Source organism: Luteibacter sp. 3190, assembly GCF_031456385.1.
Taxonomy (GTDB): domain Bacteria; phylum Pseudomonadota; class Gammaproteobacteria; order Xanthomonadales; family Rhodanobacteraceae; genus Luteibacter.
Genome location: NZ_JAVDUO010000002.1, coordinates 337009 through 394679, shown reverse-complemented (window position 1 = coordinate 394679; position 57671 = coordinate 337009). Strand labels below are relative to the sequence as shown.

The following is a 57671-nucleotide window of genomic DNA, read 5'->3' as shown; positions in this document are numbered from 1 at the left end:
GCGGACGTCGCATGCGCTGCTGGCCGCCGGCGCCGATCGCGTCGCGATCAGCGGCGCTCGCGAGGGCGGCATCGCCGATCGCTGGCCGGCCGCGGGCCCCGTCGGCGGCATCGCCAGCGCGGCGCTCGCGCTGCCGGACGGCGAATGGCTCGTCGTGCCCGTCGACATGCCGCGTCTGGACGACGCGGTTCTGGCCCCGCTCCTCGCCGAGCGCACGCGAGCGACGACATCCTGGCAAGGCCATCCATTGCCGATGCGGATCACGATGGACGCGGCCGCCCGCGCGGCGCTCGACGATCTGATGCGTCGTCCCGGAAGGGAATGCTCGATCGCCGCGTTGCAGGCGCGCCTCGGTGCGACCACACTGCCGCTGGATCGTCTGGATCCGCGGCGACTCATGAACTGCAACACCCCCGACGACTGGCGCGAGGCGAACGCATGAGGGTACAGCTCGAAGAAGACACGGTCCGCGTCCGCATCGACGAGGACGAACTGGCCGAACTGCTCGACGACATCGCGTTGCTCGGATCGACGGCCTTCGGCACCGCGTTCACGATGCGCTACGCCATCGATGCCACCGACGGGCCGGCCTGCACGCTCTCGGGGAACGCGCACGAGTGGCGGATGGGCGTGCCGCGCGGCGCGTTGCGCGACCTGCAGTCGCGCCTGCCCAGCAAGGACGGCCTCGTCTTCGACATTCCCGGTTACGACACCGTGGCGACCACCGTGCGCTTCGACGTCGACGTGAAGGACAGCCTGCGCCGGCGCCGGGGCTGACGTCAGTCCATCACGCGCTCGGCTCGCGTGTAGATGTTGAACCGCCCCGGTCGCGCGAACCCCAGCAACGTCACGCCGCAGTCGGCGGCGAGGTGGACGGCCAGCGCGGTCGGCGCGGAGATCGCGACGACCATCGTGATGCCCGCGACCGCGGCCTTCGTCACCATCTCGTAGCTCGCGCGGCTCGTGATCACGAGGAAGCCGTCGCGTGGATCGGTACCGTCGACGAGCATCGCGCCGATGAGCTTGTCGAGCGCGTTGTGCCGGCCGACGTCCTCGCGCACCTTCACGATGCTGCCGTCGGGCAGCGACCAGGCGGCGGCGTGCACCGAGCCGGTGAACGCGTTGATCGGCTGCCGGGCGCGCAACGCCTCCAGCGCGCGTTCGATCGCGTCGACCGGGACGGTCGGCCCCGCGGCGACCGGCGCCGGATGGCGCACGACGTCTTCCAGTTCGCGGCTACCGCAGATGCCGCAGCCGCTGCGGCCCGGCAGCTCGCGCGCGGCCGGTTCGTGCATGACGGCGGGTGCGTCCTGTCGCGCGGCGAGCGCGGTCGACGTGCGGATGTCGACGACGATGCCCTCGAGCACCTCGCGTACCTCGATGTCGACGATGTCGAGGACCGATCCGACCTTGCCCTCGGTGAAGGCGAAGCCCCGCGCGAAGTCGTCGAGGTCGGTGGGCGTCGTCATCATGACGGCGAACGGCTGGCCGTCGAAATGCATGGCGACCGGGACTTCTTCCGCGAGGCGGTCGTCGTCCTCGACACGCTTGCCGCGCTCGAAGCGGATGACCGGCCGCGTCGCGCAGCCGACGGGCGGCGTCCGGTGCGGCGCCGGCGCACCGGCGACCGCACGCTGGATATCGATCCCGGAGACCTGCTTCTCGCTCATGAATGCTTCCGCTCTGGTGCCGGAAGCGATTCTACGGCCAACGGCGGGCCGCTGCCTTGTCAGTTCAGCGGGTCGAAGAAAACGATGTTGATGGCGATGTCCTCGGTCGGGTAACCCTTGGTCTGGTAACAGACTTTCCTGCCGAGTGAGTACGCGGTGTAGAGCAACGGTTGCATGCCGGAGTGCGGGACGCGATACCAGTTCCTGTCATCGGAGAAGGCCGCGTAGGCATCGTCGGCACCGCTGGTCCAGATGGAATCGACGGTGACGCCACAGCGGAATCCGGGCGATCGGGCCGATCGCTCGATGGGCGTGTTGTACGGGTTGTCCTCCGCGGGAGTCGCGTTGTGCTGCTGTGCGATGGCTCCTGTCGGAAGCCGGGCGATGGCGCATGCGATGGGGATCGTCAGTGGTCGCGACTTGTTCTCAGGATTCACGGGTCTTCCCTCCATTCATCATCGACGGGTTTTTTGTCGAACAGTCGGATCAGCACGGCAAGGCGATCGGCCATTCTTCTTCGGCATGCGAGTACGTTCCCGATGACGTCGCGGGACGCCTGGCGTCTGCCGCGGTCGGGGGACAGCAGGAAACTGAAGCAGGAGCTGCTGCAGGCGTCCGGTGAATCGGGTGTGGCCGGCTGGTCTTCGCGGTACCGCCAGATGAAAGGTTCGGTCGCGACAATGGATGGTCCGGCGACGTAGTGCAGGTTCACATGGCTCGTCACCCGGTCGGGTGCCGCTCCACGTCCCTGACTGATGTACTCGACGGCGTCGACGATCGTGTCGCGGGGAATGGCGCCTCGGGCAGCCCATTCCGCCTGGTCGACGAACGTGCGTGCCGCCTGGTGATATGGCGAGTTTCCCGTCGACGCGAACGCGTGCATGAGGCTCGTCGTGGTGCTGTGGAACTGATCCGTCTGCCTGATCCGGTACACGAAGAACCGGTGGCCGCGTCGCGCGAATTCACTTCCCCAGTCCAGGGCGAACTGCAGACTGGATGTGGTCGCCACGAAGCCAGACGTGCGCTCGCCCCGATAGCAGGTCTCTCCCGTGACATGACGGAACAGGTTCGCGTTGTCGCCCGCAGGGACGAACCCCGTTGAAAAGATCACGTCGGGCGCGCGATGGTCCATGCGGTAGAGGAAGTTCTCCGCATGGCCCGCGATCGGCAACGCGAACAGAGCAAGGAGGACCAGCCAGGCTTTCATGTGGCGTCCGGAAACTGTGGGAAGCGCGGTATTCTGGGTATCCGCCCTCACGCCCGCAGGCGGTGCGAGCCTCATCGTGCCGCCCGTAAGATCCCGGTGCGCTGTACGTGCGGGCTCGCCCCGCGTCAGGGGCGTGCCGTGCTCCCGCTAGTTGAGGGGATCGAGAAAGACGACGTTGATGCCGATGTCGGCATGCGGGTAACCCTTGGTCTGGTAACAGACCTTCCGGCCCAGCGAATAGGCGGTGTAGAGGAGCGGCTGCATGCCCGCGCGGGGAACGCGGTACCAGATCCTGTCGTCGGAGAAGGCGGCGTAGATGTCGTCGGACGCGGTGCTCCAGACCGACTCCACCGTGACGCCGCAGCGGAAGCCGCTCGACCGGGCGCTGCGGTCGATCGGCGTGTTGTAGGGATTGTCGGCGGCCGGCACGGCGTTGTGCTGTTGTGCACCGGCCGTCAGAGGCGACAGCGCGAGAACGCAGGCGAGCCAGGCCGAGCGCGCGGCGGAGTGGGTCTTCGTCGGAATCACATTTCGTCCTTTATCTTCTCTTCGATGATGGGTGTCTCGTCGAACAGGTTCACGAGCGCGGATGTCCGGTTCGCCACCTTCTTCCTGCAGGCGAGCACGTTGTGGATGATTTCGACCGGGGCGTGCCGCTTCGTGCGGCCGCTGAAAAGCGAAAAGCTGAAGCACGAGCTGCCGCACATCGCGCCTGGCGAGTCGGGCGCCGCCGGCGCGTCTTCGCGGTAGTCCCAGCGGTATGGCGTGTTGACGACCGTGGCCGGCGCGGCGACGTAGCGAAGATTCGACGTCGTGCCGATACGTTCGGGCGCCTCCATCGACCCGCGGGCTATGTAGTGCGTCGCATCGATGATTGTGCTCGGCGGAATGGTTCCACGTGAGGCCCACTCGCTCTGCTCGACGAATGTGGCGGCCGTGCTTCGGTAGGCCTCTGTGCCCGTGACCGCATACGCATGCATCAGGCTGGTCGTCGTGTTGTAGAAGTGCGCGGTCTGGCGGATCCGGTAGATGTAGAAACTGCGTCCGCTACGGACGAGTTCGCTACCCCAGTCGAGCGCGAACTGCGGATCGGACGTGGTGGCGACGAACGCGCCGCTGTGCTCGCTGAAGTAGCAGGTCTGGCCGGTGACGTGCCGGTACAGGTTGGTGTTCGCGCCGGGTGGCACGAAGCCGGTGGCGAAGATCACGTCGGGTGGCCGCATGTCCATGCGGTAGAGGAAACGTTCGGCGTGGCACGCGAACGACACCGCGACGAGGCCAAGGAGAACGATGAAGCGAAGCATGCGGGCATCCGTGCGCCTGGAAAGCGCTCATTTTGCGGGCGAGCCCACGGCGACGCAGGCGGTGTAGCCCTCGCCACGACGCACGAAAGTTCCCTAAGCGCTGTAGGCCGCTAGATGACCCGTTGTGGGACTGCCCCTGGCCACATCATCGCCGCTTGTTGGAGCGGACCTGGCCGCGACAGCTTTTCGCGAACACCTGGGAGCTGGCGCGTGAGATCCATATCTATGGCGAAAAGCTGTCGCGGCCAGGTCCGCTCCCACAGAGCCGTCGCGGCCAGGTCCGCTCCCACAGAGCCGTCGCGGCCAGGTCCGCTCCCACAGAGCTATCGCGGCCAGGTCCGCTCCCACAGAGCCGTCGCGGCCAGGTCCGCTCCCAGAGAGCTGTCGCGACCAGGTCGGCTCCCACGGAGCTATCGCGGCCAGGTCCGCTCCAACTGCCGTACCGGTGAGCGGCTCACGCCGCCAGCGACACCCCGGCGGCGAGCGCGTCGAAATACTCGCGCGTCAGCCGCAGCTGCGTGGCGGCATCCTCGGCCTGGTTGACCACGTGGCGGAACGCGGCGTTTTCCGGACGATCCTTCGCGTACCAGCCGAGATGCTTGCGCGCGATGCGCACGCCCATCCGCTCGCCGTAAAACGCGTAGAGGTGCTCCAGGTGCCCGGCGAGGATGTCGCGCACCTCGGCGGGCGAGGGCTCCGGCAGGAAGCCGCCGGTCTCGAGGTGGTGCGCGATCTCGCGGAAGATCCACGGACGACCCTGCGCACCCCGTCCGATCATCACGGCGTCCGCGCCGGTCTGGCGCAGCACCTCGCGCGCCTTCACCGGATCGACGATGTCGCCGTTGGCGAGCACCGGGATGGAAATGCTGGCCTTCACTGCTGCGATCGTCGCGTATTCGGCCTCGCCCTCATACTTGTCCGCGCGCGTGCGGCCATGCATGGCGAGCGCGGCGATGCCGGCGTCTTCCGCGATGCGCGCGATGGTCAGCGCGTTGCGGTGCTCGCGATCCCAGCCGGTGCGGATTTTCAGCGTCACCGGGACGTCGACGGCCTTGACCACCGCCTGCAGGATGCGCGCGACGAGCGGTTCGTCCTGGAGCAGGGCGGAGCCCGACCAGACGTTGCAGACCTTCTTCGCCGGACACCCCATGTTGATGTCGACAATCTGCGCGCCGTTGTCGGCGTTGTACTTCGCCGCTTCCGCGAGCATGCCCGGGTCGTAACCCGCGATCTGCACGCTGACCGGCTCCGGCTCGCCATCGTGATCCATGCGGCGCAGCGACTTGGTGGTGTTCCACAGTCGCGGATCGGCCGTCGTCATTTCGGACACCGCCAGGCCGGCCCCCATGCGCTTGCACAGGAGCCGGAACGGCTTGTCGGTGACGCCGGCCATGGGCGCGAGCACCACGGCGGGCGAAATGGAGTAGGGGCCGATACGCATGCCGTTGATTTTACGACATTCGCCGCAGGCGTGCGTCGGCGACGGACCGATGGACTCTCCCAAACGCCAACCCGCCATTCGGTCTATTGTCCCTTCACATGCCACGCCCTAACGTCGGAAGCGACGAAAGGGGAGGTGGAACCATGCGCAGCACGATCCGGAGTGTCGCGATCCTTGCGGGTATCGCGCTGTCGCTGGCCTGCGGCGTGGCCGGCGGGGCGGGGCGGCCGTCGTTCGACGAGGTGGCCGCGACCCGGCCGCACAACGATATCTGGAGCACCGACCCCTGCGGGTCGCACCGGCACATGGTCGGGGTCTGCCGGTTGCTGCGCCCTGTTCGCGGTTGAGCGTCGATCTGGGCTAGGCTTGCCTCATTCCCGGGGGAAGTCCATGCCACGTCTGCTGATCGCCACGGCGACCCTGTTTTCGCTCGCCATGGGGCCGGCCCACGCCGGTCGTGTCGCCGTCGAGGTGGTCGATGTCGAGGGCAGGCCGGTGCGCGACGCCGTGGTCAGCCTCGAGCCCCTGGCGGGCACCGCGGCGAAGCCCATCGTCCCGGCCACGCGTTACGTGGACCAGAAGAACGAAACCTTCCTCCCGTACGTGACCGCGCTCCACGCGGGCGACAGCATCGTCTTCCGCAACAGCGACGGCACGCGGCACCAGGTCTACTCCTTCTCCGACCTGGCGAAGTTCGAATTCGTGCTCAAGCCGGGCGAGAGCTCGCCGCCGCTGGTCCTGCCGCGCCCCGGCAACATCGCGGTGGGCTGCAACATCCACGACATGATGATCGCCTACCTCTACGTGACGAAGGACGCCGACATGGCGACCACGGACGCCAAGGGGCAGGCCGTGCTCGACGGCGTCGGCGCGGGTCGCTATCGCGCCCACGCATGGCACCCCCAGATGCGCCCCGGCATCGCGCTGCCGGTGCAGGGCCTGCAGGTCGACGACTCCACGCCAGGGAAGGTGACGTTCACGCTGGCCCTCCTGCCCGATCCACGGGGCATGTCGGACCGCGAACACATCGGTTACTGACCCGACGCATGCGCGCTCCCGGGTTCCGCTCGCGGCTTGCCCTGTTCTTCGTCGCCTCGCTGGTCCTCGTCCAGGGGCTGACCGCGCTTCTGACGTACGGCATCGCCCATCGCCAGCTCGTGGCGGAAGGTGGCCGGCAGCTCAGCGTCAACGCGGGCGCCTTCGTGGCGCAGATGAACGATCTCTCCATTCGGGTCGCGAACGGCGTGCAGATCCTCTCGCTCGATTACGGGCTTCGTTCCGCGATCGGCGCGCGCGACAAGGAGACGGTGCTCTCGGTGCTGCGCAACCACGGCCGCCGCGTCGGTGCCGCGCGCATGCAGCTGCTCGGCCTCGACGGACGCGTGCAGGCCGACACACTGGCGCCGGCCAGCGACGGCGAACCGTTCGCGTTCCCGGACCTGCTCGCCAGCGCCTACGACAGGCGCAGCGCGGCCGTGATCGTGTCAGAAGGCAAGGCGTACTGGCTGGTCGTCGTGCCGATCTACGCGCCACAGCCCGTCGGGCTCGTCGTCGCGAGCATCCCGGTGGACGACGCGCTCCTTGCGCACATGCAGGAACTCTCCGCGCTGCCGCGCGACGTGGAACTGGCGACACCCGTCGGCGAAGGGCGCTACGCGGTGATCGCGCGGGGCAGCCATGATTCCGGACTGACCGAGAGCCTTTCCGCGCGGGGCGAGCCATTGCCGTCGACACCGACGCTCGCCGCCATCGGCGGTCGGGAGTACCTCGTGCTCGCCCAACTGCTGCGCCAGCCGAAGGGCGGCGGCGCGGTCTACGCCGTGCTCGGCTATTCGCTCGACGACGCGTTGCGTCCTTACCTTCCCGTCTGGAATGCCTGGCTGGCCGTGCTGCTGGTCGGACTCGCCGGCGGCTTCCTCGTCGCGTGGCTCGTGGCGCGCGGTGTCGCGCGTCCCGTCGAAGCGCTGGCCGGATCGGCGCGGCGCATCGCGGCGGGCGATTACGACGACGTGCCCGACGTGCGCCGTGGCGACGAGGTGGGCGACCTGGCCATCGCGTTCCACACGATGACCGACGCGATCCGCGAGCGCGAGCGGCGCATCCTCCACCAGGCGTCGCACGACGGCGTGACGGGCCTGCCGAACCGGGCGGCCGCCGAGTCGGCCGTCGACGACGATCTGGCCACGACGCCCGGCATGCAGGGCGCCCTGCTGATCGTGGGCGTCAATCGGCTTCCGGAGATCGTGAAGACGGTCGGCCACGCGCTGGCCGATCGCCTGATGCGCGAAGCCGCGGTGCGTCTCGGACAGGTCGCCGGCACGCACTTCGTGGCTCGCGCGACGGACACGCAGTTCGCCGTCTGGCTGCGGGACACCGGCAGGATGGAGGCCATCGACACCGCGTTCCGGATCATGGACGCGTTGGGCCTCCCGTACCTGGAAGCCGACATCCGCATGGACCTGGGGCCCGCCGTGGGCATCGCGCTGACGCCGGGACATGGCGAGCGCGCCGCGATCCTGCTCAGGCGCGCGGAGGTCGCCGAGTTCGCGGCGGTGGGATCGACGCGCGGTGTCGACGTCTACGATCCCGAAGCCGATCCGCACCGGCCGGAACGTCTCTCGCTGATGGGCGAGTTGCGCGCGGCGATCGAGGCCGATGCGCTGGAGCTCTGGTACCAGCCGAAACGCCGCATGGCCGACGGCGTCATCGACAGCGCCGAAGCGCTCGTGCGCTGGCATCGTCCGGGCCGGGGCGCCGTATCGCCCGAGCTCTTCGTCGCCGTCGCGGAAGAAACCGGCACCATCGGCCGGCTCACGCGCTGGGTGCTGGCGCGCGCGATCCGGGAGATGACGGCCCTGGCGGCGGCGGGTATCGACGTCACCGTCGCCGTGAACCTTTCCGCCCGTGACGTCGGCGACCCCGAACTCGCCGGCCGGGTGGAAGCCTTGCTTCGCGCCAACGGCCTGCCTGCGCAGGCGCTGAGCCTCGAGGTGACCGAGAGCGCGGTGATCCACGAGCCCGCCGCGGCGCTTCAGGTCCTCGGCCAGCTGGCCGATATGGGCATCGACGTCGCCATCGACGACTTCGGCAGCGGCCAGGCGTCGTTCGCCTACCTCCGCCGCCTCCCCGTCACCGAGCTGAAGATCGACCGGATGTTCGTGCAGCACCTCGCCACCGATGAAACCGACCGCGTCATCGTCCAGTCGCTGGTCGAACTGGGCCACCGCCTCGGCTACCGCGTGACGGCCGAGGGCGTGGAGGACGAGGGTAGCCTGGCGTTCCTCGCCGAAGTCGGTTGCGATCACGCGCAGGGTTACCTCGTCGGCCGGCCGATGCCGTTCGCGGACCTCGTGGCGCGATGCATGGCACCGGCCACCGGCGACTCGTGATGCCCCGTCACCTCGCACTCGTCCTTCTGGCGGCATGCGCGTCCGTCGCCTCCGCGCAGGACGTGAAACTGCACGCCTTCGCCGACGCGAGACTCGTTGATGCGCCGTCACCGACATCGTTCATCGACGGCGGTAGCGGCCACACGCGTTACGGCGACGGCGAGCGCGGTGTCCGCTTCGGCGCGGCGGGTGTCGTCGTCACGGCGCAGCTGACGCCGGCCCTGTTCGCGCTGGTCGACGTGCAGGCGCAGCGGACCGACCGCACCGACCTGCAGGTTCCCGAGGCGTTCCTGCGCTACCGGCCGGTGTCGACGAGCGCGTGGCGCGGCTCCGTGAAGGCGGGACTCTACTTTCTGCCGATATCGCTGGAAAACGACGGTATCGGCTGGACCAGCCCGTGGACGGTCACGCCATCGGCGATCAACAGCTGGGTAGGCGAGGAGATCCGTGGTTTCGGCGCGGAAGCGCGCGAGGAGTGGCGCGGCGTCGCCGGCACGTTCACGGCGGGGGGCGGGTTGTTCCGCCACAACGACGTGGCCGGGAACATCCTCGCGCTGCGTGGCTGGTCGCTCAGCGACGTGACGTATGGGCTGGGCGGCCGGCTGCGCGAACCCGCCGAGGCCGGCGAGCGCGAGGTCTACGATCCCTTCCACGCGATAGGCGGCCGTACCGGCTGGTACGCCGATGCGGCGTGGAAGGCGCCGGCGGGGTGGGAGCTGCGCCTCCTGCGTTACGACAACCGCGCGGATCCCTCGGCCTACAGGCTCTACGCCGGCGGCGAGAAGCTGTTCGCCTGGCGAACGCGTTTCTGGTCGGCGGGCGCGGTGTGGACACGCGGCCCGGTCACCCTCATCGCGCAGGCGATGGACGGCGATACGGACGTGCGGCCCGACGACGTGAGCTACCGGACGCCGTTCCGTTCGGCCTTCCTGCTGGCCGGCTGGAACCGTGGCGCCTGGCGGCCGGCGCTCCGTGTCGAGCGTTTCGGCACCGACAACCCTCGCGAGCGCGGCCACGCCGTCACCGCCGCGCTCAACTGGCGACCGCGCGACTGGCTGCGCCTGACGGCGGAATGGCTGCGCGTGCACGTCGATCGCGACGCGTCCGCCGTGATCGGCGATCCGTCGCGACAGGGCGGCGAGCAGTGGCAGCTGATGGCGCGCGTCTACTACTGACGCCTCGGAACCATGTGGGAGCGGACCTGGCCGCGACGGCTCTTCGCGAAGAGTCGCAGGGCCTGTGGCGAACGGCCCCGGAATATGTCGCCGCCAGGTCCGCTCCCACGGCGCGCTCGCACGGCGTACGATCCGCCCAGGGCAACGAGCGACGGCGGGACGACTTGGACGAGGGGATCTGGGAGCGCAAGTACCATCTTGCGCTGGAGCGGATGGAGCGCGACGAAGAGGCGTCGCGAGCCGTCGGCGACGTGCTGCGCCGGCTTTCGCTGCGGCTGGCCGTGCTGGTCCGGGGTGATGGCGGCGAGCTCGACGAGCTCCTCGACCGGTTGACGACGGAACTGCGCGGTTCGCCGTCGCCGGCGACCGTCGAACCGCTCCTGGAAAGACTCGCCGAGGCCGTGACCCGCCTGGACGCCGCGCCGCCGGGCGCCGCCCGTGCATCCGACACCACGGAGGATGCGGTCGTCGACGCCTTGCGCGCCGACGTGGCGCGTTTGCAGGAACTGCTCGGAACGGTCAGCGCGCGGCTGGGCGACATGACCCGTTACCTCGCCGGCGAGCGTGACGAAGCGGACGCCAGCGCGACGGAAGGTCACCGGCTCGACGCCCAGGTGCGCGAGGAAATGCGCCTGCTCGGCGAGAAAACGCAGGCGGCCACGGATCTGGCGAGCCTGCAGGCCGAGGTCGACGAACGGCTTTCGGTCATCGACCGCCACTTCCGCGACTTTCGCGAGCGTGAAGACGCGAGGCTCTCGGCATACCGCGAGCGCGCCGAGCGCATGCACGATCGTGTCGAGCAGCTCGAGTCGCAGGCATCCAGCCTGCAGGATTCGCTTCGCCGCGAGCACGAGCTCGCGCTGACCGACGGCCTCACCGGACTGCCGAACCGCCTCGCCTACGACCGTCGCGTCGCCGAGGTGGAGCGCCAAGTGCGCGAGGAAGGGGGCGTGGCCTGCGTGGGTGCGTTCGACATCGATCATTTCAAGGCGATCAACGACACGTACGGCCACGCGGCGGGCGACGCCGTGCTGCGCATCGTGGGGCAGACGCTCGCGCGTGAACTCGACGGCCGGGCCTTCGTCGCACGCTACGGTGGCGAGGAATTCGTGGTCCTCTTCTCCGACATGGGGCCCGACGACGCCGAGGACCTGGCGCGGCGCCTCTGCGCCACGGTGGAGAAGCTCGCGTTCCACGCGAGCTCGAAACCCGTCACCGTGACCATGTCGGGTGGGCTGACGCGCTTCACCGCGGCGGAGCGTGCCGCGGCCGTCTTCGACCGCGCCGATCGCGCGCTCTACGCCGCGAAACGTGCCGGGCGCAATTGCTGCGTGGTGCTCTGAGACGCCGATCGTCGAACGTTCCACCATCGATTCCTTCAGGAATGCGAGCCCGTTCACCGGTTCGATGCGGCAACGCGTCATAATGGTCCGCCTCCGGTCCGACAAGGGGTGACGCAAGCCCATGGAAGCCACGACTCAGAGCCGTCCCGTCACGGGAGCGGCAGCCCGGCCCGAGGCCATCGTCGAGCGCGGCGAGGTCCGGTTCACCGTCCTCACGCCGCGCCTCATCCGCCTGGAATGGAGTGCCGCCCGTGTCTTCCGCGACGACCGGACGCAGGTCGTCGTCCATCGCGCGGTGGACGTACCGCCGTTCACGCTCACCGAAGACGCCGACGGGCTCGCCATCGACACGGGGCGGCTCCGGCTCCGCTGGACGAAAGGCGGCGGCCGCTTCGACGCCGCGAACCTGTCGATCGTCGTGCGCACCGCCGACGGCGAGATCACCTGGCACCCGGGCGACACGCAGCAGGCCAACCTCGGCGGCACCTACCGCACGCTCGACCGCTACGACGGCGACACGTGGCAGGACGGCAGCAAACTCCCCCTGGAGGAAGGCCTCATCGCGCGCGATGGCTGGCACGTCGTCGACGACACGCACGCCTTCGGCCTGGACGACGACGGCTGGGTGCTCGAGCGGCCGGAGGGCGAACGGCAGGATCTGTATTTCTTCGGATATGGCCGCGACTTCATGGCGGCGCTCTCGGACTTCGCGTCGATCGCAGGGCCGCAGCCGATTCCGCCACGCTTCGTCTTCGGCTACTGGTGGTCGCGTTACTGGAACTACTCCGATGCCGAACTGCGCACGCTCGGCGCGCGTTTCGAGAAGGAGCGCATTCCGCTGGACGTGCTCGTGCTCGACATGGACTGGCATACCACGCCGGGTCTTTCGTTGCGCCCCGGCCACGAACACAAGGACGTCTTCGGCGAAGCGTCGGGCTGGACGGGTTACACGTTCAATCGCAGCCTGTTTCCGCATCCGAAGGCCTTCATGCGCTGGGCGCGCGGCCAGAACCTGCGCATCACGCTCAACCTTCATCCCGCCTCGGGCGTCATGCCGCACGAGGAACGTTACGAAGCGATGGCCGCGGCGCTGTCATGGGACACGAGCACGCAGGCGCCGATTCCGTTCGAAGGCACGTCGCCCGCGTACATGCGCGCGCTGTTCGACACCATCCTGCACCCGCTGGAAGAGGATGGCGTCGACTTCTGGTGGCTCGACTGGCAGCAGTGGCCGGAATCGAAGGCGCATCCCGGCCTCTCGAACACGTGGTGGCTCAACCATGCGTTCTTCACCGAGATGCAGCGCGATGGCGAGAAACGCGGCCTGATCTATCACCGCTGGGGCGGCCTCGGTAACCATCGCTATCCGATCGGTTTCTCCGGCGACAGCGTGATCTCGTGGACGTCGCTCGCGTACCAGCCGCACTTCACGGCGATGGCCTCCAACGTGCTGTACGGCTACTGGAGCCACGACATCGGCGGCCATACGTTCCACAAGCACATCCCGCGTCCCGAGCGCCATCTCGAGCCCGAGCTCTACGCGCGCTGGATGCAGCTGGGCGTGTTCAGTCCGGTGCTGCGCACGCACTCCGCGAAGGAAGCGAGCCTGCACAAGGAACCGTGGCACTTCGGGCCACCCTGCGGCGACGCGATCTTCGCCGCGATCCGTCTTCGCTATCAGCTGGCCCCGTACATCTACGCGGCCGCACGCCATGCGTACGACACCGGCGTGTCGCTCGTGCGTCCCATGTACTACCACTGGCCGGAGCACGAGGAAGCGTACGCGCACCCCGCGCAATACATGTTCGGCAACGACATCCTGGTCGCGCCGGTCACCACGCCGGTCGGTGCCGACGGCACCGCGCCGTTCCCCGTCTGGCTGCCACCGGGCCTGTGGTACACCCGCGACGGCGCGGAATCGTTCGAAGGGGGTGCGATCCTGGAACGCTCCTACACGCTGGAGGAGATCCCGATCTTCGTCCGCCCGGGCAGTGTCGTCCCGCTCTACCCGGAAGGCATGCGCGACCTCGCGACGGTGCCGGACTCGATCATCCTGCAGGTCTTCCCCGGCGACGAGGGCAGCACCGTGCTCTATGACGACGACGGAACGACCCAGGGTTACCAGCGCGGCGAGTTCGCGCGCACGCCGGTGCGCAGCCGCCGCGGCGATCGCGCGCATCGCGTGCACATCGACGGCATGGAAGGGCGGTATCGCGGGCGGCCGGAGACACGCGCCTATGTCGTGCAGTTCCTGGACGCGGGCATCCCCGAGACCGTCGAGGTCAACGGCGAAGCGCTGCCGTACAGCCCGACGCCGAAGCCGGGAACCTGGTTGTTCGACGCCGCGTGGCTCTGCATCCGCGTCGACCTCGGCCATGTGCCGGTCGGCGAGGCGCAGGACGTCGTCGCCCGCTTCGCCCCCGAGCACGCGCCGCCCAAGGCGCTGCTGCATCGCATGCGGCGCGCGTCCGACGCGGTGAAGTACCTCAAGCAGGTATGGGGCGACATCTCGGCGCTGCCGGACGACGTCGACCTCGCCGGGCAGGCGGCGCGCGTGATCGAGTACGCGGTGGAGGAGGGCGACGACGAGGGCCGCGCGGAGCGTTTCACCCAGGCGGTGCAGGCGTTCGAGGCACGTTTCGCGGCCCTGCCCGATAGCGTCTCGGCGACGCCGATCGACGACGCGTTCAAGCGCGGGTTCATCGACCTGTTGGGGCGCTGACCGTTGCGTCGCCTGCTGGGCTTCGCGCTCGCCCTGGCCGCCTTGGCCGCGCAGGCGCAGGGTGCCGTGCGGGTCGGCTCCAAGGCGGACAACGAGGGCGCGCTCCTCGGCCAGATCGTGCTCCAGGTGCTGAAACACGAAGGCATTCCGGTGGTGGACCGGACGCAACTCGGCCCGACGTCGATCGTGCGCCGAGCGCTGCTCAACGGCGATCTCGACGTGTATCCCGAATACACCGGCAACGCGGCGTACTTCTTCCATCGCGAAACCGATCCGGCATTCCGCGACGCCGCGAAAGCCCATGCGCTCGCGTCGTCGCTCGATCTCGCCGCCAACCGCCTCGTGTGGCTCGCGCCGGCGCCGGCCGACAACCACTGGGCGATCGGCGTCCGCGGCGACGTCGCGACACGTCGCGGTCTGCGCAGCCTCGCGGACTTCGCGCGCTGGGTGACGGGCGGGGGCGATGTCCTCCTCGCCGGTTCCGCCGAGTTCGTGGAGAGCGACGCGGCGCTGCCCGCGTTCCAGTCCGCCTACGGGTTCGCGCTGCGCGGCGACCAGCTGCTCGTGCTGGCGGGCGGCGATACGTCCGCGACCATCAAGGCGGCCGCCGAGGGTACGTCGGGTGTGAACGCGAGCATGGTCTATTCGACGGACGGCGCGATCGCGGTCACCGGACTGGTCGTGCTCGACGATCCGAAACACGTGGAGATGGTGTACCAGCCCGCGCCGGTCGTTCGCGAGGCGGTGTTGCAGGCTCACCCGGCGATGCGCGCGGCGCTGGACGCGGCGTTCCGTCCGCTGACGGTGGACGTGCTTCGGCGGCTGAACGCGCGGACGCAGATCGGTGGCGAGGACGCGGGAGCGGTCGCGGCGGATTACCTGCGGTCGGAGGGGCTGCTGAAATGATGTCGCGGGCGCTGCCGGTGTTCGTGCTGTCCGCGATGGCGCTCGTCGCGGCGGCGTGCCTGCCTTTCCTGCACGTCGCCCCGAACCGTCTGCTCTCGGGCCATGCCGTGAGCCCGCTCGCAGGGCCGCTCGCCGCGGCCTGGCTTGCCGTCATCGCCGTCACCGCGTTCCGCATTCCCATGCAGCGCGTCGCCGTCACGGCCATGGCCTGGCTCGCGATCGCGGGGCTGCCGTGGCTCGCCGGCGCGGAAGCCCAGCGTATCCTTTCGGACGCGTCGGCGACGACGCGCGTGCAGCCCGGTGCGGGGTTCTGGATGATGTGGCTCGCCGCCGCGCTGCTCCTGCTCGACGGCCTGCGCAGCCGGCGTCCGGCGGTGCAGGTCGCCGCGTGGATCGCGGCCGGTGTCACCATCGCCATGCTCGCCGCGGCCGGCGTGTTCGACGGACTCTCGCTCGTCCGCGAATGGCGGGCGCAGCGCGCACCGTTCGCGGCCGCCGTCGCGGAACATCTGCGACTGGCAGGGACCACGCTCGTGCTGGCGTTGCTGACGGGGGCGCCGTTGGGCTGGCGGGTCTGGCGAGGGCGCCGCGCCGACGGTGTCGTCGTCGGCATCCTCGCGTTCCTGCAGACCGTTCCGTCGCTCGCCCTGTTCGCGTTGCTGATCGGACCCTTCGCGTGGCTCGCGCGCACATGGCCCGCGCTCGGCACCCTGGGTTTCGGCGGCACCGGCGCCGCGCCCGCGGTCTTCGCGCTGTGGCTTTATGCCCTGCTTCCCGTCGTGCGCTACACCGCCGCCGGCCTCGATGCCGTGCCGGTCGATACGCGCGACGCCGCGCGCGGCCTCGGCATGAGTCGCACGCAGCTGCTCATGCGCGTGCAGCTTCCGCTGGGATGGCCGGTGCTGCTGGCCGGCCTGCGCATCGTCGCGGTGCAGACGATCGGTCTCGCCGCCGTCGCCGCGCTGATCGGCGCGGGCGGGCTCGGGCGTTTCGTCTTCCTCGGGATCGGACAGGGAGCCACCGACATGGTGCTGCTGGGCACGCTCGCCATCATCGTGCTGGCGCTGCTGGTGGATTTCGTCTTTCAGGGTGTCCTCGCATGGACGGAGCGTCGCGCATGATCGAGTTCGACCACGTAACCAAGCGCTTCGGCGGGCACCTCGTGATCGACGACCTGTCGCTGCGCATCGACGACGGCGAGTTCTTCGTCCTCGTCGGTCCGTCCGGCTCGGGCAAGTCCACCTTGCTGCGCACGGTGAACCGGCTCGTGCCGGTCGACGCGGGCGCGGTGCGCATCGACGGCGAGGACGTGCTTTCGCGCGATGTCGAGACGCTGCGCCGTGGTATCGGTTACGCCATCCAGTCGGTGGGGCTGTTCCCGCATCGCACCGTTGGCGAGAACATCGCGACGGTCCCTCGCCTCCTCGGCTGGTCGGAGGGCGACATCCGCGCGCGCGTGGCGGAACTCGTCGAACTCCTCCGGCTCGACGAGCCCGGCATCGCGGATCGCTATCCCGCCACGTTGTCGGGCGGGCAGCAGCAACGCGTGGGCGTGGCGAGGGCGCTGGCGGCGCGGCCGCGCATCGTGTTGATGGACGAACCGTTCGGCGCGCTCGATCCGATCACCCGCGACTCGCTGCAGGGCAGTCTGAAGGCGATCCAGCGCGATACGGGAACGACCATCCTGTTCGTCACGCACGACATGGACGAAGCGTTCCGGCTCGGCGATCGCGTGGCGTTGATGCTGGACGGAAGGATCGCGCAGGTGGGGGCGCCGCTCGATCTCCTGCATCGCCCCGCCAACGACCGCGTCCGCGACTTCGTCGGCGGCACGCGGGCCCGGCTGCGCGAACTCGCGGTGCGCACCGTGCGCGACAGCATGCGCGTCGGCGAGCCCGCGGAAGGCGAGGCGGTGGACGTGGCCGATTCGTTGCAGGACGCGCTCGCGGCCATGCTGGCGCAGCGGCGCGATCGGCTGCCGGTGAACGAGCGGGGCGAGCGTGTCGGCGCGATCGTCCTCGCCGACCTCGTGGCGAACGGACCGTGACGAAAGCCCGGCATACGCAGGGCGTGATACGCGTCGCCGCACCGCTGGCGGTGCTCGCATCGCTGTTGTTCGTGCTGCCGCGATCCGGTCCGTGGTTCCACGCCTGGCTGCCGGAGCTCTCGCATCCGCTGTACACGCGCACGTCGTTCGGTGCGCTGACGCTGGCTCATCTGGCGCTGGTGACGATCGCCACGCTGCTCGCCGTGGCGATCGGTCTGGGGCTCGGTATCCTCGCCACGCGCCCGTCCGGGCGCTCGCTCCTGCCGACCGTGCGCGCCGTCGCCGTGATCGGCCAGACGTTCCCGCCCGTCGCCGTCCTCGCGATCGCGGTGCCGCTGTTGGGCTTCGGCGCGGCGCCCACGCTGCTCGCGCTCGTGCTCTATGGCGTGCTGCCCGTCCTCGGTCAGACGATCGCCGGGCTCGAACACGTGCCGGCCGCGACGCTGCACGCCGCCGACGGCATGGGTTACGGGCGCTGGCGCCGCCTGCGCGAGGTGGAACTGCCGCTGGCGGCGGGGCCCATCATGGCCGGCGTGCGACTGTCCGCCATCGTGAGCGTGGGGACGGCGACGATCGGTTCCGCGGTGGGCGCGACCACGCTGGGCTCGCCCATCGTCGAAGGACTGGTCGGCAACAATACCGCCTACGTGGTGCAGGGCGCGCTGCTGGTCGGCGCGCTCGCACTGAGCGTGGATGCGGTGCTCGGCGCGATCGAGCGCCGCATCCGCCGGGGGTGACGCTACCAGATCCGCACGCGCTGCTTCGGATCGAGGTACAGCTTCTCGCCCGGCGTCGGTTTGAACGCGTCGTACCAGGGATCGAGGTTGCGCACGGTCTGCGCGCGGTAGGGACCGGGCGAGTGACCGTCGCCGATCACCTGCTGGCGCAGGGCCGCGTCGCGCGTCTTGCTGCGCCACGACTGCGCGAACGCGAGGAAGAAGCGCTGGTCGCCGGTCAGGCCGTCGATCACTGGCGCGGGCTTGCCGCCCAGGCTTTCCTTGTAGGCTGCGTGCGCGATCGCGAGGCCCGACACGTCGGCGATGTTCTCGCCCAGGGTCTGCTGTCCGTTGATGTGCAGGCCCGGCAGCGGCTCGTACTGGTTGTACTGCGCGACGAGCTTCTGGCCGGCTTCCTTGAAGTGCTTCTCGTCTTCCGGCGTCCACCAGTTCGCGAGGCGCCCCTGGGCGTCGAACTCGGCGCCCGTGTTGTCGAAGCTGTGGCTGATCTCGTGGCCGATGACGGCACCGATCGAACCGTAGTTCGCGGCCGGGTCGGCCTTCGGATCGAAGAACGGCGCTTCGAGGATCGCCGCCGGGAAGTTGAGGGCGTTCTGCAACGGCAGGTTCACGGCGTTGACGGTTTGCGGCGTCATCCACCATTCGTTGCGATCGACGGGCTTGCCCAGCTTCGCGACCTGGTGGCGGTATTCGGCGAGCTCGGCGCGCTGGTGGTTGCCGAGCGCGTCGTCCGGCTTGATGACGACCTTCGAATAGTCGCGCCAGGTGTCCGGGTAGCCGACGCCGACCTTGATGGTCGCGATCTTCGCCTTCGCCTTCTGCTTGGTGGCGGCCGACATCCATTCGATCGTGTCGACGCGCTGGTCGAAGGCCTTCAGGATGTTGGCGACCATGTCCTGCACTTCCTTGCGCGACGACGCCGGGAAGTACTGCTTCACGTAGATCTGCCCGACGGCGTCGCCGAGGTCGACGTTCGTGCGGCTCACGCCGCGCTTCCAGCGGTCGCGCTGCTTCGGCGTGCCCGTGAGGGTCTTGCCGTAGAACCCGAACGAGAGCTCGTCGTACGCCTTCGGCAGCAGTCCGGATGCGTTCTCGTTGATCGCATGGAAGCGCAGCCACGCCTTCCAGGTGTCGAGGGGTTCGCTGGCGACGAGCGCGGCGAACTTCGTCACGGTGGCCGGCTGCCAGACGATGAAGGTCGGCTGGTCGTCGAGCCCCGCGGCTTTGAAATAGGCGTTCCAGTCGAGACCGGGCGCCCTGGTCGCGAAGCTGGTGCGCGGCCACGGATTGTTCGCCTTGTGGATGTCCTCGCTCTCGACGATCGACAGCTGGGCCTGCGCGATCTTCGTCTCCAGCGCGAGGACGGCCTTCGCCTTGCCCGCGGCGTCGGGCGTGCCGGCCTGGGTCAGGATCGCCTGGACGTAGGCGGCGTATTTCTCGCGTGTCTCGACCATGTCCTTGTCGGTCTTCAGGTAGTAATCGCGGTTCGGCATGCCGAGGCCGCCCTGCAGCAGGTAGGGCACGTTCTTCGACGGGTCTTCGAGGCCCTGCGCCACGAACAGCCCCAGCAGGTGTTCGGTATCGAGGTTGGTCGCGTTGATCGGATCGACGTCGGCGCGCAGCTGCGCGCCCAGCGCCGTGGCCAGGCCCGTCTTGTCCTTGATGCCGTCGATGGCGGCCAGCGCCGGTTCCAACGGCTTCAGTCCGGCTTTCTCGATGCCCGCCTCGTCCATGTACGCCTTGTAGTAGTCCGCGATCAGGCGCTGCTCGCTTCCCGCCGCCGGGTTGCCCTCGCCGGCGGCCTTGATCAGTTCGGCGTTGCGCTTCTCGGCCTTCTGGAACACCTCGAGGAACACGCCCGTGCTGGCGCGGTCGGCGGGAATCTGCGCCGTCTTCTCCCAGGCCCCGTTGGCGTAACCGTTGAAGTCGTCGCCCGGCTTCACCGCCCGGTCGATGCCCTTCAGGTCGATGCCGGAGGGCGCGTCGGCCGCGAGGGCGGCCGTGGAGGCGAGGCCGCAGGCGATCGAGGCGGCGAGGAGCCGGTGGATGGTGGCCATGGACGAATCCCTAGGTGGTTGGGGAGCCCACGATAGACCTCCCCTCCGCACTTTTGTCCATGACCGATGGACTAGGCCCGGTTCCGTCCGTTCCACGAAAGCGGTCGGGGGGATGTGCCCTAATGGTCTTCCGGTGCCGCAACGGCGCCGGGAGGGCGGGCCGCGGGTCGCCCGGGTCCGCCTATCCATCATTGGCAGAAGATCTTTAGGGAGATCTATATGAACGCACGTTTCGAACTGACCGGCTCGCAGACCGACATCGCCAGCTATCCGATCTGGGCACAGGACATGGTGTCTTCCTGTGCGGATGCGCGGCGGGGTATCGTGGAGCATGAGATGTGGGACGCCATGCGCGCCGCCACGCTCGACCCGCAGACCACCCGTAACTTCATGGTCGGCGTCTGGCCCGTCATCGAGCGCTTTCCCGGGTACATGTCGCACAGCCTCCTGAAGACCCGCTACGGCCGCAGTGCCGGCGACGACCTCGCCCGGCGCTGGCTCGTCCGCAACATCCGGGTGGAGCAGAACCATGCGGAGTACTGGCTGAACTGGGCGGAGAGCGCGGGGGTGTCCCGCGAGGAGGTGCTGTCGGCCGAGCCGCCGAAGGGCACCCAGGCCCTGGCCGACTGGTGCGAGGAGGTGAGCCGCAACGATTCGCTGGCCGCGGGCATCGCCGCGACGAACTACGCGGTGGAGGGGGCGACCGGCGATTGGTCCCAGTTGATCTATGAAAGCAAGACGTACGCGGAAAGTTTGCCGATTTCCGGCCGCAAAGCCGGCCTTCGCTGGCTTCAGCTTCACGCCGCGTATGACGATACCCATCCGTGGGAAGCACTGGAGATCGTCTGCACGCTGATGGGGACCAACCCCCCGGCCGACCAGATCGAGCACATCAAGGAATGCGTCCGGCGCAGCTACGTCAGCATGAGCATCACGCTGGATCGCTGCATGGACGGGGCCGGGACGGTCCGCAAGTGGAACGAGGCGGCCGCGTAACTCGCAAGTTGGACGCCTTCTGGCGCACTATCACGTCCGTTTGATCGATCAATGAGGGTTCGATGCGGTTCGAAGCCAGTCATCATCAACTCCTGACCAGGCGCCTCCGGCCCCTGGCATGGGCGTTGGTGGCTGTCGTCGGGCTCGTGCTGGCCCTGACGTGGGTGGCGGTCCAGACCCAGGTGACTCTCGCCGGTTTCCTCAACGGCGAGAGTCTCTGGTCGAAAGCGCAGAAACAGGCGGTCATCGACCTGGACGAATATGCCGGTCATGGCCGCCCCTCCGACCTGGCGGGGTTCCGCCGGAACTACGCGGTTCTCGTGGCCGATCGCTGGGCCCGCGACGCGATCGCCAGCGGCGACTTCTCGCATGCCGAGGTCGAGGAGGCCTTCGCCAGGGGTGGGGTGATCCGCGAGGCCATTCCGGGCATGGTCTTCATCTTCCAGTATTTCTCCGGGTTGCCGTACGTCCGCGAGGCCGTCACCGAGTGGCGCTCCGTCGACGGCAGCCTCGTGGCGCTCGACGCCACCGCGAACCGCCTCGAGCGCGCCTGGGGTTCGGGCACGCCCTCCCCGGAGGCGATCGTGGCCGAGCGCGCGCGCATCGCGGCGCTGAACAACACGATCGAACCACGGGCGAAGGCGTTCTCGCTCTACATCGCCAACGGTGCCTCCTGGCTCGGGCGAGTCCTCTTCTTCACGGTGCTCGGGGTGGCGGCCCTCGCCTCGCTGCTCTGGCTGCGCCTCGCGCAGCGCATCCTGGCCGGCATCCGCGGCACGGAGGAGCGCTACAGCCTGCTGTTCGACAGCGCCGCCGACGCCATCTTCATGGTGGACCAGGAAAGCGGCCGGATCCTCGACGCCAACGATCGCGCCGCGACGTGGCTCGGATGCAACCGCGCCGACCTCATCGGCATCGAACTGTCTAGCCTGTTCGTGGAAGGATCGGCGCTGGCGGGAGAAGGGCACCTGCGGACCGCCGACGGCGGCCTGCGGCCGGTGGAAACGCACAGCAGCCTCGTCTCGTGGGGTTCGCGCGAGGTGTCGCAGGCGATCGTGCGCGACATCTCCGACCGCGTCGCCATGGAGCAGGAGCGCAAGATCGCCGCGGAAGCGCTGGCGAGCATCGCCGAGGGCGTGATCATCGCCGACGCCGATCGTCGCGTGACCACGGTCAACATGGCCCATACCAAGCTCACCGGATTCCCACCGCACGCGCTTCGGCGCACGCGTTTCGACGCGACGCGCACGCTGCCCGACGGCCGGCCGCTGCCGCAGACGCTGTGGGAGGACATCGCTCGCGGGGAGAACTGGCTGGGCGAGGTGGAGAGCCGCCGCGCCGACGGCAGCACCTATCCCGAACTGATGAGCATCAGCACCATCCGCGACCGCGAAGGGCGTCCGCAGCACTACGTCGCGGTGGTCTCGGACATCACGGCGCGCAAGGCCGATCGCCAGCGCCTGCAGCACCTCGCCACGCACGATCCGCTCACCGGCCTGGTCACGCGCTCCGAGTTCGAGCGCCGCTGCGCGGAGGCGATCACGCGCGCCGCGCACGAGCGCGGCGCGGTGGCCGTGCTGTTCGTCGACCTGGACGCCTTCAAGGTCGTCAACGACAGTTACAGCCACGCGATCGGCGACGCCCTGCTGATGCGCGTCGCGGAACGCATCCGCGCGCAACTCGCGCCGCACGACGTCGCGGGCCGCATCGGTGGCGACGAATTCACGGTGCTGCTCGCCGACCTGCGCTCGCGCGAGGAAGCGCTGCTCGTGGCCGAGGCCATGCTCGCCGCGCTCTCGCGTCCGTTCGATCTGGGCGATTACGAGCTCTTCGTCAGCGCGAGCATCGGCATCGCCGGCTACCCGCTCGACGGCAACGACGCCGTCACGCTCATCGCCAACGCCGATGCCGCGATGTACGTGGCCAAGACCGAAGAGCGCAACGCGCTGCGCTTCTACACGCCGAAGATGCACGCGGACGCGCGCCGCCGCCTCAAGCTCGCCTCCGAATTGCGCCAGGCGCTCGTTCGCAACGAGTTCCACCTCGTGTACCAGCCCAGCATCGAGATGAAGACGGGCCGCATCGTGGCGGTCGAGGCGCTGATCCGCTGGCGCCATCCGGATCGCGGCAACGTCGGCCCGGACGAGTTCATCCCCATCGCCGAGAGCCTCGGACTGATCCGCCAGATCGACCAGTGGGTGCTCGAACACGCCTGTCGCCAGCTCGTCCGCTGGGACGAGGCGCGACTCCCGCCGTTGCGCATGGCGGTCAACGTGTCCGCGGGATCGTTCGGTCACCCGGACTTCCTGCAGGGCATCAGCCAGGCGCTGCGTGCGACGGGCGTGCCGCCGAGCCGTCTTCTCGTCGAACTGACCGAAAGCGCGATCCTGCGCCTTGGCGAAGATACCGAGCGCGCGATGCAGGCCCTGCACAATCTCGGCGTCGCCGTCGCCATCGACGATTTCGGTACCGGGTATTCGTCGCTGGCTTACCTGAAGCTGCCGGCCGTGGCGTACCTGAAGATCGACCGCTCGTTCGTCACCGGCCTGCCCACGAACGGCAACGACGTCGCGATCACCGAGGCGATGGTGGCCATCGCCCGCAGCCTCGACCTGCACACCATCGCCGAAGGCATCGAGACGGAAGGCCAGCACGAGTTCCTCGTGCGCGCCGGCTGCCAGGAAGGGCAGGGGTTCCTGTATTCCCGGCCGCTGCCGCCGGACGAGATCGAGCGCCTGCTGGCGCCGAAGGCCACGGGCGGCAAGCGCCTTTCACTGGTGCCGCCCCGCCGGGCGTGAGGCCTGTTGGAGCGCACCTGGGCGCGATGGGTGCTTGCCGCGAGCACCCCATCGCGCCCAGGCGCGCTCCTACAATACGCAAGCGGCATCTTCCGTCGACACTTGCCGTCCCCATATAGCGGTGATCGTTCCCGTGCAAGGATTTCCCGTGTCCACCCACGATGCCATCGTCTTCCTGTTCGATGTCGACAACACGCTGATCGACAACGACCGTTTCAGCGCCGACCTGGCGGCGCGCCTCGAGAGCGAGCTCGGCGAGGATGGGCGCGCACGCTACGCGGCCATCGACAAGTCGATCCGCGCCGAGGTGGGTTACGCCGATTACCTCGGCGCCCTGCAGCGGCTACGTGGCAAGGAAAGCAGTCCGGCGTACATGGCGCTGTCGTTCTTCCTGCTCGACTACCCGTTCGACGAGCGCCGCTTTCCTGGCGTGCCGGAGGCGATCGCGCACCTGCGCACCCTCGGTCGGCCGGTGATCATGTCCGACGGCGACACCGTCTTCCAGCCGCGCAAGATCCGCCGCGCGGGGTTGTGGGACCTTTTCCGCGAGGACGTGCTGATCTACGTGCACAAGGAAGAGATGCTCGACGATATGCGGCGCCGCTATCCCGCGGACCACTACGTGATGGTCGACGACAAGCCGCGCATCCTGGTGGCGCTGAAGAAGCTGCTCGGCGACAAGGTGACCACGGTGTTCGTGAAGCAGGGTCACTACGCGGCGGCCGCCGGCAAGGAACTCGAAGAGACGCCGCCGGACATCGTCGTCGACACCGTGGCGGAACTGGCGACCCTGACCCGCGAGGATTTCCTGGCGTCCGCCTGAGCGGCCCCATCGCCCATGCTCGTGGCGTAGGAGCGCGCCCTGCGCGCGACATGTTTTAAGGCTGTGAGCTCAGGCCCCGCGGCCCTCGCGAAAAGATGTCGCGCGCAGGGCGCGCTCCTACGGAGCAGGATCGAGCCGAGCGATGCGCATTCACGCCTCGAACGCGTTCGGAATCCATTCCACCCGGTCGCCCTCGAACGCCAGGACGTCGAACCGACAGGGGCGGCGCGCATCGTAGGGTCGTCCCGCCATCCACACGTGCGCCGCGCTGATCACGCGGCGTCGCTTGGCCGCCGTGACCGACGCCGCGGCGCCGCCGAAGGCCTGGCCGCGGCGATAGCGCACCTCGACGAACACCACCGTGTCGCCGTCCCGCATGACGAGGTCGATCTCGCCGTGACGGCAGTTGAAGTTGGCCTGCACGACGCGCAGGCCGCGGGCTTCGAGAAATCGCCGCGCCGCCGCTTCGAAACGGTCGCCGGTGGCGCGGCGGGGTGGGATCTTCGTTGTCACGCGAACCTCGTTGCAGGCCCGCGCCGGCGAGGGATCAGCCGCCGCCGCTTTCCACGGTCGGGGCTGCGGCCGGCGCTTCGAGCTCGAGGCTACCCGCGACCGGACGTGCGACGCCGTCGGCGAAGCGCGCCCAGATGAGTACGCGACGCACGCGTCCGAACTCGTCGGCGACCAGCTGGCCCGTGGCGCCCGGCAGGTAGCTCCCGGGATGGCCGCGCATCCAGTCGATGTACGGCACCAGCCCCCACGCATCCATGCCGAACGCGAACAGGCGCGCGGTGACGCCCTTGGTCGCCGGAATGGCGTTGCCGAGTTCCGCGCGGCGGGGCAGGCCCGGCTGCGCGTCGAACAGCCACGGCGCGTCGCAGAATTCCACGCCGTCGAGGTCGCGGTCGGCGGAGGGATCGTCGCCGCCGCCGTACACGTGCGACGTGGCGAACACCGGCAGCGTGTTCTTCGCCAAGCGCAGCTGAGGCAGGAGCAGGCGCGCCTGCTGGGGCTTCATGCTGATGAACACGCCGCTCGTCGCCGGATCCTCGCCGACCGGCTCCGAAAGCTGCGAAGCGAAATCGATGCTCGCCGAATCGAGCGTCACCTGACCTGCGAGCGTGCCGCCGCGCGCCTGCCACTCGGCCTTGAAGGCGTTGCCGGCGCGGCGCGCGAAATCGTCGGTGGAGACGATGACCGTCGCCGTGCGGATGCCGCGGTCGGCCATGTGATCGGCCACCTGGGCGCCCTCGGTCTCCGGCAGCATGCCGAACTCGTTCGCACCCGCCGGGGGCAGGTTACGGTTGTCGTTCGGGTAATTGAGCGTGAGCATCGGCGCGGGCAGGGCGCCCTTGGCGAAGATGGCGGAGACGCCGTCGCGGTTGAGCGGGCCGACGACGAAGCGCGCGCCTTCCGCGACGGCCTTGTCGTACGCGGCGACCGCGTGAGCCGCGTCGTTGCCGGAGTCGTACACCACCACCTCGGGGCGCGGCGCGTCGGTATGCGCCGCCTCGATGTAATTGGTGAAGAAGCCATCACGGATCGCGGCGCCCGCGCCGGCGAGCGGACCCGACAGCGGCAGCAGCAGCGCGACCTTGGTCGGCACCTTGTAGCCTTCGCGGACGCCCTTGTCGCCGCTGACGGTGCCGACCGCCTGGTCGAGCACGGCCGGCGCCCGGTTGACGCTGCCCAGCTGGGACTGCGCCTCGACCACCCACGGCTTCAGCGGATCGTTCGCCGCGAGAGCGGCGCCGCGGTCGGCGAGCGGCTGCGCGCCCAGGCCGGTGAGCAACGCGAGGATCTGCTTGCGGTTTTCCTCCCGGTCGATGCCGCGGAGCTGGCCGTCGAGCTCGACCCGGGTCTGCGCGGCGCTCCAGGAATCGCCGGCGGCCGCCTGCGATCGTGCGCGCAGTTCAGCGAGGCGCTGGTCGATCTGCGGCGACACGCGCGTCGCCGGCTTGCCGGTGAGCGAGAGCGCCGTCTTCGCGTCGTTGTTCTTCAGGGCGATCTCGGCGCGCAGGGCGTCGAGGCGCAGGGCATCCTCGCCTTCGAGGCGGGAGCGGCGCACGTCGGCGACGACCGGCGCGGCGCGGTCGAGCGCGCCTTCCTGCCGGTAGGACTCCGCGGCGAGCAGCTTGTAGTAGTCGCGATGCGTGGCGTCCTGCGCGGCGAGCGCGAGGTACGCCTGCGCCGCCTGGTCGAACTGACCCTTGATGTAGAGCGTCTGCGCCGCTTGCGTCGCTTCGCCCGACGGCGCCGTGCCATGCTGGACGCCGCCCTGCGTCACGCAGCCGGCGAGGCCGGCGGAAAGCAGGATGCCGAGGGTGGTGGCACGGATCGATCGCATCGAAAGGATTCCTTGGCTGCGCGGTGACGCCCCTGGCGGCGCCGAAACGACAGGATCATAGCCCATCGGTTTGCGAGGCCGGCGTGGAGGCGGGAGTGGGCGCCCGGGGGCTCCTCGCGAAAAGATGTCGCGCGCAGGGCGCGCTCCTACGGTCCGTAGAGCGCCTTCCGCGGCGCGCCGGTGATCGCCGCGGCGAGCTTGGCGGCCTTGGCGGGTGGCAGTTCCTCCTTGAGGATGCCGAACACCCGCAGGCCCTCGGCGAGGCGCTCGTCCTCGCCGGCGTCGCGGCCGGCCACCATCACCACGAACTCGCCCTTCTGCTGGTTCGGATCGGCCGCCACCGCCGCCACCAGCGCCTCCAGCGTGCCGTCGAGCACGGTTTCGAACATCTTGGTCAGCTCACGCGCCACGACCGCTTCGCGCGAGGCGCCGAAGACGTCGCGCATGTCCTGCAGCGATTCGAGGATGCGATGCGAGGACTCGTAGACGATCAGCGTGCGCGATTCGCCGGCCAGCTCGGTCAGGCGCGAACGCCGCGCACCGCTTTTCGCGGGCAGGAAGCCCTCGAACACGAACCGGTCGCTCGGCAGGCCCGCCACCGACAGGGCGGCGATCACCGCGCTGGGTCCCGGCACGGGACTCACCCGAAGGCCGGCCGCCCGCGCGGCGCGCACCAGCCGGAAACCCGGATCGCTGATCAGGGGGGTACCCGCGTCCGAGACCAGCGCGACGTCGTCGCCGCCACGCAGGCGCTCGACCAGGCCGTCGACGGCGGTGCGCTCGTTGTGGTCGTGCAGCGCGACCAGCGGCGTGTCGATGTTCAGGTGCTGGAGCAGAGGACGCGTATGTCGCGTGTCCTCCGCCGCGATCACCGCCACGCGCCGCAGCGTCTCGATCGCGCGCGCGCCGATGTCGTCGCGGTGACCGATCGGCGTGGCGACGACGTGCAGGGTGCCGGGGCGGGAGGGCATGGAGAGGTCCGTTGCGTGAGGCTGGGCAGGGGATTGTAGGGGCGGAAGGTGTGGTGGGTGCGGCACGGGTGGGGGTTGGGGGATGGGAATGGGGGCGACGGAGCCGGCGGGCGCATGAGGGTGCTGGACATTCCGCGCCGGCCACGACGCCGACGGGCGGCTTCCGGTCCCCTCGGGCGTTCGCCGGGATCACGCCCCCATTCCCATCCCCCATCTCCCACCCGTGCCGTGCCGCGCCAGTTCCCTTGCGCCCGCGTCACCGCGATGGTCCTCCCCCCGCTATACTCCCCAATGGAGTCGGCCAGACAGTCGCGAAACGCCGTGTGCGTTTCGAGGAAAGTCCGGGCTCCACAGGGCAGGGTGCCAGGTAACGCCTGGGCAGCGTGAGCTGACGGCCAGTGCAACAGAGAGCAGACCGCCGATGGCCCCGCGAGGGGATCAGGTAAGGGTGAAAGGGTGCGGTAAGAGCGCACCGCGTGCGGGGCTAACGTCGCACGGCACGGTAAACCCCACCCGGAGCAAGACCAAATAAGGGAACCATGACGCGGCCCGCGTCGTTCCCGGGTAGGTTGCTAGAGCCTGGCGGCGACGCCAGGCCGAGAAGAATGACTGTCACGTCGCAAGACGCACAGAACCCGGCTTATCGGCCGACTCCAACTTCTTCGCGGTATGTGGGAAGCGCGCTGGCGCGCGAATGGGTGCTTGCCTCGAGCGCCCATTCGCGCGCCAGCGCGCTTCCCACATTTCTATAGTTGAGTCCGTCATCTTCCATGAACGTGAGTTCATCGGCCTGCGTGAATTGCCCTTCACCTGCCTCCCGAAAGCGCGAAGTCCATCGCAAAAAACCCCAACGATTCAATCACCTTGCGCCCGTTCCTCAGAAACGGCTGGAAATGGTGATGAACGTGAGCTTTCTCCTTGATTCACAAGAAAAAATTCCTTGACAGTCTCAGGGGGCGAGACTATCGTGGGCCCCAGTGTGAAATCGTGGGATTTGGTGGGGCAACCAACGAATATGTTCCAGGGCGAGACAGCCATCACGGTCGACGACAAGGGTCGTCTGACGATTCCGACTTCGTATCGGGATCAGGTGGCCGTCGCCTGCGCGAATCGTCTGGTCGTCACCTACAACCCCTTCGAGACCGGTTGCCTCTGGATCTTCCCGTACGCGGAGTGGGAGCAGGTGCGCGATCAGGTCAACGCGCTGCCCAGCGTGAAGGCCGTCCATCGCGCGTTGCAGATGAAGCTGGTGGGTGCCGCGGCGATCGTCGAACCCGACGGAGCGGCCCGCATCCTCCTTCCATCGAGTCAGCGCGCGGCGGCGGGCATAGAAAAAAAAGCGGTGCTGCTGGGCATGGGCAACAAGTTCGAGCTGTGGAGCGAACAGGCTCACCTCGCGAAGATCCGCCAGACGATCGGCGAGGACGAGATCAGCGACGACATGGCGGAACTACGGTTGTGACGAACTAATTCGAGGTTTTCGGTGGAACGGGAGTGGGATGTGGCGACGGCGGGGCGCGATGTGCACATCCCTGTGATGCTCGACGAAGTGGTGGAGGGCCTCGCCTTGCGCGAGAACGGGCGTTATCTGGACGGGACATTCGGCCGGGGCGGGCACGCCCGGGCGATCCTTGCCCGTCTCTCCGACGCCGGCCGTCTCTACCTGATGGACCGCGACCCGACCGCGATCGCGGTCGCCGAAACCGGCCTCGCCACCGATCCCCGCGTGGCGCTGCGCCACGACAACTTCGCCACCATGGGCGATTGGTCCGCGCTCGAAGGCGGCCTCGACGGCATCCTGCTCGACCTGGGCGTGTCGTCGCCGCAGCTCGACGACGCCAGCCGCGGCTTCAGCTTCATGGCCGACGCGCCGCTGGACATGCGCATGGACACGACGCGCGGCATCAGCGCCGCCGACTTCCTGCGTGACGCCGACGAGACCGAGATCGCCGACGTGCTGTGGACCTTCGGCGAAGAGCGCTTCAGCCGACGCATCGCGAAGGCCATCGTCGAGCGTCGCGCGACGGCGCCCATCCTGCGCACCGGCGAACTCGCCGAGCTGGTGGCGCGCTGCGTGGGCCGCCGCGAGCCGGGCAAGAACCCCGCGACGCGCACCTTCCAGGCGTTGCGCATCCGCGTCAACGCCGAACTGGAATCCGTCGAGCGTGGCCTCGACGCCGCCCTCGAGCTTCTCAAGGTCGGCGGCCGGCTCGCCGTGATCAGCTTTCATTCGCTGGAAGACCGCACGGTCAAGCAGTTCATCCGTTCGCACGAAGGTCGCGTGCAGGGCAGCCGCCGCGCGCCGCCGACGGAAGCGAAACTTGCGCGCCTCAAGCCCGTGGGCAAGGCCATCTTCCCCTCCGACGCCGAAGTCGCCGCGAACCCGCGTTCGCGCTCCGCCGTGCTGCGCATCGCGGAGAAACTCGCATGAAGATCTTCGGCGCGATCTGCCTCTCGATCCTGCTGCTGGCGGTCATCGCCAGCGCGATCGGCGTGGTGTGGACGCGCCACGAGAGCCGCCAGCTGTTCATCGAGCTCTCGAAGCTGCAGGCGCAGAAAGACGACCTGGGCGTGGAATACGGTCGCCTCGAACTGGAGCAGGCCACCTACGCCGAACCCAGCCGCATCGACGCCGACGCCCGCGGCAAGCTCGGCATGTTCACGCCGAAGCCGCAGGACATCCAGCTGGTGCGCCGATGAGGGCCCGTCACGGCAAGCCGGTCGTGCCCACCCGCCGTCGCGGCCAGGGCCCGAGCCCGCGCAAGCGCATGACGGTGATCGTCGCCGTGCTCTGCGTGGCCGCCTCGGGCCTCGTCGTGCGCGCGTTCGACCTGCAGGTGGTCCGCAAGCAGTTCTATCAGGACCAGGGCGACGCGCGCTTCCTGCGCGAGATGCCCATCGCCGTGTCGCGCGGCACGATCTTCGACCGCAACGGCGAACCGCTGGCCGTCTCGACGCCGGTGGCGTCCATCTGGGCCAATCCGCCGGAAGTGCTCGAGAACGAGGACCGCATTCCGGAGCTCGCGAAGGCGCTGCACGTCGACGCCGACGACCTCAAGCAGAAGATCGCGCAGCGCGCCGACAAGGAGTTCATGTACATCGCGCGCCAGCTGCGCCCCGAGGACGCGCAGGCGATCGTCGACCTGAAGATTCCGGGCATCGCCGCGCAGCGCGAGTACCGCCGTTACTACCCGTCGGGCGCGGTGAACAGCCACATCCTCGGCTTCACCAACATCGACGACCACGGCCAGGAAGGCCTGGAACTCGCGTTCGACGAATGGCTGGCCGGCAAGCCGGGCGCGAAGCGCGTGATCCGCGACCGCATGGGGCACGTGGTGCAGGACGTCGAGCTGCTGCGCGAACCGCAGCCGGGCCGCGACCTCACGCTGTCGATCGACCGCCGCATCCAGTACCTCGCGTACAGCGCGCTCAAGGACGCCCTGGAAAAGAACAAGGCCGATTCCGGGTCGATCGTCGTGATGGACGTCCACACCGGCGAAGTGCTCGGCATGGCGAACCTGCCGTCGTTCAACCCGAACGCCGTGCGCGGCAGCACGCCGTCCGAGCGCCGCAACCGCGCGGTGACCGACGTCGTGGAGCCGGGCTCGACGATGAAGGCCTTCACCATGGCCGCGGCGCTGACGAGCGGCAAATACACGCCGACCTCGCCGCTGATCGAAACGTCGCCGGGCACGTGGATGATGGGCGGCCATCCGGTGCGCGACACGCATAACTGGGGCACGCTGACGCCCACCGGCGTGATCACGAAGTCGTCGAACGTCGGCGCCGCGAAGATCGCGATGACGCTCGACACCGATTTCCTCTACGGCATCTACAAGGCGTTCGGGCTCGGCAACAGCACCGGCAGCGGCTTCCCCGGCGAAGCGGCGGGTTACCTGCCCGTCGGTCGCACCTGGAAGCCGATCGAGAAGTCGCGCCTCGCGTACGGCTACAACCTCAACGTCACGCCGCTGCAGCTGGCCACCGGCTACGCCGCGCTCGCCAACGGCGGCGGCCTGCGCTCCCCGACCTTCATCAAGGGCGCGGACAACGATCCGGTGCAGGTCGTCACGCCGGCCGTCGCGCACGAGATCGTGCGCATGCTCGAGACCGTCGTGTCGCCGGGCGGCACGGGCTACGGCTTCGCTTCCGTCGCCAACTACAGCGTCGCGGGCAAGACCGGTACGTCGCACAAGAACTCGGTCGGCGGCTATTACTCGAACAACTACATCTCGCTGTTCGTCGGCATGATTCCGGCCAGCGCGCCGCGCCTCGTCACCGTCGTGGTGATCAACGATCCGAAGGGCGGCCGCTACTACGGCGGCTCGGTCGCCGGCCCGGCGTTCGCGCAGGTGATGGAAGGCGCGGTGCGCCTGCTCGACATCGCGCCGGACAACGTCGGCCGCTGGTACGCGGGCGGTCCCAGCCAGGGCGGACTCATCGGCACGACGAACGCGCCGCCTCCGGCCGCCGACGACAGCGCCGCCGAAGAGGTGGTGCCATGACGATGCGTCTGGCCGACCTGCTCGACGGATTCGCCGACGCCGCGGGCGCCGGCGATCTCGCTGTTTCGGGCCTCGCGATCGATTCGCGGGAGATCCAGCCGGGTAACGCGTTCGTCGCGTTGCGCGGCACGAAGGACCACGGCATCGCCTTCGCCGCGAAGGCCGTGGCGAACGGTGCGACGGCGATCCTCGCCGAGCCGCCGTTCGACGCCGTCGACGCGGGCATCCCGGTCTTCGCGGTGGACGGTCTGCGCGAGAAGACCGGCGCCATCGCGGCACGTTTCTTCGACGATCCCTCGGCCGCGCTCGAGGTGATCGGCGTCACCGGCACGAACGGCAAGACATCCACGGTGCAGCTCGTCGCGCAGGCGCTCGCGTTCCTGGGGCGCAAGCCGGCGACGGTCGGTACGCTCGGTGCGGGCCTGCATGGCGCGATCGCCGAAGGCGAGCGCACGACGCCCGATGCCATCCGCATGCAGGCGCTGCTCCGCGAATTCCGCGATGCGGGTGCCACGCACGTGGCGATGGAAGTCTCGTCGCATGCGCTCGAGCAGGGCCGCGTCAACGCCATCGTCTTCGATGTCGCCGTGTTCACCAACCTCACGCGCGACCACCTCGACTACCACGGCACGATGGAAGCCTACGGCGCCGCGAAGGCGAAGCTGTTCGCTTTCGAAGGCCTGCGTGCCGCCGTCGTCAACGTCGACGATCCGTTCGGCGCCAAGCTGGCGAAAGGCCTGCCCGAGGGCGTGGCGAAGCTGCGCACGTCGATGGCGACGGACGCCACCGAGAAGGACGCCGAGGTTCGCGCCGACATCGTCGTGACGTCGGCGAAGGGTCTGTCGTTCAACCTCACGACACCGTGGGGCATGCGCACCGTGCGCAGCGCGCTCCTCGGCCGTTTCAACGTGGCCAACCTGCTCGCCGTCGCCGCCGTGCTCGGCGCGCTGGGCGAGCCGTTCGATCGCATCCACGCGGCGCTGGAATCGCTCCAGCCGGTGAACGGCCGCATGAGCCGCCTCGGCGGCGACGGCCGCAAGCCGCTGGTCGTGGTCGATTACTCGCACACGCCCGACGCGCTGAAGCAGGCGCTGCTGGCGCTGCGTTCGCATACGAAGGGCCGGCTGATCTGCGTGTTCGGCGCGGGCGGCGATCGCGATCAGGGCAAGCGTCCGCTCATGGCGGCGATCGCGGAACGTCTCGCGGATGTCGTCATCGTCACCGACGACAACCCGCGCACCGAGGATGGCGATGCCATCGTCGCGCAGATCGTGGCCGGCTTCGTCCATCCCGAAACCGTCATGGTGATGCGCGACCGCGCGCAGGCCATCGCCCTGGCGCTCGCCGACGCGAAGGCCGACGACGTCGTTCTGATCGCCGGCAAGGGCCACGAAACCTATCAGGAAGGTCCGGAGGGCAAGCGTCCCTTCGACGACCTCGCCGTCGCCAGCGAGGCGATGGCATCCGGCAAGAAAGGAGTCCGCGCATGATGCGCCTGTCCGCCGTCGCCCTCTGGACCCGTGGCCGCCTGCAGGGCGCCGACGTGGACGTGGGCGGCTTTTCCATCGACACCCGCACGCTCAGGGCCGGCGACCTCTTCGTGGCGCTGCCCGGCGAGCGCGTCGACGCCCATGATTTCGTCGCCGCCGCCGCCGAACGCGGCGCGGTCGCGGCGCTCGTCACGCGCCCCGTGGACGCGCCGATCCCGCAGGTGATCGTCAACGACACGCAGGCGGCGCTCGGCGATCTCGCCAGCGCGGTGCGCGCGCAGCGCGACGTCCGCGTCGTCGGCATCACGGGATCGAACGGCAAGACGACCGTGAAGACCCTGACCGCGTCGATCCTGTCCCGTCACGGCCGCACGCACGTGAACGCCGGCAACTTCAACAACGAGATCGGCATGCCGCTCACGCTGCTGGCGATGCCGGAGGACACGCAGTACGCCGTCCTCGAGATGGGCGCCGGCAAGCCGGGCGACATCGACTACCTCGCCGCCATCGCACGGCCCGATATCGGCCTCGTCAATTCCATCGCGCCCGCCCACCTTGAGCGGATGGGCACGATCGAAGGCGTCGCCGAAACCAAGGGCGCGCTCTATCAGTCGCTGCCTCCCGATGGCATCGCGATCGTCAATGCCGACGACGAGCGCTTCGCCGGCTTCTTCGCGAACCTCGCCGGGTCGCGCACGATCCTGCGCTACGCGCTCGATCATCGCGCGGACATCGGCGCCGACATCGTCGAAGAGCGCATCGACGGCACGCACTTCGTGCTGTCGACGCCGCATGGCGATGGCGACGTGCACCTGCCGATGCCGGGCCGCCACAACGTGGCGAACGCGCTGGCGGCCGCCGCCATCGCGACGGCGCTGGGCGTGCCCGTCGAGACCATCGTCGAGGGCCTGGAGCACGTTCCCGCCGTGGCGGGCCGGCTGAACCTCGAGCCGATGCCCGGCAACTGGACGCTGATCGACGACAGCTACAACGCGAATCCCGGCTCCGCCGCGGCGGCCATCGACACGCTCGCGCTCGCGCGCGGCGAGCGCTGGCTCATCCTCGGCGACATGGCCGAGCTCGGCCCCGACGCCGTCAGGCTGCACGCCGGCATCGGTCGCCTCGCCCGCGAACGTGGCATCGAGCGGCTGCTCGCCACGGGTGCGAAGAGCGCGGCGGCGGTCGAGGCCTTCGGCGCGGGTGCGCAACATTTCGCGACGCAGGAAGAGCTCATCGAAGCCGCCTGCGCGCAGATCCACGAGGGCGTGACGTGCCTCGTGAAGGGGTCGCGTTCCTCCGGCATGGACCGGGTCGCGGCTGCGATGAAGAAGTACGCTGAAGGAGCATCCCATGCTGCTTGAACTGGCGGAATGGATGGCTCGGCACTTCACGTCGCTGCATCTGTTCCAGTACATCACCTTCCGCGCGATCATGGCCGCGCTGACCGCGCTCGCCGTGTCGTTGCTGCTGGGTCCCGCGCTGATCCGCAAGCTCGCCGCGCTCAAGGCCGGGCAGGTCGTGCGCAGCGACGGTCCGCAGACGCACCTGTCGAAGGCGGGCACGCCGACGATGGGCGGCCTGCTGATCATCTTCGCCGTGGCGATCGCCACGCTGCTCTGGGCCGACCTCGGCAATCGCTATGTGTGGGTGGTGCTCGCGGTGACGCTCGCGTTCGGCGCCATCGGTTTCTACGACGATTACCGCAAGCTCGTGCTGAAGGACAGCCGCGGCCTCGCCAGCCGCTGGAAGTATTTCTGGCAGTCGGTGTTCGGCCTCGGCGCCGCGGTGTTCCTCTACCACACGCACCAGCTGCCGGCCGAGACGGCGCTCTATGTGCCGCTGTTCAAGCAGGTCGCGATCCCGCTCGGCATCCTGTTCGTGGTGATCGGCTACTTCATCATCGTCGGGTTCTCGAACGCCGTGAACCTCACCGACGGCCTGGACGGCCTGGCGATCATGCCGAGCGTGCTGGTCTCCGGCGCGCTGGGCATCTTCGCCTACCTCGCCGGCAACAAGCTGTTCTCCGAATACCTCGGCATCCCGGCGATCCCGGGCGCGGGTGAGCTGGCGATCTTCTGCAGCGCGCTGGCCGGCGCGGGCCTCGGCTTCCTCTGGTTCAACACCTATCCGGCGCAGGTCTTCATGGGCGACGTCGGCGCGCTCGCGATCGGCGCCGCGCTCGGCACCGTCGCGCTCGTGGTGCGCCAGGAAATCGTGCTGCTGGTGATGGGCGGCGTGTTCGTGATGGAGACCGCGTCGGTGATGCTGCAGGTCGGCAGCTTCAAGCTGCGCGGCAAGCGCATCTTCCGCATGGCGCCGATCCACCATCACTTCGAACTGAAGGGCTGGCCCGAACCGCGGGTCATCGTCCGTTTCTGGATCATCAGCGTCGTGCTGGTGCTCATTGGCCTCGCAACCCTGAAGGTGCGCTGAGAACGATGTTCGGCTTCGGCAACAAGCAGGCGAAACGCCGCCAGGGCCCGCGGGGAAGCTTCGATCTCCCGCTGCTCGTGGCCGCGCTGTCGCTGGCCGCCCTGGGCGTCGTGATGGTCACGTCGAGCTCGATCGCCGTGGCCGACGGCTCGCACCAGGGCGCGTTCTACTACCTCAAGCGTCACCTCGTCTTCCTCGTGCTCGGCGCGTGCCTCGCGGGCGCCGCGATGCGCACGGAGCTGAAGACGCTCGAGAAGCACAGCTTCCTGCTCCTGCTGATCGGCATCATCATGCTGCTGATGGTGTTTCTGCCGGTCTTCGGCATGCGCATCAACGGCGCGCGTCGCTGGGTCAACCTGCTGGTGACGAGCTTCCAGCCCGTCGAGGCGGTGAAGCTGATCCTCGTGGCGTACCTGGCGAGCTATCTCGTGCGTCATCGCGAGGGCGTCGAGTACGAACTGTTCGGCGTGGTGAAGCCCGTGGGCGTCGCCGGCTTCATCGTGCTGCTGCTTCTCGCGCAGCCCGACTTCGGCTCGGCCGCGCTGGTGGTCGCCACCACGGTCGGCATGGTCTGGCTGGCCGGCGCGCGCATGCGCAACCTGCTGCTGCTCGGCACGCCGCTCGTTCCCGCGCTCATCTACGCGGCGACCGCCGAGGACTACCGCATCAAGCGACTGACGTCGTTCCTCGATCCGTGGAAGGATCCGTTCAACGACGGCTTCCAGCTCACGCAGGCGCTGATCGCGGTGGGCCGCGGCGAGTGGACGGGCGTGGGCCTGGGTTCCAGCGTGCAAAAGCTGTTCTATCTCCCGGAAGCGCACACCGACTTCATCCTCGCCGTGCTCGCCGAGGAACTCGGCCTGGCGGGGATCATGCTGGTGATCTTCCTCTACGTGGTGCTGGTCGGCCGCGGCCTCTACATGGGCCTCAAGGGCGTCGAACTCGGACACCGCTTCTCCGGTTACGTCGCCTACGGCATCTCGCTGATGATGGGTTTCCAGGCGATGGTCTCCATCGGCGTGAACCTGGGCGTGCTGCCGACGAAGGGCCTCACGCTGCCACTGATCAGCTCGGGCGGTTCGTCCGTGCTGATGACCTGCGCGATGGTCGGCGTGCTCCTGCGCGCGACGTTCGAGATCAACCGCGCCGAGGACGCGCGCCAGACCGCCGTGCGCATGCCGGCGAGCGCGGTACCCGATTCGGCGGCCCCCGCGGGCGGTGTCGCATGAGCGGCCCCGTGCTGATCATGGCCGGCGGTACGGGCGGCCACATCTTCCCGGGTCTCGCCGTCGCCGACGAGCTGCGCTCGCGCGGCGTGCCCGTCGCCTGGCTGGGTGCCGAGGGCGGCATGGAGACCCGCGTCGTGTCGGCGCATGGTCTCGACCTGCACACGGTGTCCGTCGGCGGCCTGCGCGGCAAGGGCATGAAGACCCGCGTGCAGGCCCCCTTCATGCTCGCCCGCGCGCTGCTCGACTCGCTCAGACTGCTGCGCAAGCTCCGTCCGCGCTGCGTGATCTCGATGGGTGGCTATGTCGCCGGCCCCGCCGGTGTCGCCGCGCGACTGGCCGGTATCCCGCTCGTCGTGCACGAGCAGAACGCCGTCGCCGGTTTCACCAATCGCAAGCTGGCGGGGTTCGCGAAGAAGGTGCTGACGGGCTTTCCGAACGTCCTGCCGAACGGCGAATGGGTCGGCAACCCGGTGCGCGCCCGCATCGCCGCGCTGCCGCCTCCGGCGGAGCGCTTCGCGGGGCGCGACGGCCGCGCGCGCATCCTCGTGCTGGGCGGCAGCCTCGGCGCGCGCACGCTGAACCTGATCGTGCCCAAGGCCCTCGCTCACCTGCGCGCCAATCCCGACCTCGACACCCTCGATCCGGAAGTGGTGCACCAGACGGGCGAGCGTGGGCTCGAGGAAGCCAACGCCGCGTACACCGAGGCGGGCGTGGCGGCGACCATCGTGCCCTTCATCGAGGACATGGCCGGTGCGTACGCGTGGGCGGACATCGTCGTGTGCCGGGCCGGTGCGCTGACGGTCGCCGAACTCTGCGCGGCGGGTCTCGAAGCGCTGCTGGTGCCGTTCCCGCACGCGGTCGACGATCACCAGACGGTGAACGCGCGCGCCATGGTCAACGCCGGCGGCGCGCGTATCGCGACCGACGCCATGCTCAACGCACCCGGGGCGCACGAAGCGCTCGCGCTCGTCCTGTTCGACATGCTGCTGGATCGCCAGCGCATCCTTTCCGCGGCCAATGCGTCCCGCACGCTGGCCAAGCCCGACGCAGCAGCAACGATTGCCCGTCACTGCATGGAGGTTTCCGCATGACGCCCGGTCGTTTGCGCGCCCACGAAGATTTCATGACCTCGTTCCGCCGTGTCCACTTCATCGGCGTCGGCGGCGTCGGCATGAGCGGTATCGCCGAGGTGCTGTGCAACCTCGGTTACAGCGTGTCCGGCTCCGACCGGGCGCCATCGCCGACCACCGACCGCCTCGCCAGCCTCGGTGTCGAGGTGCACATCGGTCACGAAGCCTCGAACGTCGACGGCGCGGACGTGATCGTCACGTCGAGCGCGATCCGCCAGGACAATCCGGAACTCGTCGCCGCGCGCGCCGCGCGCATTCCCGTGGTGCCGCGTGCCGAAATGCTCGGCGAGCTGATGCGCTTCCGCCGCGGCATCGCGATCGCAGGCACGCACGGCAAGACCACCACCACCAGCCTCGTCGCCAGCGTGCTGGCCGAGGCGGACTACGATCCGACGTTCGTGATCGGCGGTCAGCTCAACGCGGCCGGCGCGAACGCGCGACTCGGCACCGGTCAGTACCTCGTGGCGGAAGCGGACGAATCGGACGGATCGTTCCTGATGCTGTCGCCGGTGATCGCGGTGGTGACCAACATCGACGCGGACCACCTCGAGAACTACAACAACGACTTCGCGCAGGTGAAGAAGGCGTTCGGCGATTTCCTGCATCGCCTGCCGTTCTACGGCATGGCCGTGCTCTGCATCGACGACGAGGAAACCGCGAAGCTGGCGCAGGACACTTCGCGCCGCATGCTGACCTACGGCATCGACAAGCCGGGCGCCGACGTCTCGGCGTCGAACGTCCGCCAGGTCGGTTTCGAGATGCATTTCGACTTGCACCTGCCGGGCATGGCGGGCACGCTGCCCGTGACGCTCAACCTGCCGGGCCGGCACAACGTGCAGAACGCGCTGGCCGCGGCCGCCGTGGGCTGGCAGCTCGGCGTCGACGCGGAATCCATCGCCCGCGCGCTCGCGCGCTTCGAAGGCGTGGGCCGCCGCTTCCATCGTCGCGGCGAAATCGCGCTCGACCAGGGCCATGCGCTGCTCGTCGACGATTACGGTCATCACCCGCGCGAGCTGGCCGCCGTGTTCGCCGCCGCTCGCGGCGGCTGGCCGGATCGCCGCCTCGTCGTCGCGTTCCAGCCGCACCGCTACAGCCGCACGCGCGACCTGCTCGACGATTTCGCGAACGTGCTGGCCGAGGTCGACGTGCTGGTGCTGACCGAGGTGTATCCCGCCGGCGAAGCGCCGATCGCGGGCGCGGACGGCCGCTCGCTCGCGCGCGCCATCCGCGCGCGCGGCAAGACCGACCCGGTGCTGGTCGACCACCCGCGCGACCTGCGCGCCACGCTGCCCGCGCTCGCGCGCGACGGCGACCTGATCCTGCTGCTCGGCGCCGGCGACATCGGCGCGGCGGCCATCGAGCTGGCGAACGCCGGCAACCTGAGGACCCCGAACCGATGAGCACCACCCGTTTCCCGCGCCTGGTCACCGACGCCGCCGATTTCGGCCGCGTGGCCGTGGTCATGGGCGGAAACTCGGCCGAGCGCGAGGTTTCGCTCAATTCCGGCCAGGGCGTGCTGGACGCGCTGCGCGCCAGCGGCGTCGACGCCCATGCGATCGACGGCATTCCCGCCCTGCTCGACGCGGTGCGCGCCGGCCACTTCGCGCGCGTGTTCAACATCCTGCACGGCGCGGGCGGCGAGAACGGCGAGCTCCAGGGCGCGCTGCAGTCGCTCGGCGTTCCGTACACGGGGTCGGGCGTGCTCGGCTCGGCGCTGTCGCTGGACAAGGTGCGCGCGAAGCAGGTGTGGATCGCGCTCGGCCTGCCCACGCCGAAGTTCAAAGCGCTGCCGCGCGGTGCCGACGTGCATGCCGCGGCGCGCGAGATCGGCTTCCCGCTGATCGTGAAGCCGGCCTGGGAAGGTTCGAGCGTGGGCATCACGCGCGTGTTCGACGAAGCGGGCCTCGACGCCGCCGTGGAACTCGCGCGCCGGTATCCGGGCGACCTGCTGATGGAAACGCTGATCGAAGGCGACGCGAACGAGGGCGGCGAATTCACCGTCGGCGTGCTCGGTCGCGAAGTGCTGCCGACCATCCGCATCGTGCCGAACAGCGCCTATTACGACTACAACGCCAAGTACATCGCCGACGACACGCGCTACATCGTGCCCGGCCTGGACGGTGCCGCCGAGGACGAGATGCGGGCGCTCGCGCTGCGCGCGTTCGACGCGCTGGACTGCTTCGGCTGGGGCCGTGTCGACATCATGCGCGACCGCCACGGCAGGAACTGGCTGCTCGAGGTCAACACGGCGCCGGGCATGACGTCGCACTCGCTCGTCCCGAAAGCCGCGGCCGTCGCGGGCCTCGATTACCAGGCGCTGTGCTGGCGCGTCCTCGAAACCTCCATGCAGCGGGAGGGTGCGAAGGCATGAAGGGAGCCGCCGCCACGCGAATCGTCGCCTGGGGTATCGCCATCACGCTGGTGGCGCTGCCCGTGGTCGGCGTGATGCAGGGCTGGTTCGCCGCCGGCCGCTGGCCGGTGACGCAGCTGAAGGTCGAGGCGGAGTTCGCGCACGTCAGTGCCGAGCAGATCCGCAGCGCCGTGCTGCCGCGTCTGGGCAAGGGCTTCTTCGCCACGGATCTGGAAGACGTGCGCAAGGCGATCGGTTCGCTTCCGTGGGTGGAGTCGGTGGAAGTGCGCAAGCGCTGGCCCGACACGCTGCTGGTGCGGATCTACGAACGGCAGCCGTTCGCGCGCTGGAACGAGGATCGCCTGATCAGCCGCCAGGGCCTCGTGTTCGAGGCGCCGGGTGCCGACCAGATGGGCGATCTGCCGCGCCTGCGCGGTCCAGACTCGCGCCTGGCCGAAGTGGTCAGCTTCTACGCGCAGGCGCGCAAGGCGTTCGAAGGGCGCACCGGCCTGTCGATCGTCGGCGTCAGCCTGAGCGATCGCGGCAGCTGGAGCGCCACGACGGACAGCGGCGCGGAGATCGTGATCGGCGACCGCGACCAGGCCGATCGCCGCCTCGCGCGCTTCCTCGACGTCTACCCCCAACTCGTCGCGGGCCGGCACGGCGGTTTCGCCTATGCCGACCTGCGTTACACCAACGGATTCGCCATCCGGTGGCCGGAACCGGAAACCACGGCCACACCCAAGGTCGGAACCTGAGCTAAACCATGAGAAACAAGAACGACAAACAGCTCGTCGTCGGCCTCGACATCGGAACGTCGAAGGTCGTCGCCATCGTCGGCGAGTACGAGCCGGGCGAACCGATCGAGGTGATCGGCATCGGCACGCACGTATCCCGTGGCATGAAGCGCGGCTCGGTGGTGGACATCGAATCGACCGTGCATTCCATCCAGCGCGCGGTGGAGGAAGCCGAGCTGATGGCGGGCTGCGACATCCGCTCGGTGTACGCCTCGATCTCGGGCAGCCACCTCGAGACACGCAACTCGCACGGCACCGCGGCGATCCGCGACCGCGAGGTGATGTCGGCCGACCTGGAGCAGGTGCTCGAAGCCGCCAGCGCCGTCGCGATCCCGGCCGACCGCAAGGTGCTCTACAAGGAATCGCAGGAATACCGCATCGACGGACAGGACGGCATCCGCCATCCGGTCGGCATGAGCGGCGTGCGCCTCGAGGCCAGCGTGCACCTGGTCACCGGCGCCGCCAGCGCGGTGCAGAACATCTCCAAGTGCATCCAGCGTTGCGGCCTCTCGGTCGACGAGCTGGTGCCCGCCGCCGTCGCCAGCGCGAAGGCCGTGCTGACGGAGGACGAACTCGAGCTCGGCGTGTGCCTCGTCGACATCGGTGCCGGCACGACGGACATCGCCATCTACACGCAGGGTGCGATCCGCTACACGAAGTCGCTGCCGGTCGGCGGCGACCAGGTGACGAACGACATCGCGTACGGCGTGCACACACCGACCGCTCACGCGGAAGAGATCAAAATCAAATACGCGTGTGCGCTCGCCCAGCTCGCGCACGCGGAAGAAACCATCCAGGTGCCGAGCGTCGGCGACCGTCCGCCGCGCCGTCTCGCGCGACAGGCGCTCGCGCAGTCGGTGCAGGCGCGCTACGAGGAAATCTTCGAGATGGTGCAGGACGAACTGCGCCGTTCGGGATACGAGAGCCTCGTCGCCGCGGGCATCGTGCTGACGGGTGGCGCCTCGCGCATGGAAGGCGCGCTCGAGCTCGCGGAGGAGATCTTCCACAAGATGGTCCGCATCGGCGTGCCCCAGCACGTCTCGGGCCTGGGCGACGTCGTGTCCAGCGAGCTGCATTCGACGGGCGTGGGCCTGCTGCTGCACGGCTCGCGTTCGAGCGGCGGCGCGCGGCACACGGGTTCCGCGGTCGGCAACGTGGGCAGCGTGGTGGAGAAGTTCCGTAGCTGGTTCACCAAGAATTTCTGAGTTTCGCTTCACCGGATAGTCGGTGCCCGACGGAAGGGGGGCGCCGGGGCAAGAGGAAGGCCCGCAACCCGCGGCCGACAGGAGTCGGACTCGGGACATAAACCAAAAAAAAACCAAAGTTCTGCGGAGGACGGGAAATGTTCGAACTGATCGAAAAACTGGCACCGAATGCGGTCATCAAGGTCATCGGCGTGGGCGGTGGCGGCGGTAACGCCGTGGCCCACATGGTCAACTCCAACATCGAGGGCGTCGAATTCGTCGTCGCCAACACCGATGCGCAGGCCATGAAGAGCTGCGGCTCGCGCACGCACCTGCAGCTCGGCGGCAACGTCACCAAGGGCCTCGGCGCCGGCGCGAATCCGGAAGTCGGCCGCCAGGCCGCGCTGGAAGACCGCGAGCGCATCGAGGAAATGCTCGAAGGCGCCGACATGGTGTTCATCACCGCCGGCATGGGCGGTGGCACCGGTACCGGCGCCGCGCCGGTCGTCGCGCAGCTGGCGAAGGAGAAGGGCATCCTGACGGTCGCCGTCGTGACCAAGCCGTTCCCGTTCGAAGGCCGCCGTCGCATGCAGGTCGCCCTCAAGGGTATCGAGGACCTCTCGCAGCACGTCGATTCGCTGATCACCGTGCCGAACGAGAAGCTGCTCTCGGTGCTGGGTCGCGAAGTGACGCTGCTGAACGCCTTCAAGGCGGCCAACGACGTCCTGCAGGGCGCGGTCCAGGGCATCGCCGACCTGATCACGGCCCCGGGCCTGATCAACGTCGACTTCGCCGACGTCCGCACCGTCATGAGCGAGATGGGCATGGCGATGATGGGCTCGGGCACCGCCCGTGGCGACGATCGCGCCCAGGCCGCCGCCGAGTCGGCGATCAACAACCCGCTGCTCGAGGACGTCAACCTGGCCGGCGCCTGCGGCATTCTGGTCAACGTCACCGCCGGTCCGAACCTGACCATGCGCGAGTTCGACGAGATCGGCCGCGTGATCCACGACTTCGCCTCGGAAGACGCGACCGTCGTGATCGGCACCTCGCTCGATCCGGAAATGCAGGACGACGTCCGCGTCACCGTGGTGGCCACGGGCCTGAACCGCGGTGTCGCGGCGAAGCAGCCGATCCGCCCGCCGGTCCAGCAGCAGGTCGAGATGCGTCAGCGTCCGCGCCCGGTCGTGCTGCGCACGGGCACCGGCAACGAGGTCGTCGACTACGCGCAGGCCGATGCCGTGCCGTCGGTCCGTACCGAGCAGGCGGCCCCGCAGAAGAACGCGGAGCCGGCGATCGACTACCTCGACATCCCGGCCTTCCTGCGTCGCCAGGCCGACTGATCCAAAGACACGCCAGGGCACGTTAAGGAAAACGTGCGGACGATCCTGCAGGACGCGAGGATCGACAGGCGTTCCGCCGCCGCTCCCGTCCGGGCGGCGGAACGCCTCCGTGTCCCCTCAGGAAAAGCTGCAAGTGATATCAATTACTTGCAAGTGCTTGACTCGCCCCGCATTTCAGTCGCAAGCGAAATGAGAACGGGTCGCGGCCGATGCTGAAGGGATAGTGAAAGGAATCATGAACTGTACTGTCTGGTTTGTTTATTCCGAGGTTAAGACTGTGTTAGCATGTCGGTTACTTTAGGCTGCTGCCAACAAGGTTTGACCCAACATGATCAAGCAGCGCACGCTCAAGAACATCATTCGCGCCACGGGCGTCGGTCTCCACACCGGCGACAAGGTGTACATGACGCTTCGTCCGGCGGCGCCGAACACGGGCATCGTGTTCCGCCGTACCGACCTCAATCCGCCGGTCGAGCTCAAGTCTCGTCCGGAAAACGTGGGCGACACGCGACTGTCGACCACGCTGATCCATGGCGACGTCCGCGTCTCGACGGTTGAGCATCTGCTCTCGGCGATGGCCGGTCTCGGCATCGACAACGCGTACGTCGACCTTTCCGCGCCGGAAGTGCCCATCATGGATGGCAGCGCGGGTCCGTTCGTGTTCCTGATCCAGTCCGCCGGCATCGAGGAACAGGATGCCGCCAAGCGTTTCATCCGCATCAAGAAGCCGGTGATCGTGCAGGACGGCGACAAGTGGGCCAAGCTCGAGCCGTTCGACGGCTTCAAGGTCGGCTTCTCCGTCGAGTTCGATCATCCGCTGTTCAACAAGCGCAATTCGCAGGCCGAGATGGATTTCTCGACGACATCGTTCGTCAAGGAAGTCAGCCGCGCCCGCACGTTCGGTTTCATGCGCGACATCGAGATGCTCCGCGAGCGGAACCTCACGCTCGGCGGTTCGATGGACAACGCCGTGGTGCTCGACGACTACCGCGTGCTCAACGAAGACGGCCTCCGTTACGACAACGAGTTCGTCAAGCACAAGATCCTGGACGCCATCGGCGACATCTACATGCTGGGCCACAGCCTGATCGGCGCGTACTCCGCGCACAAGTCGGGCCACGAGCTCAACAACAAGCTGCTCCGCAGCCTGATGGCCGACGTGACGGCATGGGAAGAAGTCAGCTTCAAGGATCCGGCCAAGGCGCCGATCTCCTACGCCCATCCCGCCCAGGCGGTGTAAGGCGAGACCCGCCACGGCGGGTCGACGCGATACGAAAAAGGCCGCGAGCGATCGCGGCCTTTTTCGTTGTGGCGGGCTCGGCTGCGCCACCGCGTTGAGGCCCGGGCGCGTCCGGTGTTGCCGCGACGTGGAGCAGCGTCGTCGCAACGGCGCACACCGGTGCCCACCGCCTCGATCTTGGGCCCAAGCGACGGCGTCGCACCGACGTGCGTTTGGGCGTCCGGTAGAAACCCGATGCGGCCGTGTGGCGAAAACCGAACGCACCGCGGTGGATCCCGGTTTTCACCGGGATGACGGTGAGGGGGCAGGCAAGCTCGTCGCACCGGCGCACGCCGGTGCCCACCGCCTCCGTTTTGGCTCAGGCGACGGCGTCGCATCGATGTGCGTCTCCGCGTGCCGCCAGAAGCCGATGTGGCCGCGGCGCGGATCCCGGTTTTCACCGGGATGACGGTGAGGAACGGCCCGAAACCAGGATGAAATTTACGTGCATTTTCGGTGCTCGCGCGGTCGACGCGTGCTATAAAGTTCGCCGGTCTCGTGATCCGTGGGTACTGACGGATCGTGAAGAGCCTTTGCAACTATAGGATTAATCTGAATTTTCGGCCTGGGAGGCCAGTTTGAGGAACAGATCCCGCAACGTGGGGTCGGAGAGTGACGCCGCGGCGGCTCGCAGATGGCGAGCGGCCGAGGTGGAAAGCGGCTTGTGCCAGTCGGGGACGACTTCCTCGGGTGGCAGGGGGGCCACTTTCACGGCAACCGAGTGGGCCTGAGCGCCGATGGCGCGGGCGGCTTCGAGGATCTGCGCCTGATAGAGGCGCACCCGGGAAGCCCAGGCCGACGAGGGCGCAAGGAAGACCAGCCTGCCGTCGCGCAGGTCCGCGAAACGGACCTGGTCGCGTAACGGGACGGGCAAGGTCGCGCGCAGCTGACGATCAAGCCGGTCGAGTTCGCGGGCCCGTTGGGCCAGCGAGGCGACGGGCCCGAAGTCGGCGATGGACTTCAGTCCATTCGTCGAGCGGCGGGTGGGCTTGGGCGGCGGTGGCATGGACCGGCTGATGACTTATTCGATGTGGAACGTATGCAGATCATACTTGTATCGCGCGGCCTGAAAGGGCCCAAAACGCTCGACCTGACCTGCCGGCGCCTGCGCTGCAAGGCGGCCGCGTTCGCCCTTGCGGGCGTCGTCGGCATCGCGGGGCTCGGTGCCGTGGTCGCGATGGCCGTGGCCAGCCCGAACCATCGCGCCCTGGGCACGATCGGCAATCTTGAGCGCCAGGTGGGCGACCAGGACGCCCGCGTCGCCGAGGTGAAGCGGCAGGCGCAGCGCGACCTGGACGCGCTGGCGGTGAAACTCGGCCAGCTGCAGGCGCAGTCGACGCGGCTGAATGCCCTTGGCGAGCGCCTGACGCAGGTCGGCAAGCTCGACGACGGCGAATTCGACTTCGACGAGGAGCCCGGGCAGGGCGGCCCCGAGCTCACCAGCGGCACCGAGGCGCCGGCGTTCGCGCTGCCGGCGGCGCTCGACAAGAGCATCGACCAGCTCTCGACCCGTTTCGACACCCAGCAGGCGCAGCTCGAAGCGCTGCGCGACATGCTCATGGACCGCAACATCGAGTCCAGCCTGCGCCCGACCGGCATGCCGGTGAACGGGTACATCTCCTCCTACTTCGGCGGGCGCCCCGACCCGTTCAGCGGTCATGCCGCCCGGCACACGGGGATCGACATCGCCGCGCCGAAGGGTACGCCGGTGACCGCGGTCGCTGAAGGGATGGTCACCTTCGCGGGTCAGCGCAGCGGCTATGGCGACGTCGTCGAAATCGACCACGGCAACGGCTACATGACACGCTACGCCCACAACAGCGCCCTCGTCGCCACGCCCGGGCAGCGCGTGCGGGTGGGCGACGTGATCGCGAAGGCCGGCTCCACGGGCCGCTCGACCGGTTCGCACGTGCATTTCGAGGTCTGGTACCGCGACCGCGTGGTCAATCCGCTGGCGTACGTGAAGAGCCACCGCTAGCGCGGGCTTGAATACCCGCCGGGCCGCCGCCACCCCGAGGAAAGCCGGGGGCGCCCGTAGTATGATCGTCCCTTCGTGCCGGCCGGCCATGGCCGCCCGGCAACCCTTTCGTACCAGATCCGGATGATCGATGTTCAATCGTGCCCTGACGAGTATTTTCGGCAGCCGTAACGAGCGTGTGCTGCGCGACCTCTCCAAGACGGTCAAGCGCATCAATGCCCTCGAGCCGGAATTCGAGAAGCTTTCCGACGACGCCCTGCGCGGGAAGACCGAGGAATTCCGCCAGCGCCTCGCGGCCGGTGAGACCCTCGACAAACTGCTGCCCGAAGCTTTCGCGGTCACCCGCGAGGGCGCGAAGCGCGTGCTCGGCATGCGCCACTACGACGTCCAGATGATCGGCGGCATGGTGCTGCACTCCGGCCGCATCGCCGAGATGCGCACGGGTGAGGGCAAGACCCTCGTCGGCACGCTGCCGGTGTACCTGAACGCGCTGGAGGGCAAGGGCGTCCATGTCGTCACGGTCAACGACTACCTGGCGCGCCGCGACTCGGCCCAGATGGGCAAGCTCTACAACTTCCTCGGCCTCACGGTCGGCGTCGTTTACCCGGGCATGGACCACGCCGACAAGCACAGCGCCTACCGCGCCGACATCACGTACGGCACGAACAACGAGTTCGGATTCGACTACCTGCGCGACAACATGGCGCTCAGCAAGGACCAGCGCAATCAGCGCGGCCTGCACTACGCCATCGTCGACGAAGTCGACTCGATCCTGATCGACGAGGCGCGCACGCCGCTGATCATCTCCGGTCCGGCCGAGGATTCCCCGCAGCTGTACATCGCGGTGAACAAGGTCGTGCCGCGCCTCACGCGGCAGGAGAAGGAAGACGCGCCGGGCGATTACCTGGTCGACGAGAAGCAGAAGCAGGTCCACATGTCCGAAGAGGGCATGGAGCACGCCGAGCAGCTGCTTCGCGAGGCCGGCGTCATCGATCCCGACAGCGGCCTGTACGACTCGAAGAACCTCGCCGTCGTCCACCACATGAACGCGGCGCTGCGCGCGAACGCGATCTACCAGCGCGACGTCGATTACATCGTGCGCGACGGCGAAGTGATCATCGTCGACGAGTTCACCGGCCGCACGCTGGCCGGCCGTCGCTGGTCCGACGGCCTGCACCAGGCGGTCGAGGCGAAGGAAGGCGTGCCCATCCAGCGCGAGAACCAGACGCTGGCGACGGTCACGTTCCAGAACCTGTTCCGCATGTACAAGAAGCTGGCCGGCATGACCGGTACGGCCGACACGGAAGCCTACGAGTTCCAGTCGGTGTACGGCCTGGAAGTGGTGGTGATCCCGACGCACAAGCCGATGGTCCGCGTCGACAACCCCGATTCCGTGTTCCTCGGGCCCGAGGCGAAATACAAGGCCGTCATCGCCGACATCAAGGCGTGCCACGAGCGCGGCCAGCCCGTGCTGGTCGGTACCGCGTCGATCGACGTGTCCGAGCTCGTGTCCAACCTGCTCCGCCAGGAGCGCATCCCGCACGAAGTGCTCAACGCGAAGCAGCACGAGCGCGAGGCGCACATCGTGGCGCAGGCCGGTGCACCCGGCGCCGTCACGATCGCGACCAACATGGCGGGCCGCGGCACGGACATCGTGCTGGGCGGCAGCCTCGAGGCCGCGCTCGCCGCGTTGCCCGAGGGCGCTTCCGACGCCGATCGCCAGAAGGTGCGCGACGACTGGAAGCAGCGTCACGAGCAGGTGCTCGCCGCGGGTGGCCTGCACATCATCGGCACCGAGCGTCACGAGTCCCGCCGTATCGACAACCAGCTGCGCGGCCGCTCGGGTCGCCAGGGCGATCCGGGTTCCTCGCGCTTCTATCTTTCGCTTCAGGACAACCTGATGCGCATCTTCGGCGGCGAGCGCATCGGCCGCTGGATGCAGATGTTCGGCATGAAGGAAGACGAGGCGCTCGAAGACCGCCTCATCACGCGCCAGATCGAGAAGGTCCAGCGCAAGGTCGAGCAGCACAACTTCGACATCCGCAAGAACCTCCTCGATTTCGACGACGTCGCGAACGACCAGCGCAAGGTCATCTACGCGCAGCGCGACGAGCTGCTGGAAGCCGAGGACATCTCCGACATGGTCCGCGACATCCGCCAGGACGTCGTGGAGGCGCTCGTGCGCAAATACGTGCCGGCGGAAAGCATCGACGACCAGTGGGATATCCCCGCGCTCGATCGTGAGCTCGCGAGCGAGCTCAACCTTCGCCTCGACCTCCCGCACTGGGTGGAAGGCCAGAAGGAAGTGGACGCCGAAGGCATCCTCGACCACGTGCGCGAGTCGGTGGACGCGATGTTCGCGGACAAGGAAGCCCAGGTTGGTGCCGAGACCATGCGTTCGCTCGAGAAGCACGTGATGCTCTCGGTGGTGGACAACGCGTGGAAGGAGCACCTCGCCAGCATGGATTACCTGCGCCAGGGCATCTATCTGCGCGGTTACGCGCAGAAGCAGCCGAAGCAGGAGTTCAAGCGCGAGTCTTTCGAGCTGTTCTCCGAGATGCTCGACCGCATCAAGGCCGAGGTCGTGCAGATGCTTGCGCGCATCCGTATCCGCAGCGAGGAAGAAGTCGCGGCGATGGAAGCCGAGCAGCAGCGCGCTGCCGAAGCCCAGCGCCTGCAGTTCCAGCACGCGGATGCGCAGGCGCTCGGCCAGGGCGGTGAAGAGGTCGCGGCGGATCGCGTGGCGGCACCGGTGCTGAGCGATGGGCCGAAGGTCGGTCGGAACGACCCTTGCCCCTGCGGTTCGGGCAAGAAGTTCAAGCACTGCCACGGTCAGCTGACCTGATATGAAAAACCCGCCGAAAGGCGGGTTTTTTTTGGCTCAATCGCCGCCGCCCTTGGGCTTCTGGCGGAACGACTCCGCCTGCACAGTGATGTATTGCGGCTCCTCGGCATCGAGGCGCATGGCCGTGAGTTGGCCGCCCCAGACGCAGCCGGTGTCGATGGCGTGCACCCCGAGGCCCGCGAAGCGGCCGAGTGCCGACCAGTGGCCGCAGACGATCTTCGTTTCGCGCCGACGCATGCCGGGGACTTCGAACCACGGATACATGCCGGGCTTCTGCGTGCCCGGCACGCCCTTGCCCTCGAAATCGATACGGCCGTTGACGTCGCAGTAGCGCATGCGCGTCAGCGTGTTGATGGTGGCGCGATGGCGCTCGACGCCTTGAAGGCGGTTGTTCCAGCCCGGCGGCCGGTTGCCGAAGAGATTCTTCAGCAGGCGCTGGTGACGCGGGCCGCCGAGCTCGCGTTCGACCTCGAGCGCGGCGCGCTGCGCCTGGCGGAGCGTCCACATCGGTGCGAGACCGGCGTGGACCATCGTCCAGCCCAGTTCCTCGTCATGGTGCAGCAGCTTCTGCATGCGCAGCCATTCGAGCAGGACCGGCGCGTCGTCGGCGAAGAGCACCTCGCGCAGCTCGGGGTTGACGCGAGCCTGCGCATCCTCGCGGCGCTGGCCGATCGCGAGCAGCGAGAGATCGTGGTTGCCGAGCGTGATGACGACCTGCTCGCGCAACGAGTGGATCAGTCGCAGCGTGGCGAGCGACTCGCCGCCACGGTTGACCAGGTCTCCACAGAACCACAGCCGGTCGCTCGCCGGGTCGAAGCGAATCTTCTCCAGCAGGCGCTGAAGTTCCGGGTAGCAACCCTGGACGTCGCCGATCGCGTAGACGGCCATCAGTCGAGTTGCTCCGTGATGCCGTTCCCGGCGTGCGCGCTATCCATGGCTTCGATCCTAGTGGAGCGTGCGCGGGATCGAAAGCACGAACGCGGGAATCGGCGCGTCGAAGGGCGTGCCATCGTCGGCGATCATGCTGTAGGTGCCTTCCATGGTGCCGACCGCGGTCTCGAGGACGGCCCCCGAGGTGTATTCGAAGGTGTCGCCGGGTCGCATCCACGGCTGTTCGCCGACGACGCCATCGCCGCGCACTTCCTCGACCTTGCCGTTGGCGTCGGTGATCACCCAGTGCCGCGTGAGCAGCTGGGCGCCGGTCTCACCGGCATTGCGCAGCGTGATCGTATAGGCGAACACGTAGCGGTTGTCGGTCGGCTGCGATTGGTCGGGAACGAATCGGGTTTCGACCTCCACGTCGATCGTGTAGGGATGTTTGGAGTTCATGCGCCGATTGTCGGGGACGGGGAGGGGGTGGGCAAGTATGCCCTGAACGGCGTCACATCGCGTTCGCGAGTTTCACGAAGTCCGCGGGGGCGAGGGTCTCGGCACGGGCGCGAGGATCAATGCCCAGGCCACGGATCGTGGCCTCGTCGACCAGACCCTTGAGCGTGTTCGACAGCGTCTTGCGGCGCATGGCGAAGGCGGCCTTGACGACACGGTGGATCTTTTCGGGATCGCCCACGGGCAGCTGCTCGGGCGGCAGGGGCACGAGACGGACGACGGCCGAGTCCACCTTCGGCGGCGGACGGAACGCGCCCGGCGGCACCGTGAACAGGGGCGTGACCTTGCAGGCGAGCTGGAGCATCACGCTCAGCCGACCGTAGACCTTGCTGCCGGGCTCGGCGGCCATGCGGTCGACGACCTCTTTCTGCAGCATGAAGTGCATGTCCTGGATGGCGGACGCGTGCTCCACGCAGTGGAAGAGGATGGGGCTCGAAATGTAATAGGGCAGGTTGCCGGCGATCCGCAGCTTTTCCGCGCCGAGCTCGCGCGCCAGGGCGCTGAAATCGACCTTGAGGACGTCCGAGTGCACGATGCGCAGGTCGCCGATCGCGGCGGCGCGTTCCTGCAGCCCGGGGATGAGGTCGGTGTCGAGTTCGATCGCCGTCATGGTCTTCGCGACGGCGAGCAGCGGCATCGTCATCGCGCCTTCGCCCGGGCCGATCTCGACGACCGTGTCGCCGTCCTTCGGTGCGATCGACGAGACGATGCGCTCGATGTAGCGCTTCTCGTGCAGGAAGTGCTGGCCGAAACTTTTTTTGGGGCGTGCGTTCATGACGATGTGCGGTGCCGTGCGAGATCGATGGCGAGGCGCGTGGCCGCGAACAGGCTGGCGGGATCCGCCTTGCCGGTGCCCGCGAGATCCAGTGCCGTACCGTGGTCGACCGAGGTGCGGATGAAGGGCAGGCCCAGCGTCACGTTAACGGTGCGGTCGAACGCCTCGCTCTTGAGCACGGGCAGGGCCTGGTCGTGGTACATCGCGAGCACGGCATCGTAACGATCGCGCATCGCCGGAACGAACGCGGTGTCGGCGGGCAGGGGTCCGAGCAGGTCCATGCCTTCGGCGCGCAGGTGTTCCATGAGCGGAATGATGGTGTCGAGTTCCTCGCGGCCCATGTGTCCGCCCTCGCCCGCATGCGGGTTCAGGCCGAGCACCGCGATGCGCGGGTGCGGGATGCCGAACAACGACATCAGCGACCCGGCGACGATCCGCAGCGTGCGTTCGAGCAGATCGGACGTCACGGCGGACGGCACGGCCGACAAGGGCAGATGGGTCGTGGCGAGCGTCACCCGGAGTTCCGGGCTCGCGAGCATCATCACGACATCCGCACCTGCGCGCTCCGCGAAGAATTCCGTGTGGCCGCTGAAGGCGACGCCGCCTTCGTTGATGCTGGACTTCTGCACGGGCCCGGTGACCACCGCGTCGAAATCGCCCGCGAGGCAACCGTCCGCGGCCAGCGCGAGCATGTCGAGCACGTGTCGCGCGTTGCGCGGGTCGGGAAGGCCCGGGCGCTCGACGGCGCCCAATGGAACATGACGCACGCAAATACGACCGGCAGGACGGCGCGGGATGCGCGTGCCGTCGTCGTCGACTATCTCGATGTGGACACCACACGAGACTGCCGCGCGCCGGAGGAGGTCGCGGTCGGTGATCGCGACGAGGTCGGCCGCGATGTCGCTGGCGGCCAGGCGGACGAGCAGCTCGGGACCCACCCCGGCAGGCTCACCGGCGGTGACGGCGAGCCTTGGCGGGGTGGTCGCGTTCATCGGGGCGGTTACGGCGTGGCCGACGCCTGCTTGTCGTCCGGATCCTTCAGCTCGGGAACGCGGATGTCCACGAACGAGCTGGAGCGCAGTTCACGCAGGTAGTTCTCGTAGGCTTCGTCGGCCTTGCGGTTGCCGATGGCCTGGCGGGCCTGATTGCGCTGCGATTCTTCCGTGACGTCGCTCTGGCGGGTGCCGAGGAGCTGCAGCACGATCCAGCCGGCGTCCGTCTGGAACGGCTTCGAGACTTCGTTTTCCTTCAGCCCCGCGACCTGGGTGGCGATGGCCTGGCCCCAGGCGTCCTTCTGGAACCAGCCCATGTCGCCGCCGGCGTTCGCCGTGGTGTTGTCCTTGGAGTCGTCCTTCGCGAGCTTGGCGAAGTCTTCCTTCTTGTCGACGATGCGGGTGTAGAGGTCCTGCGCCTTTTTCTCGGCCTGTTCCGGGGTGACGACTTCGGACGGCTTGATGAGGATCTGACGGGCGTGGTACTCGGTGACGACCTGGCGACCCGGCTCGCGGGTCTCCACGAGCTTCAGGATCTGGAAGCCCGTGGGGCCGCGGAGGATCGAGGTGGTCTCGCCGGCCTTCAGCGACGCGACCGCGTCGGCGAACGCCGGCGGCACTTCGTCGAGGCGGCGCCAGCCCAGATCGCCGCCGTCCAGCGCGTCGGGCGCGTCGGAATAACGGATGGCCGCGGCGTTGAAATCCATGCCGCCCTTGACCGCCTTGAGGGCCTCCTCGGCCTTGGCCTGCGCCTGCGCGATGTCCTGCGCGCTGGCGCCGTCCGGCGTGCCGACCTGGATGTGGGCGAGGTGCGCTTCGCCGGCCTTGTACGTCGGGCTGGCGAGCAGGTTGTTCACTTCGGCGTCGGTCACCGTGACCTGGTCGCGGACCACGCTTTCATGCAGGCGCTGGGCGATGATCTGATCGGACAGCTGCTGGCGGAAGGCCGCGTAGCTGTAGCCGTCCTGCTCGACCGCCGCGCGCAGCTGATCGAGGCTCATCTTGTTCTGCTGGGCCACGTTGCCCGCCGCCTGGTCGATTTCCTGGTCGGAGACGTGGATGTTCTGGTCGTTGGCGCGCTGCACCTGGAGCTTCATGAGGATCAGGCGGTCGAGCACCTGACGGTCCAGCACGTTCTCAGGCGGAAGCTGGCCCTTGTTCGATGCGTACTGACGCTTGATGGCGTTGACGGCTTCGTCGAGCTCGCTCTGCAGGATGACGTCCTCTTCCACGACCGCGACGATGCGGTCGATCGAGCCGTTGCCCGAGCCCGTCCCGCCGCCCGACGGCTGGGCCGACGGCATCAGCTGGGCGTGGGCGGAAGGCACGGCCACCAGGATGGAGGCGGCGAGCAGGGAGTACGCGAGGATCTGCTTCATCGAATAGGGAGCCCGGGGCGCCTGCCCCACTTATTGATAGCCAAGGATAGCACGCCGCAGGTACTGGCCCGACTGGGGGTTGAGCGAGCCGACACCCTTGAATTCGACCTCGAACATGATGGCGTTGTCCGTGGCGCGGAGGTAATCGTGCACGTAATGCCGCCCCAGGACGCGGATGGCCACGCAGCAGCTGTTGTACTCGATGCCGGCGGCGGCCTCCAGCGTGCGGTGGGAGTACGTGAAGGTGCCATTGCCGAACTGGTTGGGCAGGACGTCGCGACGGGCGAAGACCCAGCGCGCGAGTGCCCTCCAGCGTTCCGAGACGGGATAGACCACCGACGTGTCGAATTGTTCCATCACGTTCCGGCGGTACCGGTACGAGAAGTTGAGGATGCCGTCGCCCTTGATCCGGCGCTGGACCTGGACGGTGGCCAGGTCGGTGTCGCGGCCCTGGTAGAACACCTGGTTGCGCGAGTTCAGCAGCGGACTCTGCACCTTGTTCGGGTTCCACTGGTAGGAGCTGTTCAGGCGCCACTTGTCGTTGAACTGGACGCCCAGCTGGGCCACGTAGTCGGAGCGCTCGAAATCGGTCTGCGGCGTGCCGAACATCTGGACGCGCTGGTCGCTGAAGTACTTGATCTGGCCGATGCTGGCCGACAGCCGCTCCACGCCGTTGTCGTCGAGCAGGCGCGTCGTCAGCGCCGCCGTCAGGTTGTTCGCGTCCTGCTGGCGGTCGGCGCCCGAGAAGCGGTTCGTCGAGAACAGCTGCCAGAAGTCGAACGACATGACGTTGGTGTCGAACGCCGGCAGGTCGTCCTGGTTCCGGTACGGCACGTACAGGTAGTACAGGCGCGGCTCGAGGGTCTGGGTGTAGCTGTTGCCGAACAGGCTGGTCTGGCGGTCGAAGATCAGCCCGGCGTCGACGCTGGTGATCGGCACGGAGCGCGAGGGGCTCTGCTTCGTGTAATTGAACGTCCGGTAGTCCGAGTCGAGGCGGTAACCCGTATAGCGGTATTCCACGCGCGGCCGGACAAACCACGAGGCGCCCGAGAAGTCGGCGGCGAGGTAGGGGGCGAGGTCGATGCGGTTACCGTCGACCTGGCCGCGTCCGTTGACGCGGTCGAACGGCGCGCGGTCGGTCTTGCGGAACGCCACGGCTTCGGAATCGATGCCCGCGTCGAGCCAGCTGTTGACCGGCGCCTCGAGGTTGAATGTGGCGCGCGGCCAGCGACGGTAGGGTTCCACGTAGTTGTTCAGGCCGGCGTCGACGTTCTGGTAGTCGTCGGCACCGATGGCGGCGCTCCAGTACTTGCCGCCCGTGCTCACGTACGCGCTCGACGAGAGCAGGCCGATCGCGGAGCTGTAGAGGTCGTTGCTGAAGTCGCGGAAATACTGGTTGTCGGACACCCGGTTGATGTTCGCCGAGAAGTTCCAGCCCTTCGCGATCGTGGTCGAGTTGGTCAGCTGCAGCAGCCAGCGCCTGGTCGAACCGTCGCGGTCGCTCGTGCCGCTCTCGTCGTCGTCCGGACCCTTGTCGTGCGCCATGTACTGGAAGTCGACCGTGCCGTTCGAGCGCGGCAGCAGGTAGCGGAACTCACCGCCGAGCATGGGACCCCGGTCGGAGTAGTAACCCGGGGTGATCGTCGCGTCGTAGTTCGGCGCGAGGTTCAGGTAATAGGGCAGGTTGAGGAACGTGCCGGAGCGGGTCGACGAGCCGAACGTGGGGTACAGGAAGCCGCTCTTGCGGCGATCGTCCAGCGGGAAAGTGAAGTACGGCAGGTACATGAACGGCACGCCGCGGTAGCGCATGGTCGCGCTGCGCGCTTCGCCGACGCCCGTTTCCTTGTTCAGGTTCATCTTCTTCGCGCGGAATTCCCACTGCCGGCTGCCGACGTCGCACGTGGAGTACGTCGCGTCCGTGAAGCGGCCGTGCTGCGGATCGAGCACCTTGGCATGGTCGGCCACGCCGTTGCCGCGCGACTGCAGCAGCTGGTACTGGACGTTATAGGCGTCGCCCTGGTTCGGGGTGGTCGTACCCGTGATCCGGTCGGCACGCAGCAGCATGCCGGCCTCCTGGTAGCGCACGTTGCCCTTGGCGTCGTACGCCGTGGAATCGGCGTTGTACGTGGCGTCCTCGGCCTGCATCACCTGGTCGGCGCGCACGAGGCGCACGCCGCTGGTCAGGTGATAGAGGTTCGGTTCCGGCGTTTCCACCTTCACGCCGGTGGTGGCGTTGATGTTGGACGTGATGTCGGTGATGGACGTCTCGCGCAGCGAGGTGTCCTTCGTGATCGACGGATCGTAGAAGTCGAGCATCGCGTTCGGGCGGCAGAGCGCGTAGCTCACCGGTCGCGGTGGGCAGACGAACGAGCCCAGGGGGCAGGTTTCGGCGGCCACGGGGGCGTTGGCGCGGGATTCCCCCTGCGTCGGCGCGGCCTGCGCGGAGACCTCGCAGGCGCCTCCCGTGACGATGAGGGCGACGGCGGTCGCCAGCAGGCGGCGTTTAGGCAGGATGCTGATGCGTGACGTCACAGGCTCGGTCTTGTCCGTTCGAAAGGCCGCCAACTTAGCAGAATCGCCAACCCCACCGCACGATGGCACGTCGCCCATGAGCATCTTCCCCAGGAGGGCGCGACGTCGATC

At 68.4% G+C, this 57671-nt stretch carries 49 protein-coding genes and 1 other RNA gene (1 of these 50 running past the window's edge); 33 read left to right on the top strand and 17 right to left on the bottom strand.

The genetic code is table 11. The features are described from left to right. Both J2X58_RS11735 and J2X58_RS11730 read left to right on the top strand, forming a co-directional pair. Positions 1–442, top strand: the 3' portion of a protein-coding gene (locus J2X58_RS11735; RefSeq protein WP_310048379.1) for a molybdenum cofactor guanylyltransferase. The gene continues 92 nt to the left of window position 1, outside the view; 442 of the gene's 534 nt are visible here — the last part of the coding sequence; its start codon lies off the left edge, out of view; it ends in the stop codon at positions 440–442. Then, a complete protein-coding gene (locus J2X58_RS11730; protein ID WP_090056477.1) occupies positions 439–777 on the top strand; it encodes a hypothetical protein in 339 nt (112 codons plus the stop codon). The genes J2X58_RS11735 and J2X58_RS11730 overlap by 4 nt, the downstream gene beginning before the upstream one ends. Before the next feature lie 2 nt (positions 778–779). Here J2X58_RS11730 and fdhD read toward each other — a convergent pair whose 3' ends face one another. The 6 genes from fdhD to dusB form a co-directional block, all read right to left on the bottom strand. Next, positions 780–1670 (bottom strand): formate dehydrogenase accessory sulfurtransferase FdhD, encoded by an 891-nt coding sequence (gene fdhD / locus J2X58_RS11725; protein ID WP_310048377.1) that lies wholly within the window; start codon positions 1668–1670, stop codon positions 780–782. 59 nt (positions 1671–1729) lie between these two features. Then, a complete protein-coding gene (locus tag J2X58_RS11720; RefSeq protein ID WP_310048375.1) occupies positions 1730–2107 on the bottom strand; it encodes a hypothetical protein in 378 nt (125 codons plus the stop codon). Continuing rightward, complete coding sequence (locus J2X58_RS11715) at positions 2104–2877, bottom strand: hypothetical protein (RefSeq protein ID WP_310048372.1); 774 nt, start codon at positions 2875–2877, stop codon at positions 2104–2106. The genes J2X58_RS11720 and J2X58_RS11715 overlap by 4 nt, the downstream gene beginning before the upstream one ends. Positions 2878–3024: 147 nt before the next feature. After that, positions 3025–3405 carry a hypothetical protein gene (locus tag J2X58_RS11710; protein ID WP_090056487.1) on the bottom strand — a complete coding sequence of 127 codons (381 nt, stop codon included), beginning with the start codon at positions 3403–3405 and terminating at the stop codon, positions 3025–3027. Then, positions 3402–4181, bottom strand: coding sequence for an enterotoxin A family protein (locus J2X58_RS11705; protein WP_310048371.1), 780 nt, complete (start codon positions 4179–4181; stop codon positions 3402–3404). Before J2X58_RS11705 ends, J2X58_RS11710 begins: the two co-directional genes overlap by 4 nt. A 454-nt stretch (positions 4182–4635) precedes the next feature. Beyond that, entirely contained in the window at positions 4636–5622 is a 987-nt protein-coding gene (gene dusB / locus J2X58_RS11700; RefSeq protein ID WP_090175619.1) for a tRNA dihydrouridine synthase DusB, read from the bottom strand. 143 nt (positions 5623–5765) lie between these two features. Between dusB and J2X58_RS11695 the strand changes: the two genes are divergently transcribed. From J2X58_RS11695 to J2X58_RS11650, 10 genes are all read left to right on the top strand, one after another. Next, positions 5766–5969, top strand: a complete 204-nt coding sequence (locus J2X58_RS11695) for a hypothetical protein (protein WP_090056493.1) — start codon at positions 5766–5768, stop codon at positions 5967–5969. A 43-nt stretch (positions 5970–6012) separates the two neighbouring features. Beyond that, entirely contained in the window at positions 6013–6660 is a 648-nt protein-coding gene (locus tag J2X58_RS11690; protein ID WP_175472854.1) for a methylamine utilization protein, read from the top strand. Positions 6661–6668: 8 nt separating this feature from the next. Beyond that, positions 6669–9011 (top strand): EAL domain-containing protein, encoded by a 2343-nt coding sequence (locus J2X58_RS11685; protein ID WP_310048369.1) that lies wholly within the window; start codon positions 6669–6671, stop codon positions 9009–9011. Continuing rightward, positions 9011–10186, top strand: a complete 1176-nt coding sequence (locus J2X58_RS11680; RefSeq protein ID WP_310048368.1) for a hypothetical protein — start codon at positions 9011–9013, stop codon at positions 10184–10186. The genes J2X58_RS11685 and J2X58_RS11680 overlap by 1 nt, the downstream gene beginning before the upstream one ends. Positions 10187–10350: 164 nt before the next feature. Next, positions 10351–11529 carry a diguanylate cyclase gene (locus J2X58_RS11675; protein WP_310048367.1) on the top strand — a complete coding sequence of 393 codons (1179 nt, stop codon included), beginning with the start codon at positions 10351–10353 and terminating at the stop codon, positions 11527–11529. A 121-nt stretch (positions 11530–11650) separates the two neighbouring features. Then, positions 11651–14251, top strand: a complete 2601-nt coding sequence (locus J2X58_RS11670) for a TIM-barrel domain-containing protein (RefSeq protein ID WP_310048365.1) — start codon at positions 11651–11653, stop codon at positions 14249–14251. A 3-nt stretch (positions 14252–14254) separates the two neighbouring features. After that, positions 14255–15157: a glycine betaine ABC transporter substrate-binding protein gene (locus J2X58_RS11665; RefSeq protein WP_310048364.1), complete on the top strand. Its 903-nt coding sequence runs from the start codon at positions 14255–14257 to the stop codon at positions 15155–15157. Then, complete coding sequence (locus J2X58_RS11660; RefSeq protein WP_310048363.1) at positions 15154–16278, top strand: ABC transporter permease; 1125 nt, start codon at positions 15154–15156, stop codon at positions 16276–16278. The genes J2X58_RS11665 and J2X58_RS11660 overlap by 4 nt, the downstream gene beginning before the upstream one ends. Continuing rightward, positions 16275–17204: an ABC transporter ATP-binding protein gene (locus J2X58_RS11655; RefSeq protein WP_310048361.1), complete on the top strand. Its 930-nt coding sequence runs from the start codon at positions 16275–16277 to the stop codon at positions 17202–17204. The genes J2X58_RS11660 and J2X58_RS11655 overlap by 4 nt, the downstream gene beginning before the upstream one ends. After that, positions 17201–17941 carry an ABC transporter permease gene (locus J2X58_RS11650; RefSeq protein WP_310048360.1) on the top strand — a complete coding sequence of 247 codons (741 nt, stop codon included), beginning with the start codon at positions 17201–17203 and terminating at the stop codon, positions 17939–17941. Before J2X58_RS11655 ends, J2X58_RS11650 begins: the two co-directional genes overlap by 4 nt. Before the next feature lie 2 nt (positions 17942–17943). Here J2X58_RS11650 and J2X58_RS11645 read toward each other — a convergent pair whose 3' ends face one another. Continuing rightward, complete coding sequence (locus J2X58_RS11645; RefSeq protein WP_310048359.1) at positions 17944–19998, bottom strand: M13 family metallopeptidase; 2055 nt, start codon at positions 19996–19998, stop codon at positions 17944–17946. Between the two features lie 219 nt (positions 19999–20217). Between J2X58_RS11645 and J2X58_RS11640 the strand changes: the two genes are divergently transcribed. The 3 genes from J2X58_RS11640 to J2X58_RS11630 all read left to right on the top strand — a co-directional run bounded on the left by J2X58_RS11640 (position 20218) and on the right by J2X58_RS11630 (position 24615). Then, on the top strand, positions 20218–20994 hold the full coding sequence (locus tag J2X58_RS11640; RefSeq protein WP_090056513.1) for an iron-containing redox enzyme family protein: 777 nt from the start codon (positions 20218–20220) through the stop codon (positions 20992–20994). Positions 20995–21122: 128 nt separating this feature from the next. After that, positions 21123–23792 carry an EAL domain-containing protein gene (locus J2X58_RS11635; RefSeq protein ID WP_310048358.1) on the top strand — a complete coding sequence of 890 codons (2670 nt, stop codon included), beginning with the start codon at positions 21123–21125 and terminating at the stop codon, positions 23790–23792. A 148-nt stretch (positions 23793–23940) separates the two neighbouring features. Continuing rightward, complete coding sequence (locus J2X58_RS11630) at positions 23941–24615, top strand: HAD family hydrolase (protein ID WP_310048356.1); 675 nt, start codon at positions 23941–23943, stop codon at positions 24613–24615. A 150-nt stretch (positions 24616–24765) separates the two neighbouring features. Here J2X58_RS11630 and J2X58_RS11625 read toward each other — a convergent pair whose 3' ends face one another. The 3 genes from J2X58_RS11625 to rsmI form a co-directional block, all read right to left on the bottom strand. Further along, positions 24766–25128 (bottom strand): YraN family protein, encoded by a 363-nt coding sequence (locus tag J2X58_RS11625; RefSeq protein WP_254779318.1) that lies wholly within the window; start codon positions 25126–25128, stop codon positions 24766–24768. A gap of 34 nt (positions 25129–25162) precedes the next feature. Next, the gene (locus tag J2X58_RS11620; protein WP_310048354.1) at positions 25163–26962 is read right to left on the bottom strand and encodes a penicillin-binding protein activator; all 1800 of its coding nucleotides are present in this window, start codon (positions 26960–26962) and stop codon (positions 25163–25165) included. 146 nt (positions 26963–27108) lie between these two features. Then, positions 27109–27933, bottom strand: coding sequence for a 16S rRNA (cytidine(1402)-2'-O)-methyltransferase (rsmI, locus tag J2X58_RS11615; RefSeq protein WP_310048352.1), 825 nt, complete (start codon positions 27931–27933; stop codon positions 27109–27111). A gap of 293 nt (positions 27934–28226) precedes the next feature. On the opposite strand from rsmI, the gene rnpB reads away from it, so the two are divergent. The 16 genes from rnpB to lpxC all read left to right on the top strand — a co-directional run bounded on the left by rnpB (position 28227) and on the right by lpxC (position 45634). Continuing rightward, an RNA gene (rnpB, locus tag J2X58_RS11610) (RNase P RNA component class A) lies at positions 28227–28592 on the top strand. A 356-nt stretch (positions 28593–28948) separates the two neighbouring features. Next, a complete protein-coding gene (mraZ, locus tag J2X58_RS11605) occupies positions 28949–29395 on the top strand; it encodes a division/cell wall cluster transcriptional repressor MraZ (RefSeq protein WP_090056523.1) in 447 nt (148 codons plus the stop codon). Positions 29396–29455: 60 nt separating this feature from the next. After that, on the top strand, positions 29456–30364 hold the full coding sequence (rsmH, locus tag J2X58_RS11600) for a 16S rRNA (cytosine(1402)-N(4))-methyltransferase RsmH (protein WP_310048350.1): 909 nt from the start codon (positions 29456–29458) through the stop codon (positions 30362–30364). Beyond that, complete coding sequence (gene ftsL, locus J2X58_RS11595; RefSeq protein ID WP_310048348.1) at positions 30361–30633, top strand: cell division protein FtsL; 273 nt, start codon at positions 30361–30363, stop codon at positions 30631–30633. Before rsmH ends, ftsL begins: the two co-directional genes overlap by 4 nt. Then, positions 30630–32438: a penicillin-binding protein 2 gene (locus J2X58_RS11590; protein ID WP_254779320.1), complete on the top strand. Its 1809-nt coding sequence runs from the start codon at positions 30630–30632 to the stop codon at positions 32436–32438. The genes ftsL and J2X58_RS11590 overlap by 4 nt, the downstream gene beginning before the upstream one ends. Next, a complete protein-coding gene (locus J2X58_RS11585) occupies positions 32435–33928 on the top strand; it encodes a UDP-N-acetylmuramoyl-L-alanyl-D-glutamate--2,6-diaminopimelate ligase (protein ID WP_310048344.1) in 1494 nt (497 codons plus the stop codon). The genes J2X58_RS11590 and J2X58_RS11585 overlap by 4 nt, the downstream gene beginning before the upstream one ends. Further along, complete coding sequence (murF, locus tag J2X58_RS11580) at positions 33925–35289, top strand: UDP-N-acetylmuramoyl-tripeptide--D-alanyl-D-alanine ligase (RefSeq protein WP_310048342.1); 1365 nt, start codon at positions 33925–33927, stop codon at positions 35287–35289. Before J2X58_RS11585 ends, murF begins: the two co-directional genes overlap by 4 nt. Next, positions 35279–36361, top strand: a complete 1083-nt coding sequence (mraY, locus tag J2X58_RS11575) for a phospho-N-acetylmuramoyl-pentapeptide-transferase (RefSeq protein ID WP_090056532.1) — start codon at positions 35279–35281, stop codon at positions 36359–36361. The genes murF and mraY overlap by 11 nt, the downstream gene beginning before the upstream one ends. 5 nt (positions 36362–36366) lie before the next feature. Next, positions 36367–37590, top strand: a complete 1224-nt coding sequence (gene ftsW / locus J2X58_RS11570; protein ID WP_090056533.1) for a putative lipid II flippase FtsW — start codon at positions 36367–36369, stop codon at positions 37588–37590. Continuing rightward, positions 37587–38681, top strand: coding sequence for an undecaprenyldiphospho-muramoylpentapeptide beta-N-acetylglucosaminyltransferase (gene murG / locus J2X58_RS11565; protein WP_310048339.1), 1095 nt, complete (start codon positions 37587–37589; stop codon positions 38679–38681). Before ftsW ends, murG begins: the two co-directional genes overlap by 4 nt. Continuing rightward, a complete protein-coding gene (gene murC / locus J2X58_RS11560; protein ID WP_310048338.1) occupies positions 38678–40120 on the top strand; it encodes a UDP-N-acetylmuramate--L-alanine ligase in 1443 nt (480 codons plus the stop codon). Before murG ends, murC begins: the two co-directional genes overlap by 4 nt. Next, complete coding sequence (locus J2X58_RS11555; protein ID WP_090056540.1) at positions 40117–41091, top strand: D-alanine--D-alanine ligase; 975 nt, start codon at positions 40117–40119, stop codon at positions 41089–41091. The genes murC and J2X58_RS11555 overlap by 4 nt, the downstream gene beginning before the upstream one ends. Continuing rightward, on the top strand, positions 41088–41828 hold the full coding sequence (locus J2X58_RS11550) for a cell division protein FtsQ/DivIB (RefSeq protein ID WP_090056542.1): 741 nt from the start codon (positions 41088–41090) through the stop codon (positions 41826–41828). Before J2X58_RS11555 ends, J2X58_RS11550 begins: the two co-directional genes overlap by 4 nt. Before the next feature lie 8 nt (positions 41829–41836). Continuing rightward, a complete protein-coding gene (gene ftsA / locus J2X58_RS11545) occupies positions 41837–43072 on the top strand; it encodes a cell division protein FtsA (protein ID WP_090056544.1) in 1236 nt (411 codons plus the stop codon). 137 nt (positions 43073–43209) lie between these two features. Then, complete coding sequence (gene ftsZ / locus J2X58_RS11540) at positions 43210–44394, top strand: cell division protein FtsZ (RefSeq protein ID WP_090056547.1); 1185 nt, start codon at positions 43210–43212, stop codon at positions 44392–44394. Between the two features lie 328 nt (positions 44395–44722). Then, positions 44723–45634, top strand: a complete 912-nt coding sequence (gene lpxC / locus J2X58_RS11535) for a UDP-3-O-acyl-N-acetylglucosamine deacetylase (RefSeq protein WP_090056549.1) — start codon at positions 44723–44725, stop codon at positions 45632–45634. A 586-nt stretch (positions 45635–46220) separates the two neighbouring features. Here lpxC and J2X58_RS11530 read toward each other — a convergent pair. Further along, a complete protein-coding gene (locus tag J2X58_RS11530; RefSeq protein WP_090056551.1) occupies positions 46221–46679 on the bottom strand; it encodes a DUF721 domain-containing protein in 459 nt (152 codons plus the stop codon). Positions 46680–46712: 33 nt separating this feature from the next. Between J2X58_RS11530 and J2X58_RS11525 the strand changes: the two genes are divergently transcribed. Both J2X58_RS11525 and secA read left to right on the top strand, forming a co-directional pair. Continuing rightward, positions 46713–47651 (top strand): peptidoglycan DD-metalloendopeptidase family protein, encoded by a 939-nt coding sequence (locus tag J2X58_RS11525; protein WP_310048333.1) that lies wholly within the window; start codon positions 46713–46715, stop codon positions 47649–47651. A 130-nt stretch (positions 47652–47781) separates the two neighbouring features. Then, positions 47782–50496: a preprotein translocase subunit SecA gene (secA, locus tag J2X58_RS11520; RefSeq protein WP_310048331.1), complete on the top strand. Its 2715-nt coding sequence runs from the start codon at positions 47782–47784 to the stop codon at positions 50494–50496. A 36-nt stretch (positions 50497–50532) separates the two neighbouring features. On the opposite strand, the gene J2X58_RS11515 is transcribed toward secA, so the two are convergent. From J2X58_RS11515 to lptD, 6 genes are read right to left on the bottom strand one after another with little or no spacing between them, the layout of a single operon-like run. Beyond that, positions 50533–51384 (bottom strand): symmetrical bis(5'-nucleosyl)-tetraphosphatase, encoded by an 852-nt coding sequence (locus J2X58_RS11515; protein ID WP_090056557.1) that lies wholly within the window; start codon positions 51382–51384, stop codon positions 50533–50535. A gap of 57 nt (positions 51385–51441) precedes the next feature. After that, complete coding sequence (gene apaG / locus J2X58_RS11510; RefSeq protein ID WP_090056559.1) at positions 51442–51825, bottom strand: Co2+/Mg2+ efflux protein ApaG; 384 nt, start codon at positions 51823–51825, stop codon at positions 51442–51444. A 52-nt stretch (positions 51826–51877) separates the two neighbouring features. Continuing rightward, positions 51878–52657 carry a 16S rRNA (adenine(1518)-N(6)/adenine(1519)-N(6))-dimethyltransferase RsmA gene (gene rsmA, locus J2X58_RS11505; protein ID WP_090056561.1) on the bottom strand — a complete coding sequence of 260 codons (780 nt, stop codon included), beginning with the start codon at positions 52655–52657 and terminating at the stop codon, positions 51878–51880. Continuing rightward, positions 52654–53649: a 4-hydroxythreonine-4-phosphate dehydrogenase PdxA gene (gene pdxA, locus J2X58_RS11500; RefSeq protein WP_310048329.1), complete on the bottom strand. Its 996-nt coding sequence runs from the start codon at positions 53647–53649 to the stop codon at positions 52654–52656. Before pdxA ends, rsmA begins: the two co-directional genes overlap by 4 nt. 8 nt (positions 53650–53657) lie before the next feature. Further along, positions 53658–55028: a peptidylprolyl isomerase gene (locus J2X58_RS11495; RefSeq protein WP_090056565.1), complete on the bottom strand. Its 1371-nt coding sequence runs from the start codon at positions 55026–55028 to the stop codon at positions 53658–53660. A gap of 30 nt (positions 55029–55058) precedes the next feature. After that, positions 55059–57560, bottom strand: coding sequence for an LPS assembly protein LptD (gene lptD / locus J2X58_RS11490; RefSeq protein ID WP_310048328.1), 2502 nt, complete (start codon positions 57558–57560; stop codon positions 55059–55061). Positions 57561–57671: the final 111 nt, after the last annotated feature.

What these genes read in the sequence shown, in the direction of transcription:
- J2X58_RS11530 (WP_090056551.1), bottom strand. Translation starts at nt 46,679, where the DNA reads ATGCCACCGCCGCCCAAGCCCACCCGCCGCTCGACGAATGGACTGAAG.
- J2X58_RS11495 (WP_090056565.1), bottom strand. Translation starts at nt 55,028, where the DNA reads ATGAAGCAGATCCTCGCGTACTCCCTGCTCGCCGCCTCCATCCTGGTG.
- rsmI (WP_310048352.1), bottom strand. Translation starts at nt 27,933, where the DNA reads ATGCCCTCCCGCCCCGGCACCCTGCACGTCGTCGCCACGCCGATCGGT.
- J2X58_RS11685 (WP_310048369.1), top strand. Translation starts at nt 6,669, where the DNA reads ATGCGCGCTCCCGGGTTCCGCTCGCGGCTTGCCCTGTTCTTCGTCGCC.
- murC (WP_310048338.1), top strand. Translation starts at nt 38,678, where the DNA reads ATGACGCCCGGTCGTTTGCGCGCCCACGAAGATTTCATGACCTCGTTC.
- secA (WP_310048331.1), top strand. Translation starts at nt 47,782, where the DNA reads ATGTTCAATCGTGCCCTGACGAGTATTTTCGGCAGCCGTAACGAGCGT.
- murF (WP_310048342.1), top strand. Translation starts at nt 33,925, where the DNA reads ATGATGCGCCTGTCCGCCGTCGCCCTCTGGACCCGTGGCCGCCTGCAG.
- J2X58_RS11695 (WP_090056493.1), top strand. Translation starts at nt 5,766, where the DNA reads ATGCGCAGCACGATCCGGAGTGTCGCGATCCTTGCGGGTATCGCGCTG.
- J2X58_RS11590 (WP_254779320.1), top strand. Translation starts at nt 30,630, where the DNA reads ATGAGGGCCCGTCACGGCAAGCCGGTCGTGCCCACCCGCCGTCGCGGC.
- ftsZ (WP_090056547.1), top strand. Translation starts at nt 43,210, where the DNA reads ATGTTCGAACTGATCGAAAAACTGGCACCGAATGCGGTCATCAAGGTC.
- J2X58_RS11585 (WP_310048344.1), top strand. Translation starts at nt 32,435, where the DNA reads ATGACGATGCGTCTGGCCGACCTGCTCGACGGATTCGCCGACGCCGCG.
- J2X58_RS11715 (WP_310048372.1), bottom strand. Translation starts at nt 2,877, where the DNA reads ATGAAAGCCTGGCTGGTCCTCCTTGCTCTGTTCGCGTTGCCGATCGCG.
- J2X58_RS11655 (WP_310048361.1), top strand. Translation starts at nt 16,275, where the DNA reads ATGATCGAGTTCGACCACGTAACCAAGCGCTTCGGCGGGCACCTCGTG.
- J2X58_RS11730 (WP_090056477.1), top strand. Translation starts at nt 439, where the DNA reads ATGAGGGTACAGCTCGAAGAAGACACGGTCCGCGTCCGCATCGACGAG.
- J2X58_RS11645 (WP_310048359.1), bottom strand. Translation starts at nt 19,998, where the DNA reads ATGGCCACCATCCACCGGCTCCTCGCCGCCTCGATCGCCTGCGGCCTC.
- lpxC (WP_090056549.1), top strand. Translation starts at nt 44,723, where the DNA reads ATGATCAAGCAGCGCACGCTCAAGAACATCATTCGCGCCACGGGCGTC.
- J2X58_RS11680 (WP_310048368.1), top strand. Translation starts at nt 9,011, where the DNA reads ATGCCCCGTCACCTCGCACTCGTCCTTCTGGCGGCATGCGCGTCCGTC.
- mraZ (WP_090056523.1), top strand. Translation starts at nt 28,949, where the DNA reads ATGTTCCAGGGCGAGACAGCCATCACGGTCGACGACAAGGGTCGTCTG.
- J2X58_RS11670 (WP_310048365.1), top strand. Translation starts at nt 11,651, where the DNA reads ATGGAAGCCACGACTCAGAGCCGTCCCGTCACGGGAGCGGCAGCCCGG.
- J2X58_RS11640 (WP_090056513.1), top strand. Translation starts at nt 20,218, where the DNA reads ATGAACGCACGTTTCGAACTGACCGGCTCGCAGACCGACATCGCCAGC.
- J2X58_RS11705 (WP_310048371.1), bottom strand. Translation starts at nt 4,181, where the DNA reads ATGCTTCGCTTCATCGTTCTCCTTGGCCTCGTCGCGGTGTCGTTCGCG.
- J2X58_RS11660 (WP_310048363.1), top strand. Translation starts at nt 15,154, where the DNA reads ATGATGTCGCGGGCGCTGCCGGTGTTCGTGCTGTCCGCGATGGCGCTC.
- murG (WP_310048339.1), top strand. Translation starts at nt 37,587, where the DNA reads ATGAGCGGCCCCGTGCTGATCATGGCCGGCGGTACGGGCGGCCACATC.
- ftsW (WP_090056533.1), top strand. Translation starts at nt 36,367, where the DNA reads ATGTTCGGCTTCGGCAACAAGCAGGCGAAACGCCGCCAGGGCCCGCGG.
- J2X58_RS11690 (WP_175472854.1), top strand. Translation starts at nt 6,013, where the DNA reads ATGCCACGTCTGCTGATCGCCACGGCGACCCTGTTTTCGCTCGCCATG.
- J2X58_RS11550 (WP_090056542.1), top strand. Translation starts at nt 41,088, where the DNA reads ATGAAGGGAGCCGCCGCCACGCGAATCGTCGCCTGGGGTATCGCCATC.
- pdxA (WP_310048329.1), bottom strand. Translation starts at nt 53,649, where the DNA reads ATGAACGCGACCACCCCGCCAAGGCTCGCCGTCACCGCCGGTGAGCCT.
- J2X58_RS11515 (WP_090056557.1), bottom strand. Translation starts at nt 51,384, where the DNA reads ATGGCCGTCTACGCGATCGGCGACGTCCAGGGTTGCTACCCGGAACTT.
- mraY (WP_090056532.1), top strand. Translation starts at nt 35,279, where the DNA reads ATGCTGCTTGAACTGGCGGAATGGATGGCTCGGCACTTCACGTCGCTG.
- J2X58_RS11620 (WP_310048354.1), bottom strand. Translation starts at nt 26,962, where the DNA reads ATGCGATCGATCCGTGCCACCACCCTCGGCATCCTGCTTTCCGCCGGC.
- dusB (WP_090175619.1), bottom strand. Translation starts at nt 5,622, where the DNA reads ATGCGTATCGGCCCCTACTCCATTTCGCCCGCCGTGGTGCTCGCGCCC.
- ftsA (WP_090056544.1), top strand. Translation starts at nt 41,837, where the DNA reads ATGAGAAACAAGAACGACAAACAGCTCGTCGTCGGCCTCGACATCGGA.
- rsmA (WP_090056561.1), bottom strand. Translation starts at nt 52,657, where the DNA reads ATGAACGCACGCCCCAAAAAAAGTTTCGGCCAGCACTTCCTGCACGAG.
- fdhD (WP_310048377.1), bottom strand. Translation starts at nt 1,670, where the DNA reads ATGAGCGAGAAGCAGGTCTCCGGGATCGATATCCAGCGTGCGGTCGCC.
- apaG (WP_090056559.1), bottom strand. Translation starts at nt 51,825, where the DNA reads ATGAACTCCAAACATCCCTACACGATCGACGTGGAGGTCGAAACCCGA.
- J2X58_RS11525 (WP_310048333.1), top strand. Translation starts at nt 46,713, where the DNA reads ATGCAGATCATACTTGTATCGCGCGGCCTGAAAGGGCCCAAAACGCTC.
- J2X58_RS11555 (WP_090056540.1), top strand. Translation starts at nt 40,117, where the DNA reads ATGAGCACCACCCGTTTCCCGCGCCTGGTCACCGACGCCGCCGATTTC.
- ftsL (WP_310048348.1), top strand. Translation starts at nt 30,361, where the DNA reads ATGAAGATCTTCGGCGCGATCTGCCTCTCGATCCTGCTGCTGGCGGTC.